Source organism: Lyngbya sp. CCAP 1446/10 (assembly GCF_026130175.1).
GTDB lineage: Bacteria > Cyanobacteriota > Cyanobacteriia > Cyanobacteriales > Microcoleaceae > Microcoleus.
Window position 1 is genome coordinate 1 of sequence record NZ_JAIGNI010000148.1, and the last position, 54572, is coordinate 54572.

At 46.0% G+C, this 54572-nt stretch carries 38 protein-coding genes and 1 pseudogene; 21 read left to right on the forward strand and 18 right to left on the reverse strand.

What is annotated here, in order from left to right:
* Positions 1 to 307 precede the first annotated feature (307 nt).
* The 3 genes and pseudogenes from K4039_RS26955 to K4039_RS26965 form a co-directional block, all read left to right on the forward strand.
* Positions 308 to 530, forward strand: a pseudogene (locus tag K4039_RS26955) (IS1 family transposase); the annotation flags it as partial.
* A 241-nt stretch (positions 531 to 771) separates the two neighbouring features.
* Positions 772 to 1725, forward strand: coding sequence for a calcium-binding protein (locus tag K4039_RS26960; protein ID WP_265239569.1), 954 nt, complete (start codon positions 772 to 774; stop codon positions 1723 to 1725).
* A 536-nt stretch (positions 1726 to 2261) separates the two neighbouring features.
* Complete coding sequence (locus K4039_RS26965) at positions 2262 to 5045, forward strand: tetratricopeptide repeat protein (protein ID WP_265239570.1); 2784 nt, start codon at positions 2262 to 2264, stop codon at positions 5043 to 5045.
* 461 nt (positions 5046 to 5506) lie between these two features.
* Here K4039_RS26965 and K4039_RS26970 read toward each other — a convergent pair whose 3' ends face one another.
* Genes K4039_RS26970 through K4039_RS26980 form a run of 3 tightly spaced genes read right to left on the reverse strand, consistent with a single transcriptional unit; the run spans position 5507 to position 7145 of the window.
* Positions 5507 to 5668, reverse strand: a complete 162-nt coding sequence (locus K4039_RS26970) for a hypothetical protein (RefSeq protein WP_265239571.1) — start codon at positions 5666 to 5668, stop codon at positions 5507 to 5509.
* A gap of 6 nt (positions 5669 to 5674) precedes the next feature.
* Positions 5675 to 6190 (reverse strand): hypothetical protein, encoded by a 516-nt coding sequence (locus K4039_RS26975; RefSeq protein ID WP_265239572.1) that lies wholly within the window; start codon positions 6188 to 6190, stop codon positions 5675 to 5677.
* A 37-nt stretch (positions 6191 to 6227) separates the two neighbouring features.
* Positions 6228 to 7145: a hypothetical protein gene (locus K4039_RS26980; protein ID WP_265239573.1), complete on the reverse strand. Its 918-nt coding sequence runs from the start codon at positions 7143 to 7145 to the stop codon at positions 6228 to 6230.
* A 584-nt stretch (positions 7146 to 7729) separates the two neighbouring features.
* Here K4039_RS26980 and K4039_RS26985 point away from each other — a divergent pair.
* From K4039_RS26985 to K4039_RS27000, 4 genes are all read left to right on the forward strand, one after another.
* Positions 7730 to 7960, forward strand: coding sequence for a DUF433 domain-containing protein (locus tag K4039_RS26985; protein ID WP_265239574.1), 231 nt, complete (start codon positions 7730 to 7732; stop codon positions 7958 to 7960).
* Positions 7960 to 8181, forward strand: a complete 222-nt coding sequence (locus tag K4039_RS26990) for a DUF5615 family PIN-like protein (RefSeq protein ID WP_265239575.1) — start codon at positions 7960 to 7962, stop codon at positions 8179 to 8181. Before K4039_RS26985 ends, K4039_RS26990 begins: the two co-directional genes overlap by 1 nt.
* Before the next feature lie 386 nt (positions 8182 to 8567).
* The gene (locus K4039_RS26995) at positions 8568 to 8915 is read left to right on the forward strand and encodes a hypothetical protein (RefSeq protein WP_265239576.1); all 348 of its coding nucleotides are present in this window, start codon (positions 8568 to 8570) and stop codon (positions 8913 to 8915) included.
* Complete coding sequence (locus K4039_RS27000) at positions 8912 to 9325, forward strand: PIN domain-containing protein (protein WP_265239577.1); 414 nt, start codon at positions 8912 to 8914, stop codon at positions 9323 to 9325. The genes K4039_RS26995 and K4039_RS27000 overlap by 4 nt, the downstream gene beginning before the upstream one ends.
* Before the next feature lie 187 nt (positions 9326 to 9512).
* On the opposite strand, the gene K4039_RS27005 is transcribed toward K4039_RS27000, so the two are convergent.
* On the reverse strand, positions 9513 to 9767 hold the full coding sequence (locus K4039_RS27005) for a hypothetical protein (RefSeq protein WP_265239578.1): 255 nt from the start codon (positions 9765 to 9767) through the stop codon (positions 9513 to 9515).
* An 88-nt stretch (positions 9768 to 9855) separates the two neighbouring features.
* Here K4039_RS27005 and K4039_RS27010 point away from each other — a divergent pair, with 88 nt between their 5' ends.
* A complete protein-coding gene (locus K4039_RS27010; RefSeq protein ID WP_265239579.1) occupies positions 9856 to 10089 on the forward strand; it encodes a hypothetical protein in 234 nt (77 codons plus the stop codon).
* Positions 10090 to 10377: 288 nt separating this feature from the next.
* Here the strand turns inward: K4039_RS27010 and prfC are convergent, their stop codons facing one another.
* Complete coding sequence (gene prfC / locus K4039_RS27015; RefSeq protein WP_265239580.1) at positions 10378 to 12006, reverse strand: peptide chain release factor 3; 1629 nt, start codon at positions 12004 to 12006, stop codon at positions 10378 to 10380.
* A gap of 102 nt (positions 12007 to 12108) precedes the next feature.
* Here prfC and K4039_RS27020 point away from each other — a divergent pair, with 102 nt between their 5' ends.
* Positions 12109 to 12453: a DUF4870 domain-containing protein gene (locus K4039_RS27020; RefSeq protein WP_265239581.1), complete on the forward strand. Its 345-nt coding sequence runs from the start codon at positions 12109 to 12111 to the stop codon at positions 12451 to 12453.
* 301 nt (positions 12454 to 12754) lie between these two features.
* Here K4039_RS27020 and K4039_RS27025 read toward each other — a convergent pair whose 3' ends face one another.
* The 3 genes from K4039_RS27025 to infC all read right to left on the reverse strand — a co-directional run bounded on the left by K4039_RS27025 (position 12755) and on the right by infC (position 17286).
* Complete coding sequence (locus K4039_RS27025; protein WP_265239582.1) at positions 12755 to 13231, reverse strand: Crp/Fnr family transcriptional regulator; 477 nt, start codon at positions 13229 to 13231, stop codon at positions 12755 to 12757.
* Positions 13232 to 13439: 208 nt separating this feature from the next.
* Positions 13440 to 16502, reverse strand: coding sequence for a HEAT repeat domain-containing protein (locus K4039_RS27030; RefSeq protein WP_265239583.1), 3063 nt, complete (start codon positions 16500 to 16502; stop codon positions 13440 to 13442).
* 250 nt (positions 16503 to 16752) lie between these two features.
* The gene (gene infC / locus K4039_RS27035) at positions 16753 to 17286 is read right to left on the reverse strand and encodes a translation initiation factor IF-3 (RefSeq protein WP_265239585.1); all 534 of its coding nucleotides are present in this window, start codon (positions 17284 to 17286) and stop codon (positions 16753 to 16755) included.
* A 416-nt stretch (positions 17287 to 17702) separates the two neighbouring features.
* On the opposite strand from infC, the gene K4039_RS27040 reads away from it, so the two are divergent.
* The 5 genes from K4039_RS27040 (at position 17703) to K4039_RS27060 (ending at position 33603) form a co-directional block, all read left to right on the forward strand.
* A complete protein-coding gene (locus K4039_RS27040) occupies positions 17703 to 18725 on the forward strand; it encodes an alpha/beta fold hydrolase (RefSeq protein ID WP_265239586.1) in 1023 nt (340 codons plus the stop codon).
* A gap of 1350 nt (positions 18726 to 20075) precedes the next feature.
* The gene (locus K4039_RS27045; protein WP_265239587.1) at positions 20076 to 21863 is read left to right on the forward strand and encodes an N-acetylmuramoyl-L-alanine amidase; all 1788 of its coding nucleotides are present in this window, start codon (positions 20076 to 20078) and stop codon (positions 21861 to 21863) included.
* A 104-nt stretch (positions 21864 to 21967) separates the two neighbouring features.
* On the forward strand, positions 21968 to 22933 hold the full coding sequence (gene murI / locus K4039_RS27050) for a glutamate racemase (RefSeq protein ID WP_265239588.1): 966 nt from the start codon (positions 21968 to 21970) through the stop codon (positions 22931 to 22933).
* 214 nt (positions 22934 to 23147) lie between these two features.
* On the forward strand, positions 23148 to 23702 hold the full coding sequence (locus K4039_RS27055) for an NYN domain-containing protein (protein WP_265239589.1): 555 nt from the start codon (positions 23148 to 23150) through the stop codon (positions 23700 to 23702).
* Positions 23703 to 26304: 2602 nt separating this feature from the next.
* Positions 26305 to 33603, forward strand: coding sequence for a hypothetical protein (locus K4039_RS27060; protein WP_265239591.1), 7299 nt, complete (start codon positions 26305 to 26307; stop codon positions 33601 to 33603).
* Positions 33604 to 33878: 275 nt separating this feature from the next.
* Here the strand turns inward: K4039_RS27060 and K4039_RS27065 are convergent, their stop codons facing one another.
* The 4 genes from K4039_RS27065 to K4039_RS27080 all read right to left on the reverse strand — a co-directional run bounded on the left by K4039_RS27065 (position 33879) and on the right by K4039_RS27080 (position 37112).
* Complete coding sequence (locus tag K4039_RS27065) at positions 33879 to 34673, reverse strand: uracil-DNA glycosylase family protein (RefSeq protein ID WP_265239592.1); 795 nt, start codon at positions 34671 to 34673, stop codon at positions 33879 to 33881.
* Between the two features lie 262 nt (positions 34674 to 34935).
* Positions 34936 to 35520, reverse strand: coding sequence for a Uma2 family endonuclease (locus tag K4039_RS27070; protein WP_375339842.1), 585 nt, complete (start codon positions 35518 to 35520; stop codon positions 34936 to 34938).
* 428 nt (positions 35521 to 35948) lie between these two features.
* A complete protein-coding gene (locus tag K4039_RS27075) occupies positions 35949 to 36911 on the reverse strand; it encodes a hypothetical protein (RefSeq protein ID WP_265239594.1) in 963 nt (320 codons plus the stop codon).
* 6 nt (positions 36912 to 36917) lie between these two features.
* Positions 36918 to 37112: a hypothetical protein gene (locus K4039_RS27080; RefSeq protein WP_265239595.1), complete on the reverse strand. Its 195-nt coding sequence runs from the start codon at positions 37110 to 37112 to the stop codon at positions 36918 to 36920.
* Positions 37113 to 37492: 380 nt separating this feature from the next.
* Here K4039_RS27080 and K4039_RS27085 point away from each other — a divergent pair, with 380 nt between their 5' ends.
* Positions 37493 to 38602: a hypothetical protein gene (locus K4039_RS27085; protein ID WP_265239596.1), complete on the forward strand. Its 1110-nt coding sequence runs from the start codon at positions 37493 to 37495 to the stop codon at positions 38600 to 38602.
* A 97-nt stretch (positions 38603 to 38699) separates the two neighbouring features.
* On the opposite strand, the gene K4039_RS27090 is transcribed toward K4039_RS27085, so the two are convergent.
* The 3 genes from K4039_RS27090 to cobU all read right to left on the reverse strand — a co-directional run bounded on the left by K4039_RS27090 (position 38700) and on the right by cobU (position 42137).
* A complete protein-coding gene (locus K4039_RS27090) occupies positions 38700 to 40769 on the reverse strand; it encodes an AarF/ABC1/UbiB kinase family protein (RefSeq protein WP_265239607.1) in 2070 nt (689 codons plus the stop codon).
* Between the two features lie 108 nt (positions 40770 to 40877).
* Positions 40878 to 41309: a hypothetical protein gene (locus K4039_RS27095; RefSeq protein WP_265239597.1), complete on the reverse strand. Its 432-nt coding sequence runs from the start codon at positions 41307 to 41309 to the stop codon at positions 40878 to 40880.
* Between the two features lie 279 nt (positions 41310 to 41588).
* Complete coding sequence (gene cobU, locus K4039_RS27100; RefSeq protein ID WP_265239598.1) at positions 41589 to 42137, reverse strand: bifunctional adenosylcobinamide kinase/adenosylcobinamide-phosphate guanylyltransferase; 549 nt, start codon at positions 42135 to 42137, stop codon at positions 41589 to 41591.
* Between the two features lie 451 nt (positions 42138 to 42588).
* Here cobU and K4039_RS27105 point away from each other — a divergent pair, with 451 nt between their 5' ends.
* Together K4039_RS27105 and K4039_RS27110 are read left to right on the forward strand one after the other, a co-directional pair.
* Positions 42589 to 43560 (forward strand): glycosyltransferase family 2 protein, encoded by a 972-nt coding sequence (locus tag K4039_RS27105; protein ID WP_265239599.1) that lies wholly within the window; start codon positions 42589 to 42591, stop codon positions 43558 to 43560.
* Between the two features lie 101 nt (positions 43561 to 43661).
* Positions 43662 to 44663 carry a glycosyltransferase family 2 protein gene (locus K4039_RS27110; RefSeq protein WP_265239600.1) on the forward strand — a complete coding sequence of 334 codons (1002 nt, stop codon included), beginning with the start codon at positions 43662 to 43664 and terminating at the stop codon, positions 44661 to 44663.
* Between the two features lie 89 nt (positions 44664 to 44752).
* Here K4039_RS27110 and K4039_RS27115 read toward each other — a convergent pair whose 3' ends face one another.
* A complete protein-coding gene (locus K4039_RS27115) occupies positions 44753 to 45550 on the reverse strand; it encodes a cation diffusion facilitator family transporter (protein WP_265239601.1) in 798 nt (265 codons plus the stop codon).
* Positions 45551 to 45713: 163 nt separating this feature from the next.
* Between K4039_RS27115 and hpsU the strand changes: the two genes are divergently transcribed.
* Positions 45714 to 46283, forward strand: coding sequence for a hormogonium polysaccharide biosynthesis acetyltransferase HpsU (hpsU, locus tag K4039_RS27120; RefSeq protein ID WP_265239608.1), 570 nt, complete (start codon positions 45714 to 45716; stop codon positions 46281 to 46283).
* 18 nt (positions 46284 to 46301) lie between these two features.
* Here hpsU and K4039_RS27125 read toward each other — a convergent pair whose 3' ends face one another.
* The gene (locus K4039_RS27125) at positions 46302 to 47633 is read right to left on the reverse strand and encodes a response regulator (RefSeq protein WP_265239602.1); all 1332 of its coding nucleotides are present in this window, start codon (positions 47631 to 47633) and stop codon (positions 46302 to 46304) included.
* A gap of 5 nt (positions 47634 to 47638) precedes the next feature.
* A complete protein-coding gene (locus K4039_RS27130; RefSeq protein WP_265239603.1) occupies positions 47639 to 50992 on the reverse strand; it encodes a PAS domain S-box protein in 3354 nt (1117 codons plus the stop codon).
* Positions 50993 to 52240: 1248 nt separating this feature from the next.
* On the opposite strand from K4039_RS27130, the gene K4039_RS27135 reads away from it, so the two are divergent.
* The 3 genes from K4039_RS27135 to K4039_RS27145 are packed head-to-tail and all read left to right on the forward strand — an operon-like array spanning position 52241 to position 54421.
* Positions 52241 to 53752 (forward strand): mechanosensitive ion channel domain-containing protein, encoded by a 1512-nt coding sequence (locus K4039_RS27135; RefSeq protein ID WP_265239604.1) that lies wholly within the window; start codon positions 52241 to 52243, stop codon positions 53750 to 53752.
* A 10-nt stretch (positions 53753 to 53762) separates the two neighbouring features.
* Positions 53763 to 54107 (forward strand): hypothetical protein, encoded by a 345-nt coding sequence (locus K4039_RS27140; RefSeq protein ID WP_265239605.1) that lies wholly within the window; start codon positions 53763 to 53765, stop codon positions 54105 to 54107.
* Complete coding sequence (locus tag K4039_RS27145; protein ID WP_265239606.1) at positions 54107 to 54421, forward strand: hypothetical protein; 315 nt, start codon at positions 54107 to 54109, stop codon at positions 54419 to 54421. The genes K4039_RS27140 and K4039_RS27145 overlap by 1 nt, the downstream gene beginning before the upstream one ends.
* The last annotated feature ends 151 nt before the right edge of the window (positions 54422 to 54572 follow it).

A 54572-nucleotide genomic window follows, 5' to 3' on the forward strand; every position in this document is an offset into this window, starting at 1 on the left:
GCTTTGCAGTAAGGTTTCTACTAATTTGTCACCAGATGTTTTTTGCGTCATGTTTTGTATTTTACCATGCTGTGGCTAGATTGTGAACCTTCTTTTTTGCTGTTACCCCGATTTATTGAGCGGATACGACGCGATTTCAATCGCCGAGTGAATTTGATTCGTATTGACGCGATTTCAATCGCCCATTCAATCTAATGTTTGCTTATAATTAAATTACACCCTTTTTTTTTTCTTTTGCGTTAAGATACCAGTGACTTTTTTAGCTCTGCTCGCGGAGCGTCCCTATTCCAAAACTGTCCGAAGTATTGATCATTGGAGTGCCTATGATTCTGTATTGCCCAGTAAACGTCATCATAGTGTAGACTCTCGATAGTGGTTGTACCAGCTATATCGAGCGATTTAACTGCACCATTTGACAACGAGCATCTCGATGGGTGAGAAAGAGCTTATCCTTCTCTAAGAAATTGGAAAATCATATTGCTTCCCTTTGGAGTTTTGTGCATCATTATAATGCTAGTTTACAACTCTAGATGCCTACTTTTCTTTGAATTCGGTTTTGTTCTGAGCCTTTCCTGAGCGGGCACTACCCTTTTTTTTGTCGATTCTGCTATCCTAATAAAGTAGGTGCGTCGATTTGATGCCTCAAACCCTTTCGCGATATAGGGTCTGCGGCGAACTCCCTAGCGATGGGTTTAAATCGGATTAGTTGGCAGCAAGAACTAACCGAAAAGTTGATGTTTTGACAGTTGATGCAAAAAAGGAAAAACAACCATGCCTAACAAGGAATCATTTCAAGAATTCTCTGATGTTGATACTCTTATCGGCGGCAACGATGTCCGAGTTGCAAGCATACTTAACACTATACCTGACGGTGAATACGCCGGTGCGTTCATCGGAAGCAGCGGCAATGACACAATTAAAGCATCGGGCATTATTTTTGGACTTCAAGGCGAAGATAATCTTGGGGGGGAAGGCTCTAGTGATACTATCTTTGCAGGTAAAGATAATGATAATGTTTTCGGTGACGCGGGAGACGATTTTCTGCGGGGCGATCAAGGAAACGACACTGTTCGCGGTGGTTTAGGCAACGATACTCTCTACGGCGGTAAAAATGATGATTTGATAGATGGAGGTGAAGGTATCGATTTTCTCTTCGGAGGCGAAGGTAGCGATACTTTTGATGGGTTAAATGTAGGAGACCAAATCCCAGATTTTAATCCACAATCCGATCGTTTGATTGGAAACTTCATCGTCGTAAACGGAGTGGTAGAAGCTATAACTACACCGACTCCTGTTATACCTCCAATTACAACTCCTACTCCCGTGGTTCCAGTGATTCCTCCAATTACAACTCCTACTCCTGTGAGTGTCAGGCTTCCAGAAGCGACTAGTGTGGCGTTACCTCGCCAGTCTCTGAATCTTGGTAATGGAACTAATGAATTAATCCAGGTGGGAGATAAAGTCGCGACAGCAGGGACTGATGGTGTAAATATCCTGAGTATAGATCCAGGAGACACGCTGGCATTCCCAGTATCTGGTGGTCGTACAATAGTCAATCAGTATTTTGCACCAGGATCCGCTGGCGCAATTAATTCTCGAGTTCCAGAAGGTCAAGGTATAAACTTTCTCCGAAGTGCTCTGCCGACAGGGCGCCAAGATGCAATTGTAGCCACTGTCAGAGGAGTTGAATTATCGCCAAACCAGATTCAGACTTTTACTGTCTAATAGTAAATAACGATCTCCCAAAACTCTTTTTACATCTACTAGGAAATGTTAAGAACTTCATCTAGTCTCTTGTTTTTATTCTTAAAACCAATAAAAGATAAAATGAAAAAAACTCCCTAAATAAATTTTATATTATAATTAAAAGCTTGTTTGAACGCCAGCAATTATTATATTATAGTTTTCTTAGGGGGCTTTATTTTGTGTAAAAATAGTCTAAATTTGATTGATTGTCAATGTTTGGGAGAGTTTGATAACGATTTTAGATTTTAGATTTTGGATCTTAGATTTTCGATTTACTCGTTACCAGCGTCAGCGGCTGGAAAGATGAGACGGCGGTTGAAACCGCGTCTACACAAACGATGTCCGCCGACGCGGACTGAAGAAAATAACGTAATTTCAACGCTCGTGTTTTCTTCAACCCGCGGAGGCGGGTTTTGTTTGTGTAGACGCGAATTCCATTCGCCCGGTCTTATCTTTCGAGTTAAAATAACAGCAAAGCCCACACCCAAAATCCCCACCACCACACCCGAACAACTATGCCAATAGACGACGAAGACTTTGAAACAGAATCGATCGCGGGCGATCGCAAACTGCAACTTTTCACAGACAGACACGAATTTACGCGCCGATTTGCCTTTTATTTAAACGAAGACCAGCCCCGCGAACAAATTTTGTATTTTTACGGAGATGGAGGAAACGGCAAATCCTTGCTGCTAAAACACTTGCAGTTTCACTGCTGCAAAAAATTCCCCCCGCAGGTGTGGCAAGAATTGCGAGAAATCCCAGAAGCAAAAGCCGCCGAAGTTGCCGATTTTGTCCGCTACGCAAAACCCAAAACCTACACTCCCATCCCCGTAGTGCGGCACGACTTCGGCTTGATACCGATTAAGGAAGATAAACCGCAAGATAGATTTTACGGTTTGCTGATGCTGCGGCGCAATCTGGCAGAATCAGCCAAGAAATATAAATTTAATTTTCCTAATTATGACTTTGCTTGCTTTTGGTATTTGCTGAACAAAGGCGAGTCTGACGCAACTCTCAACCAACTTTTCCCCAACGATTTGATTGATTTTTTGACACCTGTAGTGGAAACCTTTGCCGGATTTCCCGTGGTGTCGCAAGTGGCGGCGGGGCTGAAATTGATTGATAAATTCGGCGGGATTAAGCGCACGATGAAATTAATTCAAACGCGCCTCGGTGTCAGCGATGAACAAGCTGATGAAATTCGCCGTAAAGATATTGATATTGAGTTAATCGACTGTTTGCCGAAATTGTTTGCGGGCGATTTGAATGCGGCAATGGCTGGAAAACACAAACCAGAACGCCTTGTGATGCTGTTTGATACTCACGAGAAATTGTGGGATGAAAAACGCAATTCTCAGGGTGAAAAGTTTTGGTATCAAGATGAGTGGTTTCGGCGGTTGCTGAGGGCATTGGATTACAAATTGGGGATTGTGGTGGCGGTGGCGGGGCGTGATTCCCCAGTCGCACAATTGCGGTGGCCCACTGCGTCGAGGTTTCCAATTCCTGAACATTATATCGATGCACAATTGGTTTGGCATTTGTCTCCGGCTGATGCTAAGGATTATTTGCATAAAGTGGAGATTGATCTGCCGGATTTGGCGGATGCTGTGATTAAATATGCCAGCGTTAATCCCGATGATTGTTGGGAGAATTTGCAGGTGCATCCGTTTTATTTGGGTTTGTGCGCGGATGTGGTGCTGGCTGAAAGGCGCAGGGGGATGGAGTTGCTGTCGTCGGATTTTGCGCGGATTCCGAAGTTGGAAAATAAGACGGCGGAGTTAACGGATCGTTTGTTGATGTATGTGGATCGCGAAGTGCGATCGGCTGTGCATTCTTTGAGTGCTTGCCGCGCTTTTGATGAGGATTTGTACATGAGATTGGGAGTAGGTTGTCACTTCCAGGCTAGCAGTGCAAATTTTGAGATTTTGACGAGTTTTTCGTTTGTGTGGAAATCGGAAAAGTGGGGGGATAATTGGTATCGGATTCACGATATATTGCGGCGCTTGGATGCGGATAGGGATAATGAGAAAACTCGCAGGGCTCATGGGGTTTTAGAGGGGCATTATCGGGAATTGGGGAATAAGGCTGAGGCGATTTATCATGCTAATCGCTTGGATTGGGAGCGGGGTGTGAAGGAATGGGAAGAGGTGTTTAATGGAGCTTTGAACAAGAGTCGTTATGGGGAATGCAAGTCGCTGCTAGGAGTTAGACAGGAGTTGTGGATTAAAAGTGATTATTTGCTGGGACTGATTTCACGAGCTGAAGGATTTTACTATACTGTATTAGATCGATATGCAGAAGCAAAACAAGAGTATTTAGAGGCAGTTGCAGCTTACGATCGCGCACTCATCACAAATCCTGACGATCGAAATACGCTCCGCAGCAAAGGGTTTGTGCTGCTAAGTCTGGGTCAGTTACAGACAGGTATAGGAGAATTTGAGGCTGCAAAACAGTCTTTCTCAGATGCGCTCGCTACCTGTAATTTAGTTTTACTTATTTCACCGGATTATATTAGTGTTTTCAACACTAAAGGGCTGGTGCTGTGGTCTTTGGGTGGTGTGCAGACAAGCCTAAGAGAATTTGAGGCTGCCAAACAGTCTTACTCAGATGCGATCGGAATCTTGAATTCTGCTTTACTTATTGCACCGGATAATAAGTATGCTCTCAACAGCAAAGGGAATGCGCTGGGAAGTCTGGGTGATTTGCAAGCACGGCTAAGTGAATTTGAGGCAGCAAAACAGTCTTACTTTGATGCGATCGATTCCTATAATTCTGCTTTAATTATTGCACCGGATTCTACCGGCGATCTCAATAACAAAGGGATTGCGCTGGAATTTCTGGGTACATTGCAAGCAGAGCTAAGTGAATTTGAGGCGGCAAAACAGTCTTACTTAGAGGCGATCGCAGTCTTGAATTCTGCTTTAGTTATTGCACCGGATTCTCTCAATCCTCTGAACAGCAAAGGGATTGCGCTGCACAGTCTGGCTAAATTGCAAGCAAAGCTAAGTGAGTTTGAGGCGGCCAAACAATCTTACTCAGATGCGATATCTGCTTATAATTCTGCTTTACTTATTGTACTGGATTCTCCCAGTCATCTCAATAACAAAGGGAATGCGCTGCGAAGTCTGGGTGATTTGCAAGAACAATTATCTGAGAGACAGGAAGCACTCAAGAGTTGGCAAGAGGCTTTGGAAATGTTTAATCGAGCTTTAGCCATTGTTCCTAACAACGATAGTCTTCGCAATAGACGCGATACGCTGCAACAAGTTCTCGATAATTTGGGTGAAAATACTTGATGTAATATCGTGTCCGATCGACCGTAATTCCTGTAGGGGCGGGTTCACCAACGATCTTTGATTCACATCGCAAATATTCATAAACCCGCCCCCACCCAACCAACCAACCCCGATTGCATAAAAAGTTTATTGGTATTTGCGTTGAGAGGGGGCGGGTTTTTAAGATTGTCAATTATTGGCCGATATTGTTGGCTCACGGGCCCCTACAATATTGCTTAATCACTAACAAGATTTACCCACTCCGACAAAGAAACCGGGTTTTTCCCAAAATCTGCGAATCACCACCAATATTGTCATAAAAACCCGGTTTCTGGCCACCCGCGCACGACTTACCCACTCCGACAAAGAAACCGGGTTTTTTCCCAAATCTGCGAATCACCACCAATATTGTCATAAAAACCCGGTTTCTGGCCACCCGCGCCAGACTTACCCACTCCGACAAAGTTGTAGGGTGCGTCGCCTTATAAAAATCCCTGGATGCGATCGAGAATCTCATAGCGACGCACCGGGAAAACAGGACTCGCAAAACAAACAATACTTATTTTATCGGCTGACGCACTCCAACATTGATTGATGTTGTTGGCGGCAATTTTTATTTCCACACCTGACAAGCTTTGTATCATTGTGAATTAACATGATATGGATAACTGCTGAATATAGTTGATAACTTCATCTTTACTAATTATTTCAGAAGTTGGCACACAATAAGAAGGGTAAATATAATGAGTTTCACCTGTCGCTGCTGTTTTGCGTTTGTCTATTTTTGTACCGTATCTATCTGGATAAATAATCCACTTGGTACTGGGACGTGTTGGCGTTATTGCTCCCCAAGCTGTGCTGGTATTTCGACAGTACCAAATAACTACTGCTGGCGGGTTTACCCATTGTTTACTTTCTACTTCACCGCACATCCAACCTTTATAACCGGGCGGCATTTGTCGAATCGGATCTGTAATAGACTGAAACACTGTTTTTACAGATATCCAAAAAATTTTATTGCCTAAATTATCATACACAGGAATATCTTCGTCAGTATTAAACTGAGTAACAAAAGACTCTCCTGCATTAATTCCCCGTTTCCTCAGTCCATTGCGAATAAGTGTTACAGCATAATCTCCTTCAGCTAAAAATTGTTCCCAAGTCATAAATACTTAATCATACTTTTTCTTTAAAATTTTATCATCAAAACTCATCTAAAATTTCTTCGTTTATGTCAGGCGAGGAACTTTTTATTTGATTCATTTGTTCTTTCACCATTTCTATTAAAAGATCGTTGCAGTATTCAGCAATTTCTGGATAGTTGTCTGCCATCTCTTCTAAAGGTGTTACCACACACGGGTCGCTAATATCTATACCCAATTCCATCCACTTCCTAGTTTGCTCCACAGCTATATTTACCACCCCTTCTACTCCGGGTAGGTAGTTACTTATCTCCTCTAAGGAATTTAATTTGGAACTTTCCCCTACAGAAATAGAAAGATTTTCTAGTTGCTTTTTATTAAGTATTTGAAGGTCTTGATCTTGTTCAAATACGGAAAGAAGTGAAGATGCTTCAGATTTGAGAATTTTCCTATGAGGAATCAATAAGTTTTTTACTAAAAAGTAAGCAATATCTGCAATAAATTTTCGAGCCTCAAGCGGAATATGATCCCAATAATTAGTAGCAACTTCTCGAAATAGCTGATATGCTCTAATATAATGTACGTACCTATCTATGGGATCTTTTGTAGTTTTATTCCCACCTAAAATCATCAAGTTAAAAGCCTCAAAAGACATTTGAAGAGCCTTTAAATCATTGCTAAAATCTTTGATTATATTGTTTACTTTTTCATCTGAATCAACTTTTTGATAATTGTTGGCTATATCAAGTAGGAGTTCATGCGCTTCTTGAAACTTCTTTGAAATCAGAAATGGATCTTTAGAATTGAAACCTTCATCTACTAAACGATTTATTTCATCTATTTTGATATAAACTTTCAAATTTAAAGTGTAAAATTCAGAAGTAACAAATTCCGCTTCAAACTTTTGCCGAGCTTCCTCTATTTCGCTTTTAAAACTAGAGCTGAAAGCTTGAAATCTATCCAAAACAAACTGTGTCATAGTATTTAACCTCGCAGCAGTTGGCTGACTTTCACTAATCAAAGTTAGTTTACTTGCATTCTATCACAACCACACGAATAGTGCATCAAAGACTGATCGCACTTCCCGTACCTCCTCCAAGACTTAAAAACAGAAAGTCCGCCTGTGCGGACTTCGTTTGTCTAGCGCCACACATCAGTCTCGCAGACTAATCACTCCAAATTCAACACACAATAAGGATAACGAGTCGTCACACAAACTACTGGCCCCAGATAAAAACCCGGTTTCTGGCCACCCATGCAAAACTTACCCACTCCCACAAAGAAACCGGGTTTTTTCCCAAATCTACGCATCACAACCAAGTATTCTCGAAAAAACCCGGTTTCTGGCCACCCGCGCGTCCGTAAACGGCGGTTGAAACCGCGTCTACACAAACGATGTCCGCCTCCGCAGACTAAAGAAAATAACGTAATTTCAACGGCATTTCAACGATCGTGTTTTCTTCAACCCGCGGAGGCGGGTTTTGTTTGTGTAGACGCGGTTTCAACCGCCGGGTCTTATCTTTTGATGCTAAAATTGAGAACAGTAGTTAAAGGAAAAATGCCATGTCAGAACAAGACATCGCTAAGATCATTACGATCGAACCGGGTAAGCGAGGTGGTAAACCTTGTATTCGAGGTATGAGAATTACGGTTTACGACGTGTTGGAATATCTCGCTTCTGGCATGACTTATCAAGAAATCCTAGATGATTTTCCCTATCTCACGCAACAGGATATTTTAGCTTGCTTAAGTTTCGCAGCTAAACGAGAGCAGTTTATGTTAGTTGTTGGGTGATGAAACTACTGTTGTTTGACCAAAATCTCTTTCCTCGTCTCATCAATCTCCTGGCTGACATTTATCCAGATTCCGCTCATGTTGATGCAATTGGATTACCTACCGCACCAGATCGCGAAGTTTGGGATTATGCTCGTCAGCATGACTATATTGTCGTTACCAAGAATGTGGATTTTAGCGAATTGAGTCTATTGTTGGGGTTTCCTCCCAAGGTAATTTGAATACGGCGGGGAAATTGCTCGACGCGGGATATCGAGCGGCTACTAAGAGAGAACTATGATGCGATCGCAGCTTTAAGTGACACTCCTAATAGCGGTATTATCAGTTTGTTTTAATAAAAACGTTTAAAGAAACCGGGTTTTTGGCCGCATCTACGCATCACAACGAGTATTCAAGGGAAAAACCCGGTTTCTGGCTACGCGCGTAGGCGGTTGAAACCGCGTCTACACAAACGATGTCCGCCTCCGCGGACTAAAGAAAATAAGGTAATTTAAACGATCGCATTTTCTTCAACCCGCGGAGGCGGGTTTTGTTTGTGTAGACGCGGTTTCAACCGCCGGGTCTTATCTGCTAAAATAGACCCATAAAATATCAAAATATCAAAAATATGAACGAATCCCAAATACCCCAAATACCTTGGGTGCCCTTAAGCCGAGAAGCGCACAAACTATCAGTTACCGACAGATTAGCTCTAGTCAATGCGATTGTTGAGTCCATCAGACGGGAACTAAAACCCCCACAATCTTTACCAGATAACTTCGTGGAACCGATGACGGGGCTACCAAAAACTGATACACCACCCCCAACAAATGAAGTTAAAATTAGATTTGGGAACGATCGCAAAGGTGCGGCCAAGCGACTCAGAGGGCTAGCAAAAACCGATACGCCACCTCCAACAGATGCCGAAGTTGCAGCCATGTTAGAAGAACGTTTGGTGGAGAAATACCTAAAATGAAGGTATTAATAGACACCAACATTATCCTGGATAGTTTGCTAGAGCGAGAACCCTTTGTAGAGGATGCTGATGCTTTATTTGAGGCGATCGAAAATGAGGAAATAGATGGATATGTAACAGCAACAACCTTAACAAATATCTTCTACATTGTCAGAAGACAAACTCGCAGCCTCGATCGCGCTAGGCAAGCTATTTCTGAGACACTAGCATTAATGAAAGTATCAGCAGTCGATCGCGAAGTTTTGGAAATAGCATTTGCATCTAATTTAACCGATTTTGAAGATGCCGTACAGTTAGCTTGTGCGCTGTCAGATAACCTGGAGGCGATCGTCACCCGCGATGCAGGAGATTTCGTCGGTGCGACCTTACCAATTCTATCACCTAAAGAGTTATTAAAACGTTTGGAATAAGATTAGCAGGACTGACGCACTCCGACAAAGAAACCGGGTTTTTGGCCGAATCTACGCATCACAACGAAGAATTCTCGAAAAAACCCGGTTTCTGGCCACGCGTGCGTAAGTCCTAAACAGAACTTAACCTCCCAGCTTACCTTCCTGGCGGCGTACTGTCCGTTAGCGCAGCCCGCCCCTACGGGGGCTACGCCAACGAAGAGGATCGCACTTTCCGACGAATCAGCACACTCATCACCTGGCCAGCATTTGCCGCCCGCTGTACGGGACTCCAATCACCAACCTCAGCAAATCCCAGCCGATACAAAGTGAGAATCGTCTCCCGGACACCTTGGGGCGAACCCACAAGCGTTACCAGCAGCACATCCTGTTCCGATACCGCCGCTGAATCCGAATTTGGACAGTCGGATGAGTTTTCGTCGGGCACGAATTCCTGTGACATATTATGTTCTCCTGACTTTGGGTTTTCTAAGGAAACCCAAAAATCCAGCCGCCCCGCATTTCAACAGATAGCAGGGCGGCCACAGAGAGTGTTAAGATACTCCGTTAGCCTCCAGACTGCTGGTTTCAGTTTGGCGGTTATGCTGCTCATTGCTGTTAGCGCAGCTTTGGGCAGTGCAACTAGATTTTCGGGCGACGCGGGTTGCCTCCTGTGCAAGCAAAGCAACCTCTCACTTAAAAGCGTAGCCGCAGATGGGGCCCGCCGTCAACCAATTTGGGATTTTAGATTTACTCCTTACCAGCGTCAGTGGCTGGAAAGATGAGACGGCGGTTGAAACCGCGTCTACACAAACGATGTCCGCCTCCGCGGACTAAAGAAAATAATGTAATTTCAACGATCGTGTTTTCTTCAACCCGCGGAGGCGGGTTTTGTTTGTGTAGACGCGGTTTCAACCGCCGGGTCTAATTATTCTCCTCAACCCGCGGAGGCGGGTTTTGTTTGTGTCGCCGCGAATTCCATTCGCCCGGTCTGATTATTCTCCTCAACCCGCGGAGGCGGGTTTTGTTTGTGTCGCCGCGAATTCCATTCGCCCGGTCTTATCAGGGTTTCCCTACTCCGCGCTAACAGCCAAACCAGAAACCACAGGGGCGATCGCATTTAGCTTCAAAATAGGATGCTCACCTTCCACCTGACGGCAATTCCAGTCATTTCTAAACAGCAAAACCGGCCGGCCCCAACTATCTTTCACCGTCACAGTATTAAACAACCGTCCAACCTTAGCCAGCGCATCCCAACCGCCGTCAACCCAACGAGCTACACTATAAGGCAACATTTCGATCGCAGTTTCCACATTATATTCCGACTGCATTCGGAACTGCACCACCTCAAATTGCAACTGTCCCACAGCCGCCAAAATCGGATCCCGTTTCGACTCATCCACCGAATACATAATTTGCACAGCGCCCTCTTCCTGCAACTCCGAAACACCTTTGCGGAACTGCTTAAACTTAGAAGGATTCGGATTTCTCAAAACAGCAAAAAGTTCCGGCGAAAAACAGGGAATCCCTTCATATTCCAGCTTTTGACCAGTGTAAATAGTATCCCCGATCGCAAAAACCCCCGGATTGTTCAAACCGATCACATCGCCCGGATACGCAACCTCGATCGACTCCCGATCCTGAGCAAATAACTTTTGAGGCCTTGACAAACGCACCGTTTTACCAGTCCGAGCGTGAGTCACGTTCATGTCCTTTTCAAACTTACCCGTACAAACCCGAATAAACGCCACCCGATCGCGATGTCTCGGATCCATATTCGCTTGCAATTTAAACACAAACCCGGTAAAATCTTCGTAAGTTGGTGGCAAATCTCCGGCGGTGCTCTTGCGGGCGATCGGCTTCATCGCGTAATCTAAAAACGCATCCAAAAACAGTTCGACCCCAAAATTGCTCATCGCACTACCAAAGAAAACCGGAGTCATTTTCCCAGCGCGAACCAAGTCTAAATCGAGTTCAGTTCCTAACTCATCCAACAGTTCCAACTCTTCTTTGAGCTGATAGTAAAGGTCTTGTTCCAACAAATCCTCAATGCGCGGATCGCCCAATTCAACTACTGTATCAACAGCCGCGCGAGAACCGTGTTTAGTCCGCTCGAATAAGTGAATTTTGCGTCCTCTGCGATCGAAAACACCTTTAAAGCGATCGCCCGTACCGATCGGCCAATTCACCGCATAAGTCTGCAAGCCCAATTCCTTCTCAATTTCGTCCAACAAATCCAAAGGATCTCTGCTAGGGCGATCGAGCTTATTAAAGAAAGTAAAAATAGGCAAACTTCGCAGCTTACAAACTTCAAATAACTTCCGAGTTTGCGGTTCCAAACCCTTAGCAGCATCCTCAAGCATCACCGCATTATCAGCCGCCGCCAGAGTTCGATAAGTATCTTCGCTAAAATCTTGGTGTCCCGGAGTATCGAGCAGATTAATGTGATAATTTTGATATTCAAACTGCAAAACAGTAGAAGTAATCGAAATTCCCCGCTGCTGTTCCATCGCCATCCAGTCAGAGGTAGCGTGTCGCTGAGCCCGCCGCGCTTTTACAGAACCGGCTTCGTGAATTGCACCTCCGTAAAGCAGCAGCTTTTCTGTCAAAGTAGTTTTCCCCGCGTCAGGGTGCGAGATAATCGCAAAGTTGCGCCGGCGCTCAACGGCAGCTAGCAGTTCAGTTTCGAGTTCTGTTGTCATCACAAATTAGGTAGGGGAATCATCACCCGATCGCCATTATAGCCTGTGCTACAGTTGCTATTAAAGGTAAAATTATCACTAAAGTCAAGGAATAAAACTAATATGTACGACTCCGACAAGCGGAAGCTGCTATCACTGGTGTGTCACGGGGCAATTTTTTTCAGTACCTTAGTGTTCTCGATCGGAGCGCCGATCGCTGTATTGTTAGTATCAGATGACCCCGTTGTCAAAGAAAACGCCACAGAAGCCATCAATTTTCACCTGAATGTATGGCTGTACAGCACCGTGATTGTGGTGTTAACTGTCGTCACTTTTGGGCTTGCAGGCTTTATCCTCGTGCCGCTAGGTTATCTCCTGCACTGGGGACTGACAATCATGGCTATCCTCCACGTTTTACAAGATCCTAACCAACCTTACCGCTACCCTTTTATTTTCCGAATAGTTTAGACAGCAAATCGCTCTTCACCATCGATTTAAACAACCCGATTTCTTGTAGAAACCGGGTTTTTAATTGTTTGATAGAAGAAGGAAGAAGGAAGAAGGAAGAAGGAAGAAGGAAGAAGGAAGAAAAGAAACGGTTTTAGCTTAGCAATTCGTAAGGAAGAAAAGAAACGGTTTTAGCAATTCGTAAGGCGCAGTACGCATTTTACGGGAGAAAAATTTTGCCTACCTAATTGTCGCTCGAATAAAACACAATTCCCAATTCCCAATTCCCAATTCCCAATTCCCAATTCCCAATTCCCAACTTTCATCGCATTTCAGCAACTCTAGCAGTCTCTGTCGGTGGCATAACCGCTTCTTTAGCATTCAACTTGATATTCAACTCACGAATCCGGCGCGACAGCAAGCGAATAATATTAACAGCAATTCCCGGCGTTTCATCGATCGCATCATAGAGCTGCATTTGAGTCAGCATCAAACACTCCGATTGTTCCAGAGTAGAAATAGAAGCCGATCGAGGTTCCGCATCAAACAGCGACATTTCCCCGAAACAAGCCCCGGCTTTCAACTGTGCCAAATCCCGATCGCCTATATGCACCCGCACCGTACCCGATACCAAGATATAGAGCGATCGACCTTCCTGTCCTTCCGTAAAAATCCTATGCTTAGAAGGAAACGAAAGTTCATCCATCACCGATGCTAGACGCACGAGAAAATCATCCCGCAGTTCCTTAAAAATGGGAACTTCCCTGACAAACAATAGGCGTTCGACGCTGGTTAACATAATGCGATGCAGTGATTAATTTAAACTTTCAAAGGAGAAGAAAAAGGGGAGAGTGGGAGAGGGGGAGAGGGGGAGAGGGGGAGAGTGAGGAGTTGTTCTTGTTTTTTCTTTCTTCCCTCTTCCCTTTTCTTTCTTCCCTCTTCCCTTTTCTTTCTTCCCTCTTCCTTCTTCCTTCTTCCCTCTTCCTTCTTCCTTCAGAATGATAACTTTACCTTTTTGTGCTATTCCCCAACTCTGCCATCATCTCTTCAACTTGAGCTGATACCAAATTATCCGGGTCATTTTGCAGCCTCGGCAACAATTCGAGCAAAGCCCGCGGCGAAGCTATTTTCAAATAGGCTAACACTGCTTCGCGCACAAAGCCCGTCGGGTGTTGCAGACAGACAAGAGTTTGTTGGGCGGTAAGACTCCAACGCGCTTCCCTCGCCAAGTGAAAGCAGCAGGCTAAGGCCCAATCCGAAAGGAAATGGCGCAATTCTAGCAAGCGGCGCAAACGATCGCTAGGGGATAGAGGTTTGTACACCATCAATTCGGAGAGATTGCTCAACTTCTCTGTTTCTGAGTGCTGATCCAACAAATTAATCAGCGATCGCTTCTTAGCGATATCCACAGTATTGTCGAGAATTTCCAATCCCCTAGCCACCAAAGAAGGTTGGCCAGAAGCAATGTTGAAAGCAGCAGCTTGTACGGTGTCCAACGCATAAAGAAACTTCATCAGCAAAAAACATCGCTCCTTAGCATCAGCTTCCAGCCCAGCCAAAGCCCGCTGCAACAATTGAGCCGTATCGTTATCCTTCGCAGGTGCGGGGCTATTTACATCTCGCTCTGAGAAATTGCTGTAGGTTGTTACCCCAGACAAATCTACCAGAGCCGCATAAATTTGACCGATAAACATCAACTCCTGTTCGATGAGAGTTTCCAATCCGCTGCGGCCAATGCGGTCTAGAACCCCTTCTATCCCCGCTTCCGAGGGCATTTTCAATAGGATGCGGAGGATGTTGCGCCTGGTAGTTCCCCAAGCCGTCATCAAATTGCTGACTAAAATGTCGATCGCCTCCACAGTCCCAATTTGACCGAGAGCCGTCCAAGCTTGCAATCTGACCAAATCCGACTTGTGGATGTCCTCAGCCAAATAGACGAGCAAAGGAATCGCATCATTGTGAAGTTTGACGATCGCCTGCAAAGCGGCTTCCCTAGTCGATTTATAACCAAGTCCGCGCAGCAACGAAGGATAATATTCTTCCGAATGAGTAGAAGAAATCACGTCTAACAGAGCGCAGCGCACTCGCAGAGATTCATCTTGCAACAGATTGGGGATGTACAGCCGCAGTCCTTGCAAATAATCAGCCTCTCCTAGAGCCCGCGTTCCCATCACCCGTTCTCGTTCCAGCTTGTGGGTGAGCATTTGGCGCAGCGTATTAGTAGCTTCTGCCTTTTGCTGGCGATCGCCCCTTCTCATAATTAAAGCAGCCGCCGTACCTCGTACCACCGGATCGACGATCGGCTGCAAATAAGGCCGCAAGCTTTCGATATTCGGTTCAGCCTCCGTCAGCCAGATGTAGCGCAAAGCCAAGGCCAGCACCTCCGGCGGCAAAGATTGCTCCGAAAGCGCGCGGACAGCTTCTAAATATTCCGGGTTCGGATGTTGCAGCATTGTTTCCAAGCTCTGGCGCTGCAAAGCCGAAGGTAACACTTCCAGGATAGGTGCCAAAACTTCTCCGACATTTTTCGGGTCAATTTGCGTCAGCAGTTCTATGCAGGAGCGCTTTTCATCTTCGCCCCCCGGCTTTTCCAGAGTTTCCACCACTGCGCGCTTCAGAGCTTTCAGGTCAACGTCGGTGACACCCAAGCGCCCCCGTTCCGCGCTTTTGACCAACAAACCCACGTATTGAGAGCGGATCAGCCAGACTACAAACACCCACACCAAAGCTAAAAGTACGATCACGCCAATAAATATCAAACTTTGGTTGTCGTGAAATAGCTTGTCCTTTTCGTCTTGGTGGGGCAGTATCTTGTCTGTCACCCACAGCATAATCAGGATGCCAACTCCTGTCACTCCGCAGGACAGAGGTTCGCCCACACCGTTGACTAGAGTTTGAATACCCGATCGAATATTGTCAGGAATCGGTTGGAATAAAACCGGGCTGACAGTTTCCAACAGCGTGTAGTGCAGCAATTCGTCCAGAAATCTCAGCAATATCAGTCCGATGAACACAGACACTAGCTGGCCCAGAGATGCTCCTATGGTCAGCACGCCGAGGATGGCGATACCCGCGGGCAAAATCATCGCCGTCACAAACACACCGATTCGTTCCACCAAGCGACTGGAAGCGAACCACTGAGTCGCCACTTGAAACAGACCTTGTATACCTTCGTAAATCCCCAAAAAGCTAGCAATCCAGCTAGCTCCACTGGCACCGTCCGAAGGGTTTTGGTATTCTAGCTGGCTGTAAAATTGAAAATCTACCAACACATAGAGGACTTCTGCAAGGACGAAAAAACTGACTAGAGGTATGGCATATTTTTGCAGAGGGCCTGTAACTTTGCGGGCGGCAAATTCTTGTTGGTCGTCTTCGTCCTCGTCATCTGTCCAGTGAGCCGTTTCCGGGAATGCTTGGCGGTATTTTTCCGTGAGGTAGTACAGTAACAGCGAGCCTGTCGCCACCATTAACCCCGATATCAGAGTAACGTTTTTGAGTCCGACTACGTAGAGCAAAACCGGCAGAGAAAACCCGCTGACTACTCCAGCCACTAGATAACCACTACTGACTAGCGGATAGGTGCGCTTGATTTCTCTAATATTAAACAGTTGGTTGGAAGTAATGGAAGTATTCAGGTCATTGAGGACATAGCAAGCTTCCACCCACAGCCACATCAAAAAAATAGTAATAAAAGCGATGCTGATGCCAGCTATCTTAGTATTTTCGTAGCCGATGCCGAATCTAAACAAAAATAGCGGTACCGACATCATTGCCAGAACCACTACGACGGTGCGCCTTAGCGGCAGGATTTTTTGCAGCCACGAGTAGACAAATCCCAAACCAGAACCGATAAAGGCGCTGGCTATATAGATATAGGGCATTTTGTCGGCACCGAATTCGTCTAAAAACAGACCTACCGTGCTGAGTTCCAGCCAGATCAGCCCGACGGAGGTTAGAGTGTAGACGAGGAACATCAGTACGGTTCGCTCTACTTCTTCCGATCGCAGATTAAGCGATCGCAGCACTCCTTTTCCTGCTCCCGCCCAAGCGCTGATTTGAAAATTTTCCATGCTTCTGGTGCGTAGATATCCCGATTTGAGATTTGAGATTTGAGATTTGAGATTTGCTCCACAGATGCCATCTAGGAGCTGGAACTTTGGCGTTGCTCTGAGCTTGTCGAAGGGTCTAAAATTTTTGTTTTTACCCTCCACGACTATACTCGGAAACCTGTATCCGTTTTTGGGCGGGGTAATTAGTCATCAGTCACCAGTCTATTGACTGATGACTGATGACTGATGACTGATGACTAATCACTCATAACTATTTTTTCGGCGACAGCAGCATCATCATACTGCGGCCTTCTTTTTTCGGCGCTTGCTGCACCTCTGCGATTTCCTGTAAATCTGTGGCCATGCGCTTGAGCAAGTCCTCTGCTAGGTTACTGTGTTGGATTTCCCGACCTCTGAACATGATCGTGGCTTTTACTTTGTCCCCAGATTTGATAAAGCGGTCTGCTAGTTTGAGGCGCACTTGGTAGTCGTGTTCTTCAATTTTGTAGCGCATCTTCACTTCCTTCACGTCAGCAGTGTGTTGCTTCCGCTTGGCTTCTCGCGCTTTCTTTTCCTGCTCGAATTTGTACTTCCCGTAGTCCATGACGCGACATACAGGCGGGTCAGCTTTGTCACTGACAAGTACGAGGTCGAGTTCTTTTTCTTCTGCCAGACGCAGCGCTTCTGCGGGTGTCAATATCCCTAGTTGCGCGCCGTCGGTATCGATCACCCGGATTTTGGGGTATCGAATATTTTCGTTGATCTGGGGTAGGTTGCGATTTTGTCTTCTTTCAATCACAGGCATGAATTGTTTTACAAGCAGTAGTTTAATATTGAAGTTTCTTGATAGTTACAGGTTCGATCGACCAATATTTCAATTGTCCGAGCGAGCCATTTTGTAAGGTGTTGCCCTTACCGGACGTACTACCGCGCCCTCTCTCCCCTCCGCTCAAGCGTTAGGGAATATTTGGACGATCGTAAATGAATTCTTACAATACCTGTTATTCTACTCAGTCTGGCTAAGTTTCTGCGTAGTTTTATTTTAACTTCACACACGAGCGTCCGCCCCCGTGTCAGATTGATGACAAAACGGTCGAAAATTCCCGGTAAATCTTGAAAACTGAAGCAAAAAAGCTTTTATTACCGCATATAGCCCAGTCTGACAAGTCCCCGAAGTCCCCTGATTTGCCTTGTAGAATAGGTATAACCAAGTGTAAATTTATGTTGCGAGCTGAGGAAAAATTGACAAATTCTCTGCACTGGCACCAACGGGTGGGAACTCAACGAGACTGGGTGTGGCGGGGTTGGCAAACTCGCTACACTTATTTACGGCCAGCTTTGGGACAAAATCAAGGCGCGATCGCATTTCCCGATTCTGCGGACAAACCAATCACCTCCGCCACATCAAGCACCCCGATTATTTTACTGCACGGATTTGGAGCTTCGATCGGGCATTGGCGGCAAAATCTCACCCAACTCGCCGAAAACCATACAGTTTACGCCTTAGATTTGCTGGGGTTTGGCGCTTCCCAAAAAGCTCCCGTCAACTACGATGTGTCTTTGTGGGTCGATCAAGTTTATGATTTTTGGCTGACTTTTATCAAAGAGCCCGTAGTATTGGCAGGAAATTCGATCGGCTCCCTGATTTGTCTGGCCGCCGCCGCCGCTCACCCGGACATGGTGGCTGGTACGGTAATGATTAGCCTCCCAGACCCCTCTGTGCGAGCCGAGGCGGTGCCCGGATGGCTGTTACCGGCGATCGAAGCTGTGGAAAGCTGGTTTGTTTCCCCGCTCATCCTCAGACCTCTGTTTGCTTTAGTCCGCAAACCTGCCGTTGTCCGCCGCTGGGTTGGCTTTGCCTACGCCAACCCGGAAGCTATTACCGACGAATTAGTGGAAATTCTAGCAGGGCCTGCGGGCGATCGGGGAGCCGCCCGTGCCTTCTGCGCTGTATTCAAAGCTGTAGGAAGTGCACAAGTTGGCCCTGGTGTCAAGACTATACTGCGAAATTCCACAATCCCAATGCTGTTAATTTGGGGAAAACAAGACCGGATGATTCCCCCTCGCTTCGCCCGCCCCCACCAATTTGTCGAATGCAATCCCCAGTATGTAGAGTTAGTTGAATTAGACAATGCCGGCCACTGTCCCCAGGATGAATGCCCGGAACAAGTAAATCAAGCAATTTTGAACTGGATGAGCCGGAATTTTGCAGCTAGGGGCAAGAGTCAATTGCAGCGCTGTTGATTAGACACGGGCAGTGCGTTGCTAATTAACCAAAATAACTTGCAGGTATCGATCCCACTCAAAAATAAAGTTGTGATAATTCGATCGCACGCGGTGGTATGGTATTACAGAATTTCCCTTACTCGTTGACACAATCGCCAAGATAGTGTATCTTTTCTAACTGGTAGCATACATACAAGTTATAGCCTTTCTCAGAAAGATCAGGTACGCGAACGGGATATGGGATATGGGATATGGGATATGGGATATGGGATATGGCATACCTCACTTTTTTGAGAACCGCTATATGTAGTTAGTCGAAAAGCAAGTCATCAAACCAAATTACAGGTTTTATCGAGCAGCCCATCGACTGTTTTTACCGTCCCAAAAGCTTGACAACTGCCCTAACTATATTTGCCGCCAAAAATTTTATCCGCGTCATCAATCAACCAATGCTCTGGCTGTCCATCGTGCACTCAAAAAGAGTGTTAATAATGACAAAGCATTGCCCGCAAAGGTAACAGAAAAAACTCTCCGGTTACTGCTGACAGCATCGACTAGCGATCGTAGTGTCAGGAAAATCGCGATCGCCCTACTAATTTTCGATCATCGCCGAAAATTCATGAGTAAAAAAAAATCCAGAAAAAAAGAGAGCAGGGACGCTATGTAATTGTATTTAACTGTCAAGCTGTCAGCAAAAATGCTTGTCCCCCCAAAATATGCCAGTTTGTCGGAGACTAATATTTTGCATCCATCAAAAGTCAGCTAAATCTTGAAAATATGGATTGTTTTCAAGATCCGTTGTTAAGTTGTCGGTATGGTATAAAAAATTAGAACAAAACACAACAGTCAAGCGGATTATTACCCTTGCAGTAACGAGCTTCGCCAATATTAAATAGCGATGAAACCGCTCCCTTGAAGAACCTTCATTCAGTTGACAGTTGACAGTTGACAGTTGACAGCGACCTCTACTTAAAAGGAAGAGGAGTGGAGTAATGAATAGTTTTTTTTAAATTTCTCCCGATCAGGGTTCCGGCTTTAAACCAATTCTTTCTGGTAAAATTTGACCTTATAACTTGTACCTTTTAACTTCAAGAAAGACATTGTTTCTTACTCCTAAAAATAAATACCTTCGCTTGTGCCAACAATTTTTCAGTCAGCTTATAACCGATCGCCCCCAAATATACGGGCAAGTTTCAAAATGCCATGATTGGGCATTTTGTAGGCTGTTAACGCATAAATAAAGTCAATGAGAGCCAACAACTGACGGTCGGAAGTCCCCAGTCGGCTAATGGCTCACCGCTGAAAGCCGATCGGGCAAGCGGCACCCTTCCACCTTTTAGCAGTAACGCAAACGAGGAAAAAACTGTCGTGAAATTCCACTGGCTACTACCGAGTTTCTTAAGTGTATTTTTGCTCGCTGGAGCCGCCGAAGCAGCGAGACTGCAATCTTGGCGGTTTGATGCTTCAGAGAACCGGCTTTACATTAGAACAGAGGGGGGAGTTCAACCCAAAGCTCAACTGATTTTCAACCCCACGCGGTTGGTAATCGACTTACCGGGGACGAGTCTGGGCCGTTCTGCGGTCAGTCAACCGCTCTCAGGCGCGATCGAATCTGTGCGAGTAGGACAGTTTGACGACGATACCACCAGAATAGTCGTCGAACTCAGAGACGGATTTACCCTAGATCCGCAGCAAGTAAAATTCCGGGGAATTTCTCCGAGCGAGTGGACAGTAGATTTGCCAACGCCAGTGCAGGGAGCAACTCAAAATCCGATTTCAGAACCAGGGGGAGAAAGATTATCGGTTGAACCTTCAGCAACGGAAACCCAATCTGCTGAAGCGACTGTAGTTCAGAACGTTCAGGTGACGGCGGACGGTTTTTTAGTCCGCACTGCGGGCGGGCGCCCCCAAATTAATTTTCAACAAAGTCGGGCCGGGGACATCGCCACCCTCGATATTGAAGGAGCTACTTTAGCTCCGGGCGCGGGCGGCCAACAGCCTCAAACGAACGGCAAGTACGGAGTTGACAAGATTGAAGTCCGGCAACTGCCAACAGATCCGCCCGTTACCCGCGTGACTTTGCGGATGAAGAGTTCTAATACTCAGTGGCGCGCTTCTGTGAGCAATTCGGGCTCTGTTGTGCTATCGCCAGGAGGCACGAGGCCGCCAATCCTCACGGGCTCCCAACCTGTACCTGTTGGGAGACCAGCTCAAGCAAGTTTAGCGAGAGTTCAGTCCATTGATTTAGCCAGTAATGGCACGCAATTTGTGGTGAGAACTGATCGCCAAGTCTCCTATACCAGCGGGTGGGATCAGTCGTCGAAATCTTACTGGATTCGGCTCGCTTCTAGTTCTCTGACTGGGCAAATTCCTCAGCTTGATGGGAACAGTCCTGTATCGTTTACTGCCAGTCAGGAAGACGCGGAGACTGTGGTGATTTGGGTGCAGCCGCGATCGGGGGTACAGGTAGGCAGGGTGACGAGACCTAACCCGCAGTTACTGTCTTTGCAGTTGCGATCGAGTGCTAGCGCGCAGCCACCTGTGACTCGCGATCCCAATCCGCAGCCGTTGCCGAGAAGGACTATCGGAGCGGGTGATTTGCCCCAAGGTTCTAACCGCCGTTTCGTCGTAGCGATCGATCCAGGTCACGGCGGCCGCGATCCGGGTGCAGTCGGGATTCAAGGCATTCAGGAGAAAGAGATTGTTTTGGATATCTCGTATCAGGTGGCGAGGCTGCTGGAACAGCAGGGCGTGCAAGCGGTGATGACTCGGACTGACGACAGCGAAATCGACCTGGAACCGAGAGTTTCTTTGGCGGCACGGGTGAATGCTACTTTGTTTGTCAGCATTCACGCTAATGCGATTAATATGAGTCGGCCGGATATTAGCGGGATTGAGACTTATTATTTCGATAGCGGGCAAGATTTAGCTCGCGTGATTCACGCCAGTATTTTGGACGGGACGGGGGCGACTGACCGCCGGGTGCGGCAGGCGAGATTTTATGTTTTGAGGAAGAGTTCTATGCCTTCTGTGTTGTTGGAAGTCGGTTTTGTAACAGGTGCTGAGGATGCTGCTAGACTTTCCGATCCAGCTTACCGCAGTCAAATGGCCGCTTCGATCGCTCGCGGCATTTTACTTTATCTTCAACAAAGATAATGGGCATGGGCCAAACAGGGCATTGGCCAAACAGGGCATCGGGCATTGGTAATTGGTAATTGGGAATTGGTAATTGGGAATTGGTAATTGGGAATTGGTAACTAATGACAACAGACAACAGTCAACAGACAACAGTCAACAGACAACAGTCAACAGACAACAGTCAACAGACAACAGACAACAGACAACAGACAACAGACAACAGACAACAGACAACAGACAACAGTCAACAAAGAATCGGTATTTTTGACAGCGGTGTGGGCGGTTTGACTGTTTTGACGCAGTTATACAAACAATTGCCGAACGAATCAATACTTTATTTTGGAGATACGGCGAGGCTGCCTTACGGCACTCGGGCGGCGTCGGAAATTGTACATTTTGTCCGGGAAATTATGGCCTGGCTGGTGGAACAGGATGTGAAAATGGTGATTATGGCCTGCAACACCAGTTCTGCTTTGGCGATGGAGATGGTGCAGGCTGAGTTTGATATTCCGGTGCTGGGAGTAATTCTGCCGGGGGCGCAGGCTGCGGTGCAGCAAGGTAAGCGGATCGGAGTCATTGCAACTCCTGCTACTGCTGCTAGCAATGCTTATCGAAATGCGATTTTGGAAATGGACGATTCTTGCCGAGTATGGCAGGTTAGCTGTCCGGCTTTTGTGCCGCTGGTGGAGCAAAACCGGATTCACGATCCTTATACTTCTGAGGTGGCGCGAGAATATTTGGCTCCTTTGATTCAGCAGCGGATTGATACGCTGATTTACGGCTGTACTCATTATCCGCTGTTGGCTCCCGTGTTGCGATCGCTCTTGCCTGCTGGGGTAAATTTGATCGATCCTGCGGTGCGCGTGGTGGCTGCTGCGGCGAGAGAATTGGAGGTTTTGGGGCTGCGGAATGCTGGTGTGGCGCTGCCGACTCGTTTTTGTGTGAGTGGCCCTCCGCAGCAGTTTGCGGACTTGTCGGTGCAGTGGCTGGGCTGTACTCCTGCGGTTGAAAAAGTATCTCTGCCGGCCGTTGTACGTAGCGAAGCGGGGCGTAAGCCATCGCCCGTATCCCTGGAATCTGTCGAATAAGCCGGCCAATTTATCGATCGCACGGAGCGCGTTGCTTGCATTCGAGGATCGCACAAATATTACCCCCACATCCCAGACACTTAGGGATTTGGGGGTTTAATTATGGCGATCGAAGGTAGCAATCAATCTACGATCTGTAATAAAATGCAACAAAAGCTTTGATGAACAATGCAAATAACGTCCTATATCTGCTGGAGATCTTCAGCCTTGAACCATGTCAACCTATATATCGCAAGCAGTGTTACTTGTAGACGGCTATAACATGATTGGACTGTGGCCTCGACTCCGAGAGAAGCGCGATCGCGACGAACTCGAAACAGCTCGCCGTGAGTTAATTGAGGTTTTAGTTAACTACAGCGCCGTTCAAGATTTTGAGGCTCGACTCGTGTTTGACGCTCACTATCGAGATACTCCCAGCGTTAAAGAAATTATTACTAAAAATTTATCAGTGCACTACACTGACTTCGGTCAGACAGCAGATACTTATATTGAAAAGTCTTGTGCTAATTTGCGGTATGAGTTGCGATCGATCAAAGGTAAAGGGCGCATGATTGTCGCCACCTCAGACAGAGCGCAGCAATTGACAGTAGTCGGCTACGGCGCCGAATGGATGTCCGCCGAACAACTAGCGGCTGACGTAGAATCCACCGCCCGCCGCAGCGAGCGCCAGCACAAATCCCGCAAAAAAACTTCTAGTCGCTTTCTGGCCAGTTCCCTCGATCCAGAATCCCAGCAGCGCCTCGCCAGAATGAGAATGGGGCTGCATTAGCTGCCTAAACCCGCTTGGTGTATGAGAAAAAAAAAAGTTTGCAAAAGGCCTTGCCAAATCGAATCGGTTCAGCTACTATTAGTAAATGTGGGTGACAAAAACCACGCAATCCTCGGTAGCTCAGTGGCAGAGCGATCGGCTGTAATGAATGCAAGCCTTTGGTATTAACCAAAAGCCCTAGTGACATAGCAGCTTTATCCGGTAACGGGTACTGAAAAATCGGGTGAATTCAAGGAAACCGCAGCACTTCGGGTGGCGGCAATCTTGAGCCAAGTCTGGCGAAAGGCAGTGGTTTTGACCACAAGTAGCCATAAAGGTGCAGAGACTAGAGATGAGGAGCCTAACCAATAAATCTCACAGCGCCCGACATCCAGCGACAGATATTAAATCTGCGTTCTAGGGATGATGAAATAGTCCACGCCCTTCGGAAACGTTGGGATAAGTGTAACCGATTGGTCGTAGGTTCAAATCCTACCCGGGGAGTTAGTAAAAGTCTGAAGTTGGAATTTTCCAGCTTCAGATTTTTTTTGTGTTTAATTATGGTCATGAATCCCAAGCCGATTCTGGTCAGATTCAAAACATCCGTTGAGAATCCCCACGAATGCAAGACCAGCAAGAGATCAAACCTAAAATATCCTTGTGGGGAACTGCATTTGCGAAGCCCAAAGACCGTTCAACTCCCGAAACCATCTCTTTTCGATGCTTTCACGGAGTCTTTACAGAATTTCTGAAAAATAAAGTGAGATTTTGCATAAAACTACCGAGTCGGCCCCGATAGATAAGTATGAGGGACAGTTAGGCGGTTGGGTCGATCGCCCTTCAACTTCCAAAACCAACTCTTTCGGTACTTTCACGCAGTCTTTACAGAATTTCTGAAAAAAAATTGAAATTTTGCATAAAACTACCGAGTTAGCCCTGATAAGTAAATGTACGAGACAGTTAGGCAGTTGGGGCTATTTTTCGCACAACGAAGTCGATCGCGCAATCCCGCAGTCCGAAAGTCCGGGAGGTAATTAATTACCTACCGGGCTGGGGGGAAAGCGCATTATTCGATCGCCCTTCAACTCCCAAAATCCGCTTTTTGCAGTGCTTTCACGTAGTCTTTACAAAACTTTGCCAAAAAAAAGTTGAGTTTTGCATAAAACTACCGAGTCGGTCCTGATAGATAAGTATGAGGGACAGTTAGGCGGTTGGGGCGATCGCCCTTCAACTCCCAAAACCAACTTTTTTCAGTGCTTTCACGCAGTCTTTACAGAATTTCTCAAAATAAAGTGAAATTTTGCATAAAACTACCGAGTCAGCCCTGATAGATAAGTATGAGGGACAGTTAGGCGGTTGGGTCGATCGCCCTTCAACTCCCAAAACCAACTCTTTCGGTGCTTTCACGCAGTGTTTACAAAGCTTTACAAAAAAAACCGTAGAGTTTTGCATAAAACTACCGAGTTAGCCCTGATAGATAAATAAGGACTTACGCACCAAGCTCAAGAAACCGGGTTTTTCGCCGAATCTCCTGCTAACAGCGCATAATTTTCGCAAAAACCCGGTTTCTGGCCCCGCATAAATCCTGTGGCGCGATCGCCCTCACGGCCAATAGGGTCGATCGCCCGTCAACTCCCAAAACCAACTCTTTCGGTACTTTCACGCAGTCTTTACAAAGCTTTACAAAAAAAATCGTAGAGTTTTGCATAAAACTACCGAGTTAGCCCTGATATATAAATAAGGAGTTACGCACCAAGCTCAAGAAACCGGGTTTTTCGCCGAATCTCCCGCTAACAGCGCATAATTTCGCAAAAACCCGGTTTCTGGCCCCGCATAAATCCTGTGGCGCGATCGCCCTCACGGCCAATAGGGTCGATCGCCCTTCAACTCCCAAAACCAACTCTTTCGGTACTTTCACGCAGTCTTTACAAAGCTTTACAAAAAAAATCGTAGAGTTTTGCATAAAACTACCGAGTTAGTCCTGATATATAAATAAGGACTTACGCACCAAGCTCAAGAAACCGGGTTTTTCGCAGAATCTCCTGGTAACAGCGCATAATTTTCGCAAAAACCCGGTTTCTGGCATCGCATAAATCCTGTGGCGCGATCGCCCTCACGGCCTTTAGGGTCGATCGCCCTTCAACTCCCAAAACCGGCTCTTTCGGTACTTTCACGCAGTCTTTACAAAGCTTTACAAAAAAAACGTAGAGTTTTGCATAAAACTACCGAGTTAGTCCTGATATATAAGTAAGGACTTACGCACCAAGCTCAAGAAACCGGGTTTTTCGCAGAATCTCCTGCTAACAGCGAATAGTTTCGCAAAAACCCGGTTTCTGGCCCCGCATAAATCCTGTGGCGCGATCGACTTTATTAATTTCAGGGGTGCATTAATCTATGGATTTTGAATCGGGCTTTAGCGGTTGTTTGCGGTGTTGGCGGGCGATTCCCTGGGGGATAGCTTAGCTTCACAAAGTTTTTCACTATACCTTAACTGACTTGAAGGGCGATCGACCCTAATTTTCAGGCGAGCAAATTCGGTGAATGTGACACGTCTGTGCGTGTCGGCGGAGTCTTTTTGTCAATTTTCAGCACACATTGTATCTACCAAAAGAGGAACAGAATCATGGCTAACTCAGATGATATTAAGGCACTGCTAAGTGGCTCTTATTGGAGTAAATCTCAACTTAATTACAGTTTCCTTACTGAGGATTCTGCTAAACAGTACAAAAAAGAATTTGGATATGGAGGAGATATTAAGCCTTTGGAATCAGGAATTCAGGATAACATTCGAGACATTTTAAAAGATGTATATGGCTCGGTCATCCCGCTTGGATTTGAAAAAGTTACTGAGAAAGTAGAACCTGTTTTTGATTTATTAAATGGAACTTTTACTGGAAACTTTTATCCGAATAAAACGACTCAATACGGAGATTTACGTTTCATGTATTCGGATCATCCGGGAACTTCTGGTGGTGGTGAGGCTGCCTGGCCAACAAGTGATGTTGTCTTTTCAGGTGCTAAACCCGAAGTAGCTGGCGACGTATTTTTCAACGAGAACTTTAAATCAGAATATGTGAAAAAGGGAACTTTTGCGTATGAAACTCTAATCCATGAAATTGGTCACGCTATGGGGCTAAAACATCCTCATGATGGTGGTGCTTATAATTCACCAGAGCGACTCCCAGCCGACAAAGCGAACAACACTAATACTGTAATGACATACAACCGTACTAAGTATGCTGTATCTTTAATGCCCTATGACATTTTAGCACTGCAATCAATTTATGGCGCAAAAAACTACAATCAAGGAAACGATACCTATACATTTAAAAGTGATTTTTACAAAACAGATGAAAAAGAAGATGGAGAAGAAGTAAAGCGTACTATTTGGGACAGTGGTGGAACAGATACGCTAGATTTTTCAACTATTTTATCAGGTGATTATGTCTTCAATATGAATCCGGGTGGTATCCTTACTACCAGATCTGCCTATGGCGCAACATACAACCCATACGACGAAAATTTTGTCGATTCAGATGGCAAGAAAGGTGGTTGGGATCCTAGTAAAACAGAAACAAATGTTTCATATGCAATTGTACTTGCTTACACTCCCAATCAGGGGGGATTTGATGCAAGTATTGAGAACTTGACTGGATCTCAAGGCAATGACGAGATTATTGGTAACGATAAAGCAAATGAGATTCAAGGTAACGGGGGTAACGATACCGTATATGGTGGCCAAGGTTCAGATACAGTCGAAGGTGGATATGGCAATGACGATCTACGTGGTCAAGCAGGTTCAGATATTCTCAAAGGCGATGGTGGCGATGATACTCTCTACGGTGGTACAGAAGATGATTCTAGTGATTCTCTGTATGGCGGGGACAACAATGATGAACTGCATGGAGAACTCGGAAACGATTATCTAGAAGGAGGAAACGATCAAGATATTCTTTATGGCGATTCGGGAAATGACAAACTCAAAGGTGATGGAGGCGATGATACTCTTTACGGGGGGTCAGGTGACGACACCTTAGAAGGCGGTAGCGAAAATGATGATTTACGCGGTCAAGCAGGTTCAGATATTCTTAAAGGGGATGGTGGTAACGATACTCTCTATGGTGGTACAGAAGATGATTCTAGTGATTCTCTGTATGGCGGGGACAACAATGATGAACTGCATGGAGAACTCGGAAACGATTATTTAGAAGGGGGAAATGACCAAGATACTCTTTATGGCGATCAGGGAAATGATACTCTCAAAGGTGATGCAGGTAACGACACCCTCTACGGTAATGCAGGCGAAGATATCCTCGATGGTGGCATCGATAGCGACCTCCTCTACGGCAACGCCGGCAACGACATACTCTACGGCCGCGAAGGCGACGACTTCATCGACGGCGGCAGCGAAAACGACATACTCTACGGCAACGAAGGCAACGACCAACTCTACGGCCAATCCGGCAACGACTTCATCCAAGGCAACGCAGGTGAAGACTACGCCGAAGGTGGCAGCGGCCGCGACTTCATCCAAGGCAACGAAGGCGACGACATCCTCTACGGACAAGACGGCAGCGACACCATAGAAGGCAACGCAGACGATGACTTCATCGATGGCGGCAACGGCCAAGACTCGCTTTCCGGCAATACCGGAGATGACATAATTTACGGACAAGCCGGCAACGATGTCATCTCCGGTGACGAAAACAATGACTGGCTAGAAGGCGGCGACGGCCAAGACATCATTGATGGAGGTGCCGACGATGACGATATTTACGGACAAGCTGGCGAAGACTACCTTTTCGGCAGTCAAGGCCAAGACTACATCGATGGTGGCGACGGCAAAGATACTCTGTTTGGCGGCACCGACGATGACGTACTTTTAGGACAAGCCGGCGATGACACTCTCAACGGCAATGCTGGCAACGACGAACTTTACGGCGGCACCGGCAACGACTCGTTAATCGGAGAAATCGGCGATGACTTAATTGACGGCGGTGAAGGAATCGACCTGGTTAACTACATCAATTCTCCCAGCGGCGTTATCGTTAATATTGACGAAAGTAGCGACTACGAAAACAACACCAGTCAGCGTTTCAAACAATTTGTTAACGCAGCTAATCCCACCGAATACTACACAGAACTCGAACGGGATTTTGAAATTGCCGCCGGTACTGGTAAAGATGGTTTTGGCACTACCGATGCCCTCAGAAATCTCGAAGATATAATCGGTACTCGCTTTGAAGACATCTTGATTGGCAACGAAAAAGATAACCGAATTTGGGCATTAGAAGGCAACGATTTATTAATTGGCAATGCCGGCAATGACTCATTTTACGGCGGAGAAGGCATCGATATTCTCAGCTACCGCCGCGACCCCAACGGCGTTACTGTCAACTTACAAACAGGCGATGCTACCGACGGCTGGAAAGGCCAAGACCAAATTACTGGCATTGAAAACGTCGCTGGTTCTACTCACAACGATGATATTACTGGCGACGATCGCGTTAACGTTATCACTGGAGATGCTGGGGACGATCGCATCAACGGACTCGGAGGCGACGACAAACTCTACGGCGAATTCGGCAACGACGAAATTTACGGAGGCGACGGCGGCGACAGCATCTACGGCAACCAAGGCCGAGACACCCTTTACGGCGAAGCAGGCCGAGACTACATCCGAGGTGGCGATGCCGACGACCTAATCTACGCAGGTAGCGATGACGACACGGTAGCCGGAGACGCGGGCTACGGCAACGACACAATCTACGGCGAAACAGGCAACGACAGCCTCGAAGGCGGTGCCGGCAATGACTACATCTACGGCGGCGACGACAAAGACACAATCTACGGCGAAAGCGACAACGACAAACTCTACGGAGAAGGAGACACCGACCTCATATACGGCGGCACCGGCGACGACGAAATGTCCGGCGGCGACGACAAAGACACCCTCTACGGCGAAGCCGGCAACGACACCCTCAGCGGCGATGCAGGCGACGACATCCTAGACGCAGGCATCGGCAACGATTACCTCTACGGTGGCGACGGCAAAGACACCCTTGATGCAGGCGACGGCAACGACAACCTTTACGGCGGCGACGATGCCGACATCCTCCTAGGAAAAGAAGGCGACGACAACCTGTTTGGCGAAGCCGGCGACGACACCCTCGATGCAGCCGAAGGCAACGACAACCTCTACGGTGGCGACGGCAAAGACTTCCTGGATGCTGGCATTGGCAACGACCAACTCTGGGGAGGCCAAGACGATGACACCTTACTCGGCAAAGCCGGCGATGACAATCTGTTTGGCGAAGGTGGCAACGACAGCCTTGATGCAGCCGAAGGCAACGACAGTCTCTACGGCGGCGACGGCAAAGACATCCTCGATGCCGGAATCGGCAACGACTATCTCTGGGGAGGCCAAGATGATGACACGTTATTAGCCAAAGCTGGCGATGACTACCTCTACGGCGAAAACGGCAACGACTCACTCTTAGCGGCAGAAGGTAACGATTCCCTTTACGGTGGCGACGGCAAAGACATTCTCGATGCCGGAAGTGGCAATGACTATCTGTGGGGTGGTCAAGATGACGACACCTTGTTAGCCCAAACTGGCGATGACTACCTGTTTGGCGAAAACGGCAACGATAGCCTCCAAGCTGGCGATGGCAACGATTCCCTCTACGGCGACAACGGCAAAGACTTACTGGATGCTGGAAGTGGCAACGACTATCTCTGGGGTGGTCAAGACAATGACACCTTATTTGCCCAAGGTGGCGATGATTACCTCTACGGCGAAAACGGCGATGACATCCTGAATGCAGGCGATGGCAATGACAGTCTCTACGGCGGGAACGACAAAGACACCCTCGAAGGCCTAGCTGGCGATGACTTATTAGAGGGCGGTTCCGGCAATGACTCGCTGTTGGCGGGCGAAGGCAACGATACCCTTCTCGGTCAATCTGACAGCGACACCCTCTACGGAGGCGGTGGCGATGACATCCTCGAAGGCAACTCAGGAACAGACCGACTTTTCGGCGAACTAGGTAATGACTCCCTGGATGGTGGTAGCGAAAATGACACGCTTGAAGGCGGCGACGGTAACGACTTCCTAGATGGCGGCGAAAATAATGACAGTTTGTTCGGACAGGCTGGTGATGATACGGTTCTCGGCAGTCGCGGCGATGACATTGCCGACGGCGGTTTAGGGAATGATTTGCTACAGGGCAATGAAGGGCGCGATCGCCTCTACGGACAAGCTGGCCTCGATACAATCCTCGGTGGCGACGACAGCGACACCCTCTGGGGAGGCGATGACGGCGACAGCTTGCTAGGAGAATCCGGCCGCGATACCCTGTTCGGCGGCACCGGCGACGACGTTCTAGACGGCGGCGATGACAGCGACAGCCTGTACGGTGAAGCCGATAAAGACACCCTCTCCGGCGGTAGCGGTGACGACATGGTTGACGGCGGTACTGAGAACGATACTCTCTTCGGCAACGACGGCCGCGATAAATTGTACGGCCGCGCAGGCGATGATTTGTTAGAAGGCAATGCCGACAATGACGAACTCTGGGGCGGCGATGACAACGATACGCTGTTGGGACAAACCGGAGATGACATTCTCCGAGGTGAATCGGGCAACGACAGCCTGGATGGTGGCGAAGGGGACGATCGACTTTTCGGTCAAGCCGGTACTGACACCCTCTCCGGTGACAACGGAGACGACTACCTAGAAGGCAACGCAGGCGATGATAGCTTGAGTGGTGGTGAAGGGCGCGATCGCATTTACGGCAACGACGGCAACGATATCGCCACAGGCGACGGCGGCGACGATTACATCGACGGCGGCGCGAACAACGATACTTTGTCTGGTGGTGAAGGAGTCGATCAAATTTTCGGACAAGCGGGCAACGACAGCCTCGAAGGCAACGAAGACAACGACTTCATCGACGGCGGAACCGGCAGCGACACCCTGTGGGGTAACGACGGCGACGACGAAATCTACGGCCGCGAAGACCGAGATTCGATCGACGGCGGCCGCGGCAACGACGACATTTACGGCGGAGATGCAGCCGACACCATCTTCGGACAAACCGGCAACGACAACATCGATGGCGGTTCCGGCGGTGACTCGATTTCCGGCGGCGACGGCAACGACAACATTTGGGCGCAAGCAGGCGATGACTTCATCAACGGCGGCGCGGGCAACGACAACATTTGGGGTAACGAAGACGACGACACCATTCTCGGAGAAGCCGGCAACGACAAAATCGACGGCGGTTCCGGCTACGACAAAATTGATGGCGGCGCAGGTAACGACGAATTGTTCGGCGGTACCGGCAACGACCAATTAATCGGCGGCGCTGGCAACGACCAAATCGACGGCAGCATGGACGATGACAAACTCTTCGGCGGGGCCGGCAACGACTTAATGTTTGGCAGTCAAGGGCAAGACACGATGTTAGGCGAAGTCGGAGAAGACACCCTCTACGGCGGCGACGAAACTGACTTGATGGACGGCGGGGCCAGCAACGACTTGGTTGTCGGCGACTCCGGCGACGACACCATCACCGGCGATTCTGGCGACGACACCCTCGTCGGCGGCAGCGGCAACGACTGGATGGGAGGCGGCAACGGCGATGACTTGATGTTCGGCGAATGCGACGACGACACGATGCTGGGCGGCGCGGGTAAAGACACCCTTGACGGCGGTTGCGGCAACGACTTGCTAACCGGAGAAGCCGGCAGCGACAATCTGTTGGGCAACGAAGGCGATGACAGTCTCGATGGTGGCAGCAGCGATGACACCCTTGACGGCGGTAACGGCAACGACTTCTTAAATGGTGGCAGTGGCAATGACAGCCTGAACGGTAACGAAGGCGATGACAGTCTCTACGGTGGCGAAGGCAACAACATCCTCAAAGGTGGCAATGGCCAAGATACGCTGATTGGAGGCAGCAGTTCCGACATATTTGTGATATCACCAAATTCGGGACTGGATAACATTTTCTACTTCCAAGCCGATCGCGATTACCTCGGACTCGCACAGGATCTCACTTTTGACCAATTGCAAATCGTTCAAGGCTGTGAAAATTATACTAACGATGCCTTAATTAGCATCGCAGGCACCGGCGAACACTTAGCTTGGCTAAAAGATACTCAATTCAGTGCGATCGACAGTTCTCGCTTTATCTCCATCACTCCCGGAGGCCCGCTGCCCGCAGCTTTCAATACTCCCTCGACGATCGATGATTTAACCGGTGAACCTGTTGAGAGTGATGATGTTCTAAGTGCGATCGACAGCGGTTCTAGCACTGCCTTATTAAACACAACTGCTGCACCAATTAGTTTGTCAACCAGCACAACTACTGCACCAGCAAGTCTGATTCTGCAACCATTGACAACAGATACTAATCCAGCAACAGCAACTGCACCAATTAGTTTGTCAACCAGCACAACTGCTGCACCAGCAAGTCTGATTCTGCAACCATTGACAACAGATACTAATCCAGCAACAGCAACTGCACCAATTAGTTTGTCAACCAGCACGACTTCTGCACCAGCAAGTCTCTCCTTGGAACCATTAACAACACCGACTAATCCAGCTAGTTTGACAGCAACTCCTGCCAATACTATCGCCAACGATATCTTGCTGAATGGCGGTGCAATTCCCAGCATGATGACCTTTAGCGAAACCGATGATGACATCCTGATCTACGACACTAACAGCTTGTTGAACTCTCTAATCAGCGCTCAAACTCAGCCAATTATTCCTTTAAGCGGCACGATCGCTAGTAGTTCAATCTCCCCAATTCCGAATACTTTTGCCAGCGACAGCAGCCTCTTAATTACTCCGGCTGCAAGTCCCAGTAACCCACTAGCAAATAGCGATTTGAGTGGCACTTCTATCATGTAGTAATTGTAGATTTGATTGAGGGCGATCGAATATAAAAAAACTCGGTTTCTTTAAGGAACCGAGTTTTTTGCGTTTTTTGTTGTAATATCATATCAATTTCGGTAACACTCCTTATGATATAGAGGAGACGGCAGTGCCGTGTCCCTACCTCGATTTATTGTAGGGACACGGCACTGCCGTCTCCTAATTTCGGCTACTTACTTCACCGATAGACTTGCGGCGCTTCGTGTACATGGGCTTGTGCGACTGCCCGTGTCTCTCCCTATGTTTTGATGCTATCGCAAAGAAGCACGTATACTTTCAAGTTCATCATCCTGTAAGCACGTAATAAAAGAACGATGCTTTCGCGCATTTGGATGTGGAAGAAAAGCAAAAAATCTTTCATAGTCCCCGATTTTAATGGACTCGGATATCGAAACTGTTGAGGAAATATTGAATTGACATTGAATCGCTTGGCGCGCACGAGATCCTAAAACCACAATTACTTTTGCTTTTGATAGTTCTAAAGTCCTCAATAAATAGGCTTTTACGCATTGATCCTGAGCTTGTTCTACGCCAATTTCAGAATGGGATTTACAATGTACTATTTCGGTGAGAGCATAATCAATTCCTGGATTAACATCCCGTTGCAATAATTCAATCGCACGTTGACGGACTGCTGCCCAAAACTTAACAGCATGGCTATACGTCCCATCCTTCATCAAGGATTGTTTACCATTGATAATCCAATCCTTTTGCCCTCCTCCAAAACGATAATTAAAGTAATTGCTTATATCGTTATCTGACCAACGCCAAGTGGGGTAGACTTCATCAGAACCAATTGATGGATTTGAACTCAAAAAAAGAATAGGCGCTTGCTCGATCTGTCCACTCCAAGGTTCAGGTATTTGGAAATTGTTTAAATCGAGCGATTGTTGAGAATTAACTATGTCACGACAGGGATTATCTGTAGAAGGATTTTCTAGACACATCAGTGCATGAGGGCAGTGAGTAATTTCATGTAACAAATTTTTCTCAGACATTATTAAGGAGGTCTCAACTGAGATAGTTTTTCTTATTATAGAACCCATTTGAGTTCTATTTTGCGTAAATCTCAGAAACCGGGTTTCTCTATATATTTCGCGTCACCCAACCCAAAACTCGTAGAAACCCGGTTTCTCGGCCCTGTAAATCTCAAAAACTGGTTTATCTCTATATTTCTCGTCACCCAATCCAAAAACTCAAAGATGTCAAATGGCTTCTATAAGCAAGGGATGCAGCCGTTGAATTAGCTACAACTTTTAGTACATTCAAACCAGATATTCGACAATCTAACCTGTAAGAATCGTATATCTATGGCTGTAGATCGAAAACAATTTCTTCATATAATTGCTCGATCGGCAAACTTAGATTGATACTTTGAAACTCAACCATATCGCCCGATCGATAGCTAAGAATCACCCATTCACCAGCATCATTTTTATGATAAATATCGATCGCAATTTCATCAGAACTGACTAACACATAATCAACCAGATTCGGATTGCGGCGATACTTCTCAAACTTCTTCCCTCGATCGTAAGCTTCGGTGCTATTCGATAAAACCTCGACAATTAAACAGGGATAGGTAATATAGAGAGGATGCTCCCTATCTCGATCGTCACAAGTCACGCTTAGATCGGGATACGTATAGTTGGGTGTATTGAGAATGTTAACCTTTAAATCTGAATTAAAAACACGACAAGGATTTCCCCGTAAGTGCGATCTGATTAAACTACAAAAATTTAATTTAATCGCACTATGATTTTGAGTGCCACCACTCATCGCATAAACCCGACCATCGATCAGTTCGTGTCTTTCTAGCTGCTTTTCTTCCCAACTAAAATACTCTTCTGGTGTAAAAGAGCGATCGTTATCTTGTGCTGCTATCACAACCATAAACTCCCTAATCCAAAAGTAATAATATTAATTATACCTCTAAAAATTCAGCATTCACGAGTTCCCTCGCAGGCTTGATTCGATCGTCTCCTTGTCTGAGGATAAATGAAAATATTGGGGGTGTTAGCTTGTCGCATGGGGGCGATCGCTAGCATCTACTTATTCTACCAATTAGTCTGATAAATTGGCTCAGGATTTTCACAAGTAACTTTGCGATCGCGCATTAAACGTGATGCAAACCCACTCCGTAAATCACACCTCAACGACAATTTTCGACTGCCCCCTGACAGATAACCTAGCGGTCTAACGTTCCCCTTCAGCGGCGGCAAGTAACCTTGAACTCAGCACCAAAGACTTGTGCGCGTCCGTTGCAAGGCGATTGTTAGGTTGCCTAAACACCGCTTTAAGGGATTCATTTTTAGTCACTTTTATGGATTCGTTTTTAGTATTGATGCAATCTCAATCATTAATTTGTGACGACTTAGATCTTCTTTTATGTACTCAAGATTTGCAGACCAATTTAGGATAGCTAGAGTTTCTATTGATTGAGTTGAAGCCAACTCGTTGGTTGTCACAACTCGTCTGAGTGCCAGTAAAGCACTATACTGCCCGAAAGGCATCTCTTGAATACCAACTGCTCTCGAAAGTAGCAAATCTATATACTCGATTGACGGTTGCCATTCAAGATACTTATAAGCAGATAAACGCTCTCCTGCCTTGCAGCTATTCAGTCTATCCTGCACAGGGAAATTGACAGTTTTAGTAACTAATGACCACATTGTTGAGGAAATATCACTCATCAATGTTGTACGGTTAGCTCCAGAAGGCATTTCCTCTCTCACTCTGTCATAGTAAATAGCTAGCTGATCTATCCTTTGAAGGGCTTCCGCCGAATCAATATTGCTTGTAGCGTCAATGAGAGTTATAGCATCTTGATATCGTTTGTCGATCTGTTGATGCGTTTCTTGAGCATTTAGTCCCGCACTTGTAGCTCCAGGATTCCAGATTTGCTCTTCGTAGTTTTGTGATGCTTCTTGTACACCGTATCTTAATTTAATTCTAAGTAGATTGGTTTCAACCTCTTCAATACCCTGCTCGCGCAACCAGTTTAAAGAGCCTTGCAATTGTGGGAACTGAGTAATAAACCAGGGAACTAAAGCAGGAAGCCAAAAAAGAAAGACAAGAACTAAAGTTACTGATGTAACCTTCAACTCAACAGCAAAACTCCAAATATTGCTGTTAACCTTATCCGACTTAAGTGAAATATTTAATACACTTAATATTATTAGGGTAACAATACTAATCAAGTATTTATTTTTTAAAGAAGAAGAAAGTCCCGAACTAGCTTCATTCTGATCAACCCTTCGAGCGGAGGGGGAGTTTGTATTCATGGAAATTCACCTTGCATTATGCAAAATACAATTTTTTGACTGGGCATTCTTCTTGGCTTGGCGACGACGAGCCGCAATCCGTTTGGCAAGGTTAAGGGCAGGTTGATTGGTGATGGCTCGACCGGATTCGATCGCTTCTATTAGCTTTTTTGCTGCTTCGCCAACGACGGGCTGAGATTGGGTGTGAAGGGGATACTTCATGATGAACGATCTGGGGCACGTCAATTATAGCAAGTCTCTGTCACCAGCTACAGTAGCAGCTTAAATTAGGACTTACGCATGGATGCCCAGAAACCAAGTTTTTGCGAAAAGACTTCGTTGCAGTCCGCAGATTTGGTAAAAAACTCGGTTTCTTTGGTCTGAGTTACCCATGAATGACCAGAAACCGGGTTTTTTACCAAAAGACGCGTTGCAGTCCACAAATTCGGTAAAAACCCGGTTTCTTCGATCGGAGTTGATAAGTTATGTAATGAATCGAACCCAAATGTAAAATATTGTTATAAATTACTTGAGACCAGGAACTAAATCTCTATTATCACTGACTATAATTAGATAAAAAATAATTTCATAGGGAAAAATCCATGCAGAAACTAGCTCGATTTTTATTCACTACAGCTTTAACCCTAAGTATTTTGTGTTTTCCCACAGCCGCTTTCGCCAAAGCTAAAATTCAGATTGCCATCCTTTTAGATTCTAGTAATAGCATGGATGGACTGATTGACCAGACTCGCAATCAACTTTGGCAAATTGTGAATTTTTTAACTAAAGTCACCAAAGATGGCGAAGTGCCAGAGTTACAAGTCGCTCTCTACCATTATGGTAATGACAGCTTACCTTCTGAGGAAGGTTTTGTCAGATTGTTAACTGGATTTACTCCTGAATTAGATGTAGTTTCCGAAAAGCTATTTAGTATCAAAACTAATGGCGGCCAAGAATATGCTGGCTGGGTAATTCGCTCCGCCATGCAACAATTAAACTGGAGTAAAGATCCTGCTGATTTTCGCGTGATTTTTATTGCGGGTAATGAACCCTTCGATCAAGGCCCAATTGTTTGGACTCAATCTGTCAATCTTGCTGTGAAAGGAGATACTCTCGTTAATACTATTTACTGTGGTTCAGCAGAAAGTCAGGAGCGACAACTTTGGGCATCTGGAGCTACTGTAGCAAAAGGCAGTCACTTTAATATCAATCAAAATCAAGCAATTGTGGTAATTAAATCCCCTTTCGACGACCAGATTTCGACTTTGAATACTAAACTAAATCAAACCTACATTCCCTATGGTAGAGAAGGCAAAGTAGGACAACAGCGTCAAGCAGTTGAAGATAGTAATGCTGGCGGAAATTTGGTTATGCGTAGTAGCTCCAAAGCTTCTGAATACTATGATAATGCTTCTTGGGATTTGCTCGATGCTCTCGAAAACGGCAGAGTTACAATTGAGTCACTCTCCAATGATGCTTTGCCAGAAGTGATGCGTAGTATGGCTTTAGCCGAAAAAAAAGCATATGTAGCTGCTAAGAAAGCCGAAAGGGAGAGCATTAAAAAGACGATTCGCGAATTGTCTCAAAAGCGAAATGAATATGTTGAACAACAACGTAAAGCTAGTGCCAATAAAGGCGAGAATACGGTCGATAGCGTCATCATTCAAAGTCTCCGCCAACAATTAGCTGCTAAAGGATTTAAACTTCAGTAGTTACTGAAATACTCGAACAGATGAATGCAGATATAATTATATCTGCATTCATCCCTGTTCATCCGCTAACATCTGCGGATCTCAACTCCCAATCTCACTACTTAGCAGCAGGTAAAGACAACTGAGGCGAAGTTTTAGGATAAGCTGCACTCTCAGGAATTGCTGCCGGTTTCTCGGAAAGCAAAAACTCCCTAATTAACCTAGCAACTGCTCTTTGAGCTAAACCGCCTACGACTTGCTGGCCCATGTTCTGCACTTCTGGTTTTACTAATAACTGCGGAATTAGCTGCAATACTTTCATGCTGTCAAAACCCGGAGTTGATTGCAAAATATCCCAAATTCGCTTGATATGTTCCAAGTTTTGTTGTTCGGTTGGTGAAACAACGGGTAGACTCGCTTTGACTCCAAACCATTCGCCGACAACTGCTTTGGCATTATCAAAAGCTTTGCTGGAAAGTGTGTCGAGACTTTTTACCAATTCAACAACAATCCGATCGCGAATATAATCTCCTCTCTGAGAGAATAAATAATCTAGCGCTTGGTTGAGGATTTTGCTGACATCGTAATCGTCGCTTTCGCGGGCATTGTTCAGTAAGTTTTCTAAGCGGTTCCAGCGGAATTCGCCTTGTTTGAACAATAAATCTTGCAAAGATGCTCTCAATTCCGGTGCGGGGTCGCTCAACAGCCGTTTTGCTACGTAAGGATAGGCTTTGCTGAGCACTTTGAATTCTGGATCGACATTAATCGCAATCCCTTCTAGGGTGACGAGCGATCGAATAATCAAAGCATAGTAAGCTGGAACTCGGAAAGGATATTCGTACATCACCGCCGAAAGTTCGTCAGTAATGCTTTTGAAATTGAGTTCGGCAACGCTAGCACCCAAAGCATTGTTAAACACGCCGGCCAAAGCTGGAATAATTGGCGTTAAATCGGTGTCTGGCGTTAAAAACTCCAACTTGACGTAATCTTTTGCCAAACCTTCAAAGTCGCGGTTTACCAAATGCACCACAGCTTCCAACAAGCCGTACCGCTGATAAGGTTTTACTTCGCTCATCATCCCGAAATCGAGATAAGCCAAGTGACCGTCAGGAGTTGCCAAAAGATTGCCGGGATGCGGGTCTGCGTGAAAAAAACCGTGTTCTAGAAGCTGTCTGAGGGAACACTGCACCCCCACTTCAATTAAGTAAGGAGCGTCGATTCCTTGAGCCTTGACGGCTTCCAAATTAGTGAGTTTGACGCCGGTGATCCATTCCATTGTCAAGACGCGACGGCGGGTATATTCCCAGTAGATTTTGGGAACGTAAATATCCTTCAAATTCCCGTAAAGTTCGGCAAAGCGTTCGGCGTTTTGTCCTTCGTGGGTATAATCCATTTCTTCGTAAATGCGCTCGCCCAACTCGTCCATAATTCCTGCTAAATCGCTGCGAATTATTTTGAAGTTATTTTGTGCCCAAACTGCGACGCGCCGCAGGATATAAATATCTAAGCCGATGTTTTCGGCTAAACCCGGTCGCTGTACTTTGATGGCGACGATTTCCCCTGTTTTGAGTTTCCCTTTGTAGACTTGTCCGAGGGATGCTGCTGCGATCGGATCTGCGGTGATTTCGGCGTAAATTTCGTTGGGGGGTGCGCCCAATTCTTCTTGTATAAATTGATATGCTACTTCGTTGGGAAATGCTGGCAATTGGTCTTGCAGCGTTGTTAGTTCTTCTAAATATGCGGGGGGTACTAAGTCGGGGCGGGTGGAGAGTGCTTGTCCGATTTTGATGAAAGCTGGGCCGAGTTGGCTGAGAATGTCTCGCAGGCGGGCGGCGCGGCGCTTTTGGTTGGCTGCGGTGCGCCCTCTTTTTTTGTCCCACCACAAACTGAGGGCAAAGCTAAAAAATGTCCAAACAACACTCGACAGCCGTCCCCAGACTTGCAGGGGACGATCGCGATACTGGGCTGCGATCGCCACTGGATCGTAGCGCACGGCTTCTCCTGCCAACTCGTAAGCGATATCTTTGGCTGATTTGAGCGGTTCGGGAGTCACCGCCACTGTCTCTAGTTCTACTTGTATTGCTTGCAGGGGAACGGTTTCTACCTCTTGGAGATTGCCGAGTGCAGTGTGAGTCCCTGAATTTGAGTAAGTTAGCGGGGTGGCTGGCGATACTGTCTTGACATCCATAAACTCAGACCTAGTGTGAAGCATTGTAAACTAATTGTAACAATTTGTCGCCTTCTCACCACTGCTTTTAGATAGAGAAAACCGAATTCATTAGTCATTAGTCATTGGTCATTGGTCATTAGTCATTCCGGTTCTGAGGAGTCGATCGCGAATGCCTGAAAGTTGTGATTTTGTACTGACGGGCGATCGAGGTTGGGGCATTTCAGTATTGGGCCAGTTCGCTAAGTCGTGACAGGGACAGGACTCCGGCGGCATTCCGTTTTCGTGAAAGACTACGGGCATGGCGCAGCGGGCGCAGGGACTGATTTCCCATCCTGATGTCAGTAGTTCGGCAATTGTTTCGTTTGTGCATTCCAGGTAGCAGTCTCCGCTGTCGGGGGAGATGATTTTTTGCCAGCAGTCTTCAAATTCGTTGCTGTAGCGATCGCCCGCAATTACCGATTTTGGTAGCAGCGCTGCGGAACCGTTGCGAATTAATACTTTTTTGCCTAACTGAAACCAGTAAGCAATATATTTTCTCACTTCATTATTGGATGCCATAACTTTTAGTCAATCCTGCAATTGATTAGCAATTTTAGACTTTAAACTTTAAACCTACACTCTATCCAAAAAGACATTTTATATTTTACATATTTTCAAAACTTGGCTATTTTCCGTGTCCAATTGTGGTGTGGGTTTCCCAATAGAGTAGTTCCTTGGAGTAATTTATGTAAGTTTTGAGTTTTCAATCTTGGTTAGAATTATACCTAATTTTTAGCTAAAATTGTCTACCGGGAAACCTGGATTTTTTCTCAGAAAGTCGATCGCACTTCCGGCTGATTAATTCTTGGCTAGTGGCAGTCGCGTACCCAAAGTGCTGAGATTCAAGGCGTAACCTCCGGTAGCGAGATAAACAGCATCGGCGATCGCCCCAATGTGCCGCACGAGAGTGCCGAGGCGATCGCGAAACAGCCGCCCCGCCGGATAAGCAGGCACAACACCCCATCCGGTTTCTTCTCCTACAAAAATTACATCGGCCGCCGTTGACTTCAAACTAGCGAGCAAATCTTGCTGCGTAGTCGCCCAAACTGCCGCTTCTTGTTCCAAAAGATTTGCTGTCCAAGTTCCCAGGGAATCAATTAATAAGCAATCCGACGGTTGGCCGGCGCGCACAACTGTCGGTAATTCGATCGGCACTTCGAGAGTTTTCCAATTAACTGGACGGCGATTTCGGTGCTGTTCGAGGCGACGAACCCACTCCAAATCCGCTTCATCAACCAAGCCGGTAGCCACATAGATTACTTGTTTTCCAGAACCCTCAGCCAGAGTTTCCGCCCATTCACTTTTGCCACTGCGGGCCGGCCCAGTTACTAAGATTATTTTAGTCATTTATGGTTGGTTATTGGTTGTTGGTTATTGGTTGTTGGTTATTGGTTGTTGGTTATTGGTTGTTGGTTATTGGTTATTGGTTATTTGATTGCCAATTATGTTAAGGCGATAATAGCATTAATGGGACAATATAGCGGTTCTCAAAAAAGTGAGGTATGCCATATCCCCGATGCCATATCCCCGATGCCATATCCCCGATGCCATATCCCCGATGCCATATCCCCGATGCGTACCTGATCTTTCTGAGAAAGGCTATATCAGAGTCAGTCGATCGAGCTTCCAAGCATAGCCGTTTTCTTTTCAAGTGAGGTACTACTAATTCGCAATTCAGGTAGAAGAAGCAAGAATCTGAAACTATTCCCAATGCTCAATGCCCAATGCCTCCGCTTCGCTTCGCCCAATGCCATGTTTGGCCAATGCCCAATGCCCAGTATTTCCCAAGCTGTTATTTATGCCAAAGCATCCTCAGATATCAGCGATTATTTGCACCCACAATCGCGCCGCCTATTTAGCTGGGGCGATCGACAGCTTGCTGGTACAGGATTTTCCCGACAACTTTGAAGTAGTAATAGTCGATAACGGTTCTAGCGATTATGCGACTGCCGAAAGTTCCATTTCGCGCACCCGTGAGGTGGTAGAAGCGAGACTAGGCGATCGACGGCTCAAGTACGTATGGGAACCCGAAATCGGTCTGTCAGTAGCCCGGAACACTGGCGCAAAGGCAGCTCGTAGCCAAATATTGGCTTATCTCGATGACGACGCTATTGCTGAGTCGAATTGGCTCAGGGTGCTGCACGCGGCTTATCAAAGCAATCAAAAACTAGCCATAGCCGGCGGCAAAGTTAACTTGCTGTGGCCTGCTGGAGTCTCCCCGCCAGACTGGCTGTCGCCCGGATTGGCCCAGAATTTGGGAGTTTACGATTTAGGCGATACTTGCGTGTATGTAACTGCTGCCGGTTTGACTCCCAGGGGTGTAAACTACTCAATCCGGCGCGCTTTTCTCGAACAAATTGGCGGCTTCGATGTCAAACTCGGTAGAGTCGGCAAAAAGTTGCTGTCAAATGAAGAATTGCGCGCCACAGAATTAGCATTAGAGTTAGGTTGGCAAGTAATTTATCTGCCGTCCGCGTTGGTGATGCACAATGTTGCCCCAGAACGGCTCAACAAAGCTTGGTTTCTAGAGCGCGGTTGGTGGCAAGGCATCAGCGAGTGCTATCGGGAACAATTGTGCGATCGAGCGGGTATTGCTCAGCTTGGACGGGGCGGTGAAAGAATACTGAGGGGTGTCTACAAATCTTTGAAATACATCAGAGATCCAGGGCTGCGCTTTGAAAATTTCGTTTTTGCTTGGGGTCAAATCGGTTATTTGAGTGCAGCCCTCCGCGGCCTGATTTTTCTACCGAAATCGACCAGCAGGCATTAGGCTATAAGCAATATCCCTCACTGTTCCAGTCGTCGGCTCAACTGTGCCGATCGCACTTCATCCACAATAACTCGACCGCATTCAGATTCAAGCACTCGATTATGACATCTAGTTCATCCAAGATTCCGGTTTCAGTTCTCATTCCGGCCAAAGACGAAGAACTTAATCTACCTGCGTGTCTGGCCAGCATTGCCAGGGCGGATGAAGTTTTTCTGGTAGATTCCCAAAGCAGCGATCGCACCGTAGAAATTGCCATCAGCAGTGGTGCAAAAGTAGTGCAATTCTACTTCGACAACCGCTGGCCAAAAAAGAAAAACTGGTCTTTGGACAACCTACCCTTTCGCAACGAATGGGTATTAATTGTCGATTGCGACGAGCGCATTCCGCCGGAACTTTGGGACGAAATCGCGCAGGCGATCGAAGACCCCAATTTTGACGGCTACTACCTCAACCGCAAAGTCTTCTTTTTAGGTCAATGGCTGCGTTACGGCGGTCGATATCCCGACTGGAATTTGCGTTTGTTCAAGCATCAAAAAGGCCGTTACGAAAATCTCGGCACTGAATCCGTCCCCAATACTGGCGACAATGAAGTTCACGAACACGTCATTTTAGGTGGTCAAGTCGGCTACTTAAAAAATGACATGATCCACGAGGATTACCGCGATTTATTTCACTGGATAGAACGGCACAACCGCTATTCTAATTGGGAAGCTCGCGTTTATTACAATATTATTGAAGGGCGCGACGACAGCGGCACTATTGGTGCTCACTTATTTGGAGATGCCGTACAGCGGAAGCGATTTCTCAAAAAAGTTTGGGTGCGGCTGCCTTTTAAACCACTGCTCAGATTTATTTTATTTTACTTCATTCAGTTAGGCTTTTTGGATGGAAAAGCTGGCTATATTTATGCAAGACTATTGAGTCAGTACGAGTATCAAATTAATGCAAAACTTTACGAGTTGCGTTGTTGTGGCGGTCAGTTGAATGTGGCAGAACCTGAAGCTCCTATATCGCCGCCTGTAGCGATCAATCAGGAGATGGAAGAAGAAGACCGAGCAGTTGAAACCGCGTCTATAAAAACAAAACCCGCCGACGCGGGTTGAAGATCGAGCAGTAAAAATTACTTTATTTCTTCAGTCGGATTGAAGTGTACTTCGTTTCAGTAAACCTGGTCTCAACCACCGTCTTGTTTTTATTTAATAAGTTCTTCTAGTGAGGGAAAAAGTAATTTTTCGGCGCTGATTTTTTCGCAATCGCAAGGCTGTTGAATGGCGGCAATAGCAGAGACATTACCTAACAGTAAACGGATGCTTTCAATTAATAGTGGTAGAGTTAATAAAACGATCGCCCCAGACACCAGCAAGCTAATCAAGCCGTCGGCCCAATTCCAGTGCAGCCAAGCCACGGCGATGGCTGCGACAATTACCCCAACCGAGGAACAAATGTCCGCAACTGCGTGCAGAAAGGCGCTTTTAAGGTTGAGGTCGCCGTGACAGCAAGAATGCAGACAAAAAGCATTAATTGAGTTGATGCTTAAACCGACTATGGCGGTAATTAACATCGGGAGTCCTTCTACTTCGGGAGTTGGGGACAGCAATCGGTCGATCGACTCTACTGCAATCCACAGGGCGATCGCCACTAAACTGATACTATTAACTAAGGCAGCAATGATTTCTGGGCGATCGGGAATTGGCGATTGTGCGATCGTACAATCTACGGATTTACTTTTGCGTTTGACTGAGGAGTACCAAGTCGCTGTCAAAGTTATTGCTAAAGCTGCTACATCTGAAAAAACGTGACCCGCATCTGCTAATAGGGACAAACTATGAGAATTAAGTGCGGCGATTAACTCTGCTACAAAAAAGCTGCTAAGCAGTACCAATGCTGTTTGTAAAAGTCGAATTTTGCCAATTCTGGGATTTATATTCTCGCATTGTGCGATATCCTTGGCGTTTTTCGAGTCAAAATTGTCCCTAACTAGAAATGTCATGCAGCAGTCCTTAAGGTTAAACTCGATTTTAAATTAAATAATAAATTAACTATCAGTGACCGATTATATACCAAATACGAACCAAGATCAGGAAAATTTGATCGCAAATTCCCCAAATTCTCAAATAAACGATCGTCCAATTAGCGACAATCACGCAAATACTTTGACAGGCGAATCTTTAGTTGATTTGCGCCGCTACGATCAATCAAAGTTCGATCGCGGAAGGCCTGGTTGGCTAATTTTGCTGTGGTGGTTCGTCCAGGCGATCGCCTTTCCCCTCACTCCACACCCTTGTAATAGCATCAGGAGCGGGCTGTTGCGGTTATTTGGAGCAAAAATAGGTCGAGGTGCGGTAATTCGCCCCACGGCTCGTTTTACCTATCCGTGGAAAATTGAAATCGGAGACTACAGTTGGATCGGCGACGATGTTGTATTGTACAGTTTGGAGCGAATTGCGATCGGTAAACACTGCGTCATTTCCCAAAAAAGTTACCTTTGCACCGGCACCCACGACCCTCAAGACCCAGCCTTTGGCTTAATTACAGCATCTGTGATCATTAATCATGGCGTTTGGATTGCCGCCGACTGCTTCATTGGCCCCGGTGTCGAAATCGGTGCCAACGCTTTAATTGGAGCTCGCAGCAGCGTCTTTAAAAATATGCCCGCAGGCTTTGTTTGTACGGGTAATCCCTGTCGTCCCCGCTATCAGCGAGAAATTAACCAAAGTTCGTAAGAGACATTGCACCGGAAACTAAGCAACTTGACCAACTTGTTGCCGAATTGGAATTTCAATGACAAATTCTACCCCCTTTCCTACTAATACAGGTTTACAGTATAATCTTCCCCCATGCTTTTCAACGATAATTTGGTAACTGATAGATAACCCCAATCCAGTTCCTTTACCGATAGGTTTAGTGGTAAAAAAGGGGTCAAATAGCTTTGGTTCTATGGTTTCGCAAACTCCCCGACCGTTGTCACTAATATTAATAGCAACCCAATTTTCGTCAATTACTTTTGTACAAATCTGAATGCGGTTCGGGTGTTGTTTGATTTCTGCAAAGGAACGCTGCTGATTAGATTCATCCAAAGCATCAATGGCATTTGAAAGAACATTCATGAACACTTGATTGAGTTGTCCGGCATGGCATTCTACTGGTGGAAGCTGACTGTACTCTTTTATTAGTTCTATTTCAGGATGCTCTGGTTTTGCTTTTAAACGATGATGCAGAATCGTGAGTGTACTATCAATTCCTTCATGGATATTTACTGCTTTCACCTCTGCTTCATCCACACGAGAAAAGATTCGCATAGACTTGACAATCTCCTCAATGCGTTGCGTTCCTAAGTTGATTGATTTAAGAACTTTGATAAAATCTTCCTCCAAAAAGTCCAGTTCTACTTCATCCATTGCTGATTGAATCCGAGGAGTTGGATTTGGATAATCTTCTTGATACAGGTGTAAAACTTTTAATAAGTTTTCCGCGTATTCTTGGGCATAACCCAGATTGCCAGATATGAAATTTATAGGGTTGTTTATTTCATGAGCAATCCCAGCCGCCATTTGCCCTAAGCCGGACATTTTCTCGCTTTGGATTAACTTAAGTTGCATTTGTTGTGAATCTTCATAGGCTTGGCTGACTTCTAAAACTTTTTGCTCCAATAAGGTATTTTTTTCTTCTAATTTATCAGCTAGAACATAAAGCTTTAAATGCAGCTTGACGCGAGCTAATACTTCCTCCTGTTGGAAGGGTTTGGTAATATAATCTACAGCCCCAAGCTTAAAGCCCTCAACTTTATTAGCCGTATCCGAGAGAGCTGTCATAAATATAATGGGAATCTGTTTAGTTTCTGGATTAGCCTGTAATCGACGACAGGTTTCAAATCCATCAATTTCTGGCATCATGACATCTAGCAAGATTAGATCCGGTAGAGCATATTTGACCCGATCTAGTGCCATTTTTCCAGATTTCGCGACCCGAACTTCAAATCCTTCCTGACTTAAGGCATCAGATAAGACACCCAAGTTGGCTGAATTATCATCAACTATAAGAATCGTACCATTGGCTTGAATTGTTGAATTCATAGACCTTACTTGTAGGAGTGAATAAACGTTAAAATCTCTTCGTCTTGAAAGTCCTTTGCCATCTGATGCAATTTTTTAGCAAAGGGAATGTATTTGGGATCTATTTCTTCAAGTAATACCGCCTGTTTAACTATTTCTAGGAAATTGCCTTTCATCGCCAGCTCGTATAGGATTTCCATTTCTGTAGCAGGCGGGGAAATTAGCTCAGTGGTGTCTGAGGCGATCGCCAGTGGAGCTTCATTGGCTTCGTAAACCCATTCCAAATCAAGATACTTTTGCAATTTTTCCAGGAGTTCCGTGGCTTGAACAGGTTTGGGAATAAAGGTGTTGCCTCCTGCTTCTAAACTTCTGTATTGATCGGTTTCAAATACGCTGGCAGAAGAGACAATAATCACGATGTCTTTGAAATTTTCCGAGTCTCGAACCCGCTTAATCAGCTCGTAGCCATCTAGTTCGGGCATTAATAGGTCGGTAACGATTAAATCGGGCTGCACCTCTACAATTTTTTCCCAGCCTTCTTGCCCATCGTTGGCTTCAGACACCTCAAAGCCGATCGGACTAAGCAAATTGCTAATTACTGAACGGTTAGCCCATTTGTCATCGATCACCACAATTTTAGGTTGGCGGTCTTTGATGCCGATTATCTGCCCGCGATGGTCGATTTGAGACGTTTTCACCCATTCCTCGGCTTGATACAGATCGACATCAAACCAGAAAATACTGCCAACATTCATCTCACTTTGAACCTGAATGGTACTACCCATTAATTCTACAATCCTTTTGCTAATTGCCAATCCCAGCCCCGTGCCTTCCGTCTGCCGTCTGCGATCTCCTACCTGCTCGAAGGGCTGAAAGATAGCTTGGAGTTGATCTTGGGCAATGCCGGTACCTGTATCGCGTATTTCAAAGCGAATTTTTTCTTCTGTGGCAAAACTGACTATAAAAGTGACAGTGCCCTCATCCGTAAATTTAATAGCGTTGCTTAAAAGATTAATTAACACTTGTCGCAAGCGTTTTTCATCTGCACGAATGCCGATCGGGAGTTCGGGACTTGATGGAAAATGGAAGTCAATTCCCTTAATTTCAGCTCGGATGCGACACATCTCTGCTACACCTTGCAGGAAGGCTGGGAAATGAAAATCGGTGGGCTGGAGTTCCACTTTCTGTGCTTCAATCTTCGACAAATCGAGAATGTCATTGATTAAGGTTAATAAATGGGAACCGCACTGATAAATGACATCAATGCGCGATCGCTCTTCTTCATTCAAGACTTTGGAACGCTGAAGAATCTGCGCGTATCCCATGATGCCATTCAGGGGAGTCCGCAATTCGTGGCTCATGTTAGCAAGGAATTCACTTTTTGCCCGATTAGCTGCTTCTGCGGCTTCCTTGGCTTTTGCCATTAGGAATTCTGCTTGTTTGCGATCGTGGATATCGGTGCAAGTGCCAACCCACTCGCGAATGCTGCCATCTTCATTCAGAATGGGTACCCCTCTAACTTGAAAATAACGATAGTTTCCATCTGCTCCCCGAATCCGATATTCTATGTCATACAGGCTTTTCGTTTGCACTGCTTCCATCCACACCTGAGCCGTTCGTTCGCGATCGTCCGAGTGAATTGTATCTAACCAGCCCAAACCAACCACCTCAGCTACGGTTTGTCCAGTATAAGCTCTCCAAGTTGGTAAATCGGGCGATCGCCCTTCAGAATCGGCTGTCCAGACAATTTGGGACGTGGCAAGGATTAGCGATCGATAGCGTTCTTCGCTTTGTTTTATAGCATCTTCTGCTTGTTTGCGATCGTGGATATCGATGCAAGTGCCAACCCACTCCCGGATGCTGCCATCTTCATTCAGAATTGGCACACCTCTACATTGAAAATAACGATAGTTTCTATCCGCCCCTCGGATTCGATATTCTATGTCATACAGGCTTTTAGTTCGCAATGCTTCCATCCAGACTTGAACCGTTCGTTCGCGATCGTCCGGGTGCATTACATCTAACCAGCCAGAACCAGCCACTTCCGCTTCGGTTTGTCCAGTATAAGCTCTCCAACTCTGTAAATCAGTGCCTTGCCCCTCAGCATCCGTCGCCCAGACAATTTGAGATGTGGCAGCGATGAGCGATCGATAACGTTCTTCACTTTGTTTTAGAGCATCTTCGGCTTGTTTGCGATCGGTAATATCTCGTGTTGTGGCGATGATGCCGAGGATATTGCCATTAGTATCCCGCCAAGGAGATTTTGTAGTGAAAAAAGTCGCGGTTTTTTCACCGCCAGAGACATCTTCCTCGTAACTCTCAGTGATTCCTGCTGCCATGATTTGGCGCTCTTTTGCCATCATTTCATGGGCAGTGTCAGGCGGCAGTAATTCCAAATCATTCTTGCCGATGATTTCCTCAATTGGCTTGCCTAGGAAGTTTGCCAAAGTGGAGTTGATGGCAACATAACGCCCTTCCCGATCTTTAACAACAATTATGTCTGGCGTACTTTCCAAAATAGAGTTTAGCAGTGCGTTACGATCGCGCAGTGCAGCCTCCTGTTCGCGCAGCTCTTCTTCAGCTTTTTTGCGATCGCGAATATCCCGCACAATAGTGGAAATAAACTCGACTTCGCCCGCTTCCGTTTTGTGAACGATCAAAACCTGGGAGACTGGAATTTCTTGCCCATCGCGTGACAATAATAGAGTTTCACCAGCCCAGCTACCCTCTCGTAAAGCGGTGGAAAAGGCTTCGTCGTGAAATTTTGCCGTTACCGAGGGAGCTAACACAGAATCTAGACTAAACGGCGATCGTGCTTCCTCTGGAGACATCCCCAGCATTTCCTGTCCGGCTTGGTTGAGATAGACGTTATGCCCAGCCGCATCACAAACTCCTACTAAGTCGGAAGTTGCTTCCAAAATTGCCGTAAGTCGTGCCTGCTTTTGTTCTGCCCGCTTGCGATCGCTAATTTCAATCACAATGACACCCACACCAAAAACCCTGCCATTTTCATCCACCAAAGGATAGTAAGATGTTTCCCAGTAGCGGAGGATGCCTGGTTGTTTCGGCGTTTCACCCGCTACTTCATAGTCGAGAATTGGCTTGCCCGTATCCAGAATCCCTTGCAGCATTGGTTCCAGAGTCGGAGCCAAGTCGGGCAGCATTTCACCCAGCGACCTACCAATATGGTCTGCCACAGGAATGCCATTGATCTGGGCCAGAACTTCGTTAATTGAGACGTACCGAAGTTGGCTGTCATAAATCATCATTCCGGCGTTGGCACCTGCAAAAAAAGCCTCGAAGTGAGCCTGTCGCAATACCTCTGCTGTTGTGTTCTCTTGCTGTGGCGGTTGGGTTTTGTCTGGTGGGAATTTGCTCATGTTGGCTCGTGCATTTCAGCTTTTATTCTACAACTTGTGTCCAATTGGGCGATCGCAAGGTTTTCATTCCCTCCTATTTGGGTACTGAAGAAAACGTTCAGTAGGGCGATCGTTAGGCTTTCAATCTGCGATATTCTGTATCCCTTGCGACACTATTTCCCTTAATTCTTCGGATGTATCGCCAAGTATTTCTATTTCTCATCAATTCTATTCCTAATCAATCCTATCGGTAGAACATTAGTGACAACATCAGCTAGGGAAGCGTTTGTCAATCAGCAATTATGCTCATAATTTACTCAGATTGGGCGGGGGGAAACTAAGATTTGGGCGATCGGGCAATTCTGGCGATCGGCATATTTATGCCCACCCACCCCCAAATCGCCAATTTTCTACTCCTAAACAAGCAGTATTTTAAGTAAAATTACGGATTGACAAATGTGATTGAGTTATAGTTTTTCCCCCATGTCGGTAGAATGTCAAGTATTCTTGGAACGTTATCAATTTTAGCTATATCCGTTAAATTTTCACTTAAATAGACACAAAACAGACGCAACTAGCAGAGTAATAGCAATATCTCTCCCACCAGTTAAACTCATTGTAATACTTGGATATTTGACTTGTCCACTTAAAGAGTCATTGCATAACCCCTGCTTAAATTGATAACGGGACTTCAAAAAAAAATTAGTGGAGATTATGATAAAATCCAATAAAATTAATGTTGACTAAAGTTAGTAGAGTGATATCTTTAGCAGTAGATGAGTCTGCTCTCGGATCGCGAAAAAGTGGCACACTAACCGCAGGCCTGCGAAGACCAGGTATAGCAGTTGACAGTTGACAGTTGACAGTTGACAATTGACAGTTTTTAGACGGGCATCAAACCGTTGATGCTACAAGGGTCATGGATCTATTCATGAGCTTATTTCTGTCCTTACCAATGTTGGGGTTGCTATATCTAAAAAATTGGCAATAGGGAGAACTGCGTAGTATGAGGAACCACATCTCTATGTAACGAATTCACTTTTTTTACCCTAAAAATAGGTTAAAATTTATGATTACGAGTTCAGTATTTTATTTTTACATTGGGTACTGAGGACTTGATTTTTTACCAGAAAGAATTGGTTTAAAGCCGGAACCCTTCTAGGGAGAAATTAAAAGAAGAATATTTATTACTCCAATCCTCTTCCTTCCATATAGAGGTCGCTATCAACTGTCAACTGTCAACTGTTAACTGAATACTCCCCTTCAAAAATGACCACACAAAAAACTTTAGTGCCTGAATTTGAATTGTATACAATACAAGAAGAAGTATTGACACAGGTCTCGAAAATATTTACCGCTACCCTATTTAAAATAGGTGAAAATCCTGTATCCTTGCAGTCCCTGGTGGAACTGATTGTATTGTTTATGGCTATCCTTGTGATAGCACGATTTTTTACAAACTTTCTCAAGGAACGCTTGTTAGTCAGACTAGGAATTGACGAGGGAAATCGGGAAGCGATCGCAGTAATTATTGGGTATTTAATAGTAGCTTTGGGTGTGATAGTCGCCATCCAAAGCATCGGATTCAACCTCGCTTCTTTTGCAGTAGTTGCGGGGGGATTGGGAGTCGGAATTGGCTTCGGAATCCAAGATTTAACAACTAATTTCGTCAGTGGCTTAACGCTGCTTTTAGACAGGCCTGTGAAAGTCGGAGACTTTGTGGAATTAGAAGGATTAATGGGAATCGTCAAAAAAATCTCGATTCGATCGACCATCATCCAAACCACTGAGGACTCCAGCGTCATAGTTCCCAACAGCAAAATGATTAGCAACAAAATTGTTAACTGGAGTTACGAAAACTCGCTACTCTGTTTGCGAGTTCCCGTAGAAGTAGCCGAGAATAGTAACCCGCTGTTAGTGACAGAAACTCTGTTAAATATTGCTTACGCAGAAGCGGGAGTTTTATACGAACCGCATCCGAAAGTATTGTTTGTCGAGTTTGGTGATGATAGTTTTAAATTTGAACTTTTAGTTTGGACGGACAGGCCGACTGAAAGAGAAGTAATTAAAAGTTCTTTGAATTTTGCAATTGAATACAATTTTCGCCAGCAAAAAATCGAATTTCCGTTCAATGACAGAGAAATTTATTTGCAAAACCCCGAAGTTCTGTTATCAATCTTCAACAAAAAAGAAACTGCAATTGACCTCCCGAACAGTTACTATAAAAATGAGCAAAAACAGCCAATTTTTGCAGAGAAACTGCAAAAGCCATCGTCCCTTAGCTGTTTGCTGCGAGAGGTGGAATACTTTGAAAATCTGACTGATCTTGAATTGCGGCAATTGATTGAAGTTGGATACCGCAAACGGCTGCGATCGCAAGAATATTTGTTTCACGAAAACGACCCCGGAGATGCTTTTTACATGATTCTTTCAGGTTCAGTAGAAGTTTTTGTAGAAGCTATTGACAAACATCTGAATAACCTCGGTACTGGTCAGTTTTTAGGGGAACTTTCTTTGATGTTGGGAATCCCCAGAACTGCTTCGGTAAGAGCTTTGGAAGAAACAATTTTGTTTGCGATTAATAAAGAAGGTTTCCAAAAAGTTTTAACGGAACGACCGGATTTATCGGAGCAGATTATTCAAGAAATAGTCAAACACAAAGAAGAGTTAAGCGAGAGACAGCAGCAACTTCGAGAAATGGAATTAGTAGATGCAGATGAAGATAATGAAAATCCTGTAGAATGGGTGAGGGAACGGCTGAAAAAATTATTTAATATTTGAAATAATTTATATGACGCGATTCATTCACGATCTATTTGCCAAAGAATACCTGGAGGAATTTCTCTCGCCGATCGGAACTGTCGATATCGGCAAAGATGTGAGTTCCGAAGTCCGAGAAATTGATGTTTATTTCACTCCCGGCACCGCCATCCCTGAATACTCGGAAACGCTGGGTTGCTGGGTAAAATGGCAAGCACGACGGCAATGTTTGAACCTTTTCGGAATCCGGCAAGTGTCACCGAAATTTGTAGCTGTCTGGGCAAATTATTGGACGTGCGCGGCGAATTGGAACGAAAATTCAGACGAGAAAATACTCGGTATGATGACGATCAATTGCCGAGGCTGTGGATTCTGATGCCCACAGCATCGAAAGCTGTGGTAGATAGTTTTAATGCGATACCGGATACTGAGAATTGGTTGCCGGAAATCTATTTTTTGGGGGCATCGTTACGCACTGCGATTGTGGCGATTCACCAGTTGCCGGAAACTCCCGAAACCCTGTGGTTGAGGATTTTAGGCAAAGGGGGAGTGCAGCAGCGTGCCATCGCCCAATTGACGGCTTTAGCTGTGGACGATCCGTTACGGATTATTGCGCTAGAATTACTTTATCGGCTACAGTCAAATTTAGCTAAACAGACGGGAATCCCCACACTATATCGCTTCGATTAGTGTGGGATGAAAGACGCGGTGAGGCGAGGATTCCACCTGTCAACCCACTCAAAACTATGTTTTGACCGATGACGGGTGGATGACGAGGCGAACAAATTATTTTATTCGACTTTTTTCAACCATTTCTGTCGACCGTTGAGATTTGGCAATA

Coding starts and splice junctions, on each gene's coding strand:
- K4039_RS26960 (WP_265239569.1), top strand. CDS start 772: ATGCCTAACAAGGAATCATTTCAAGAATTCTCTGATGTTGATACTCTT.
- K4039_RS26965 (WP_265239570.1), top strand. CDS start 2,262: ATGCCAATAGACGACGAAGACTTTGAAACAGAATCGATCGCGGGCGAT.
- K4039_RS26970 (WP_265239571.1), bottom strand. CDS start 5,668: ATGATACAAAGCTTGTCAGGTGTGGAAATAAAAATTGCCGCCAACAAC.
- K4039_RS26975 (WP_265239572.1), bottom strand. CDS start 6,190: ATGACTTGGGAACAATTTTTAGCTGAAGGAGATTATGCTGTAACACTT.
- K4039_RS26980 (WP_265239573.1), bottom strand. CDS start 7,145: ATGACACAGTTTGTTTTGGATAGATTTCAAGCTTTCAGCTCTAGTTTT.
- K4039_RS26985 (WP_265239574.1), top strand. CDS start 7,730: ATGTCAGAACAAGACATCGCTAAGATCATTACGATCGAACCGGGTAAG.
- K4039_RS26990 (WP_265239575.1), top strand. CDS start 7,960: ATGAAACTACTGTTGTTTGACCAAAATCTCTTTCCTCGTCTCATCAAT.
- K4039_RS26995 (WP_265239576.1), top strand. CDS start 8,568: ATGAACGAATCCCAAATACCCCAAATACCTTGGGTGCCCTTAAGCCGA.
- K4039_RS27000 (WP_265239577.1), top strand. CDS start 8,912: ATGAAGGTATTAATAGACACCAACATTATCCTGGATAGTTTGCTAGAG.
- K4039_RS27005 (WP_265239578.1), bottom strand. CDS start 9,767: ATGTCACAGGAATTCGTGCCCGACGAAAACTCATCCGACTGTCCAAAT.
- prfC (WP_265239580.1), bottom strand. CDS start 12,006: ATGACAACAGAACTCGAAACTGAACTGCTAGCTGCCGTTGAGCGCCGG.
- K4039_RS27020 (WP_265239581.1), top strand. CDS start 12,109: ATGTACGACTCCGACAAGCGGAAGCTGCTATCACTGGTGTGTCACGGG.
- K4039_RS27025 (WP_265239582.1), bottom strand. CDS start 13,231: ATGTTAACCAGCGTCGAACGCCTATTGTTTGTCAGGGAAGTTCCCATT.
- K4039_RS27030 (WP_265239583.1), bottom strand. CDS start 16,502: ATGGAAAATTTTCAAATCAGCGCTTGGGCGGGAGCAGGAAAAGGAGTG.
- infC (WP_265239585.1), bottom strand. CDS start 17,286: ATGCCTGTGATTGAAAGAAGACAAAATCGCAACCTACCCCAGATCAAC.
- K4039_RS27040 (WP_265239586.1), top strand. CDS start 17,703: ATGTTGCGAGCTGAGGAAAAATTGACAAATTCTCTGCACTGGCACCAA.
- murI (WP_265239588.1), top strand. CDS start 21,968: ATGACAACAGACAACAGTCAACAGACAACAGTCAACAGACAACAGTCA.
- K4039_RS27055 (WP_265239589.1), top strand. CDS start 23,148: ATGTCAACCTATATATCGCAAGCAGTGTTACTTGTAGACGGCTATAAC.
- K4039_RS27060 (WP_265239591.1), top strand. CDS start 26,305: ATGGCTAACTCAGATGATATTAAGGCACTGCTAAGTGGCTCTTATTGG.
- K4039_RS27065 (WP_265239592.1), bottom strand. CDS start 34,673: ATGGGTTCTATAATAAGAAAAACTATCTCAGTTGAGACCTCCTTAATA.
- K4039_RS27070 (WP_375339842.1), bottom strand. CDS start 35,520: ATGGTTGTGATAGCAGCACAAGATAACGATCGCTCTTTTACACCAGAA.
- K4039_RS27075 (WP_265239594.1), bottom strand. CDS start 36,911: ATGAATACAAACTCCCCCTCCGCTCGAAGGGTTGATCAGAATGAAGCT.
- K4039_RS27080 (WP_265239595.1), bottom strand. CDS start 37,112: ATGAAGTATCCCCTTCACACCCAATCTCAGCCCGTCGTTGGCGAAGCA.
- K4039_RS27085 (WP_265239596.1), top strand. CDS start 37,493: ATGCAGAAACTAGCTCGATTTTTATTCACTACAGCTTTAACCCTAAGT.
- K4039_RS27090 (WP_265239607.1), bottom strand. CDS start 40,769: ATGGATGTCAAGACAGTATCGCCAGCCACCCCGCTAACTTACTCAAAT.
- K4039_RS27095 (WP_265239597.1), bottom strand. CDS start 41,309: ATGGCATCCAATAATGAAGTGAGAAAATATATTGCTTACTGGTTTCAG.
- cobU (WP_265239598.1), bottom strand. CDS start 42,137: ATGACTAAAATAATCTTAGTAACTGGGCCGGCCCGCAGTGGCAAAAGT.
- K4039_RS27105 (WP_265239599.1), top strand. CDS start 42,589: ATGCCAAAGCATCCTCAGATATCAGCGATTATTTGCACCCACAATCGC.
- K4039_RS27110 (WP_265239600.1), top strand. CDS start 43,662: ATGACATCTAGTTCATCCAAGATTCCGGTTTCAGTTCTCATTCCGGCC.
- K4039_RS27115 (WP_265239601.1), bottom strand. CDS start 45,550: ATGACATTTCTAGTTAGGGACAATTTTGACTCGAAAAACGCCAAGGAT.
- K4039_RS27125 (WP_265239602.1), bottom strand. CDS start 47,633: ATGAATTCAACAATTCAAGCCAATGGTACGATTCTTATAGTTGATGAT.
- K4039_RS27130 (WP_265239603.1), bottom strand. CDS start 50,992: ATGAGCAAATTCCCACCAGACAAAACCCAACCGCCACAGCAAGAGAAC.
- K4039_RS27135 (WP_265239604.1), top strand. CDS start 52,241: ATGACCACACAAAAAACTTTAGTGCCTGAATTTGAATTGTATACAATA.
- K4039_RS27140 (WP_265239605.1), top strand. CDS start 53,763: ATGACGCGATTCATTCACGATCTATTTGCCAAAGAATACCTGGAGGAA.
- K4039_RS27145 (WP_265239606.1), top strand. CDS start 54,107: ATGCCCACAGCATCGAAAGCTGTGGTAGATAGTTTTAATGCGATACCG.